This window comes from Mycolicibacterium llatzerense (assembly GCF_000878195.1).
Classification (GTDB): Bacteria; Actinomycetota; Actinomycetes; order Mycobacteriales; family Mycobacteriaceae; genus Mycobacterium; species Mycobacterium llatzerense.
This window is the reverse complement of sequence record NZ_JXST01000032.1, coordinates 1-57,671: the sequence shown is the minus strand read 5'-3', so window position 1 is coordinate 57,671 and position 57,671 is coordinate 1. Positions and strand designations below refer to the sequence as shown.

Annotated in this window: 53 protein-coding genes and 1 pseudogene (1 of these 54 running past the window's edge); 21 read left to right on the top strand and 33 right to left on the bottom strand. The window is 68.6% G+C overall.

Annotation, left to right across the window (positions count from 1 at the left end):
* The 11 genes from murG to TL10_RS20820 form a co-directional block, all read right to left on the bottom strand.
* Positions 1 to 517, bottom strand: the 5' portion of a protein-coding gene (murG, locus tag TL10_RS20870; protein WP_043987132.1) for an undecaprenyldiphospho-muramoylpentapeptide beta-N-acetylglucosaminyltransferase. Its footprint begins 635 nt before the window's first position; only the first 517 of its 1,152 coding nucleotides appear in the window; the start codon lies at positions 515 to 517; the stop codon falls past the left edge of the window.
* A gap of 13 nt (positions 518 to 530) precedes the next feature.
* Positions 531 to 2,219 carry a putative lipid II flippase FtsW gene (gene ftsW / locus TL10_RS20865; RefSeq protein ID WP_043987131.1) on the bottom strand — a complete coding sequence of 563 codons (1,689 nt, stop codon included), beginning with the start codon at positions 2,217 to 2,219 and terminating at the stop codon, positions 531 to 533.
* Positions 2,220 to 2,479: 260 nt separating this feature from the next.
* Positions 2,480 to 3,142, bottom strand: a complete 663-nt coding sequence (locus tag TL10_RS20860) for a DUF5642 family protein (protein ID WP_043987129.1) — start codon at positions 3,140 to 3,142, stop codon at positions 2,480 to 2,482.
* Positions 3,143 to 3,211: 69 nt separating this feature from the next.
* On the bottom strand, positions 3,212 to 4,291 hold the full coding sequence (mraY, locus tag TL10_RS20855; RefSeq protein ID WP_043403184.1) for a phospho-N-acetylmuramoyl-pentapeptide-transferase: 1,080 nt from the start codon (positions 4,289 to 4,291) through the stop codon (positions 3,212 to 3,214).
* On the bottom strand, positions 4,288 to 5,787 hold the full coding sequence (locus tag TL10_RS20850; protein WP_043987128.1) for a UDP-N-acetylmuramoyl-tripeptide--D-alanyl-D-alanine ligase: 1,500 nt from the start codon (positions 5,785 to 5,787) through the stop codon (positions 4,288 to 4,290). Before TL10_RS20850 ends, mraY begins: the two co-directional genes overlap by 4 nt.
* Positions 5,784 to 7,346, bottom strand: a complete 1,563-nt coding sequence (locus TL10_RS20845; RefSeq protein WP_390892777.1) for a UDP-N-acetylmuramoyl-L-alanyl-D-glutamate--2,6-diaminopimelate ligase — start codon at positions 7,344 to 7,346, stop codon at positions 5,784 to 5,786. Before TL10_RS20845 ends, TL10_RS20850 begins: the two co-directional genes overlap by 4 nt.
* 42 nt (positions 7,347 to 7,388) lie before the next feature.
* Entirely contained in the window at positions 7,389 to 9,335 is a 1,947-nt protein-coding gene (locus TL10_RS20840; protein ID WP_043987127.1) for a peptidoglycan D,D-transpeptidase FtsI family protein, read from the bottom strand.
* Positions 9,332 to 10,519, bottom strand: coding sequence for a cell division protein FtsL (ftsL, locus tag TL10_RS20835; protein ID WP_110789163.1), 1,188 nt, complete (start codon positions 10,517 to 10,519; stop codon positions 9,332 to 9,334). Before ftsL ends, TL10_RS20840 begins: the two co-directional genes overlap by 4 nt.
* The gene (gene rsmH, locus TL10_RS20830) at positions 10,519 to 11,667 is read right to left on the bottom strand and encodes a 16S rRNA (cytosine(1402)-N(4))-methyltransferase RsmH (RefSeq protein ID WP_192830272.1); all 1,149 of its coding nucleotides are present in this window, start codon (positions 11,665 to 11,667) and stop codon (positions 10,519 to 10,521) included. Before rsmH ends, ftsL begins: the two co-directional genes overlap by 1 nt.
* Positions 11,642 to 12,076, bottom strand: coding sequence for a division/cell wall cluster transcriptional repressor MraZ (mraZ, locus tag TL10_RS20825; RefSeq protein WP_043403199.1), 435 nt, complete (start codon positions 12,074 to 12,076; stop codon positions 11,642 to 11,644). Before mraZ ends, rsmH begins: the two co-directional genes overlap by 26 nt.
* A gap of 375 nt (positions 12,077 to 12,451) precedes the next feature.
* Positions 12,452 to 12,844, bottom strand: coding sequence for an SCO2097 family morphological protein (locus TL10_RS20820; protein WP_043403202.1), 393 nt, complete (start codon positions 12,842 to 12,844; stop codon positions 12,452 to 12,454).
* A gap of 253 nt (positions 12,845 to 13,097) precedes the next feature.
* On the opposite strand from TL10_RS20820, the gene TL10_RS20815 reads away from it, so the two are divergent.
* From TL10_RS20815 to TL10_RS20800, 4 genes are all read left to right on the top strand, one after another.
* Positions 13,098 to 13,691: a GNAT family N-acetyltransferase gene (locus TL10_RS20815; protein WP_043403205.1), complete on the top strand. Its 594-nt coding sequence runs from the start codon at positions 13,098 to 13,100 to the stop codon at positions 13,689 to 13,691.
* Between the two features lie 90 nt (positions 13,692 to 13,781).
* Positions 13,782 to 14,408, top strand: a complete 627-nt coding sequence (locus TL10_RS20810) for an LppM family (lipo)protein (RefSeq protein ID WP_071287036.1) — start codon at positions 13,782 to 13,784, stop codon at positions 14,406 to 14,408.
* A 116-nt stretch (positions 14,409 to 14,524) separates the two neighbouring features.
* Positions 14,525 to 15,583 (top strand): bifunctional (2E,6E)-farnesyl/geranyl diphosphate synthase, encoded by a 1,059-nt coding sequence (gene idsA2, locus TL10_RS20805; protein WP_043403309.1) that lies wholly within the window; start codon positions 14,525 to 14,527, stop codon positions 15,581 to 15,583.
* A gap of 10 nt (positions 15,584 to 15,593) precedes the next feature.
* Positions 15,594 to 17,093, top strand: a complete 1,500-nt coding sequence (locus tag TL10_RS20800) for an alpha-(1->6)-mannopyranosyltransferase A (protein ID WP_043987124.1) — start codon at positions 15,594 to 15,596, stop codon at positions 17,091 to 17,093.
* Here the strand turns inward: TL10_RS20800 and TL10_RS20795 are convergent.
* Both TL10_RS20795 and TL10_RS20790 read right to left on the bottom strand, forming a co-directional pair.
* Positions 17,090 to 17,479, bottom strand: a complete 390-nt coding sequence (locus TL10_RS20795) for a PPOX class F420-dependent oxidoreductase (RefSeq protein ID WP_043987155.1) — start codon at positions 17,477 to 17,479, stop codon at positions 17,090 to 17,092. The two genes, TL10_RS20800 and TL10_RS20795, sit on opposite strands and share 4 nt — an antisense overlap.
* A gap of 2 nt (positions 17,480 to 17,481) precedes the next feature.
* Positions 17,482 to 18,084, bottom strand: coding sequence for a methyltransferase domain-containing protein (locus TL10_RS20790; protein WP_043987120.1), 603 nt, complete (start codon positions 18,082 to 18,084; stop codon positions 17,482 to 17,484).
* A 76-nt stretch (positions 18,085 to 18,160) separates the two neighbouring features.
* On the opposite strand from TL10_RS20790, the gene TL10_RS20785 reads away from it, so the two are divergent.
* Positions 18,161 to 18,727: a TetR/AcrR family transcriptional regulator gene (locus tag TL10_RS20785; RefSeq protein WP_043987153.1), complete on the top strand. Its 567-nt coding sequence runs from the start codon at positions 18,161 to 18,163 to the stop codon at positions 18,725 to 18,727.
* Positions 18,728 to 18,739: 12 nt separating this feature from the next.
* On the opposite strand, the gene TL10_RS20780 is transcribed toward TL10_RS20785, so the two are convergent.
* A complete protein-coding gene (locus tag TL10_RS20780; protein ID WP_043403214.1) occupies positions 18,740 to 19,144 on the bottom strand; it encodes an Rv2175c family DNA-binding protein in 405 nt (134 codons plus the stop codon).
* Between TL10_RS20780 and TL10_RS20775 the strand changes: the two genes are divergently transcribed.
* Positions 19,134 to 20,375, top strand: coding sequence for a protein kinase domain-containing protein (locus TL10_RS20775; protein WP_043987119.1), 1,242 nt, complete (start codon positions 19,134 to 19,136; stop codon positions 20,373 to 20,375). The genes TL10_RS20780 and TL10_RS20775 overlap by 11 nt on opposite strands.
* Positions 20,376 to 20,447: 72 nt before the next feature.
* Here the strand turns inward: TL10_RS20775 and TL10_RS20770 are convergent, their stop codons facing one another.
* Positions 20,448 to 21,845, bottom strand: a complete 1,398-nt coding sequence (locus TL10_RS20770) for a class II 3-deoxy-7-phosphoheptulonate synthase (protein ID WP_043403225.1) — start codon at positions 21,843 to 21,845, stop codon at positions 20,448 to 20,450.
* A 112-nt stretch (positions 21,846 to 21,957) separates the two neighbouring features.
* On the opposite strand from TL10_RS20770, the gene TL10_RS20765 reads away from it, so the two are divergent.
* A complete protein-coding gene (locus TL10_RS20765; RefSeq protein ID WP_043987118.1) occupies positions 21,958 to 22,671 on the top strand; it encodes a zf-HC2 domain-containing protein in 714 nt (237 codons plus the stop codon).
* A 5-nt stretch (positions 22,672 to 22,676) separates the two neighbouring features.
* Here TL10_RS20765 and TL10_RS20760 read toward each other — a convergent pair whose 3' ends face one another.
* Both TL10_RS20760 and TL10_RS20755 read right to left on the bottom strand, forming a co-directional pair.
* On the bottom strand, positions 22,677 to 23,333 hold the full coding sequence (locus TL10_RS20760; RefSeq protein WP_043987117.1) for a DUF5134 domain-containing protein: 657 nt from the start codon (positions 23,331 to 23,333) through the stop codon (positions 22,677 to 22,679).
* Complete coding sequence (locus TL10_RS20755) at positions 23,330 to 24,703, bottom strand: PepSY-associated TM helix domain-containing protein (RefSeq protein WP_043987116.1); 1,374 nt, start codon at positions 24,701 to 24,703, stop codon at positions 23,330 to 23,332. The genes TL10_RS20760 and TL10_RS20755 overlap by 4 nt, the downstream gene beginning before the upstream one ends.
* A 113-nt stretch (positions 24,704 to 24,816) precedes the next feature.
* Between TL10_RS20755 and TL10_RS20750 the strand changes: the two genes are divergently transcribed.
* Positions 24,817 to 26,775 (top strand): cytochrome c oxidase assembly protein, encoded by a 1,959-nt coding sequence (locus TL10_RS20750; RefSeq protein ID WP_043403236.1) that lies wholly within the window; start codon positions 24,817 to 24,819, stop codon positions 26,773 to 26,775.
* 10 nt (positions 26,776 to 26,785) lie between these two features.
* On the opposite strand, the gene TL10_RS20745 is transcribed toward TL10_RS20750, so the two are convergent.
* Positions 26,786 to 29,062, bottom strand: coding sequence for a heavy metal translocating P-type ATPase (locus TL10_RS20745; protein WP_082068028.1), 2,277 nt, complete (start codon positions 29,060 to 29,062; stop codon positions 26,786 to 26,788).
* Between the two features lie 94 nt (positions 29,063 to 29,156).
* Between TL10_RS20745 and sigC the strand changes: the two genes are divergently transcribed.
* A complete protein-coding gene (sigC, locus tag TL10_RS20740; protein WP_043403239.1) occupies positions 29,157 to 29,711 on the top strand; it encodes an RNA polymerase sigma factor SigC in 555 nt (184 codons plus the stop codon).
* A gap of 122 nt (positions 29,712 to 29,833) precedes the next feature.
* On the opposite strand, the gene TL10_RS20735 is transcribed toward sigC, so the two are convergent.
* A complete protein-coding gene (locus TL10_RS20735; protein ID WP_131630779.1) occupies positions 29,834 to 32,572 on the bottom strand; it encodes a hypothetical protein in 2,739 nt (912 codons plus the stop codon).
* Positions 32,573 to 32,717: 145 nt separating this feature from the next.
* On the opposite strand from TL10_RS20735, the gene TL10_RS20730 reads away from it, so the two are divergent.
* The 5 genes from TL10_RS20730 (at position 32,718) to TL10_RS20710 (ending at position 37,336) form a co-directional block, all read left to right on the top strand.
* Complete coding sequence (locus TL10_RS20730; RefSeq protein ID WP_043987111.1) at positions 32,718 to 33,959, top strand: PucR family transcriptional regulator; 1,242 nt, start codon at positions 32,718 to 32,720, stop codon at positions 33,957 to 33,959.
* 159 nt (positions 33,960 to 34,118) lie between these two features.
* Positions 34,119 to 34,577: a hypothetical protein gene (locus TL10_RS20725; RefSeq protein WP_043987151.1), complete on the top strand. Its 459-nt coding sequence runs from the start codon at positions 34,119 to 34,121 to the stop codon at positions 34,575 to 34,577.
* 28 nt (positions 34,578 to 34,605) lie between these two features.
* Complete coding sequence (locus tag TL10_RS29745; protein WP_052506487.1) at positions 34,606 to 35,175, top strand: DUF5134 domain-containing protein; 570 nt, start codon at positions 34,606 to 34,608, stop codon at positions 35,173 to 35,175.
* 26 nt (positions 35,176 to 35,201) lie between these two features.
* Entirely contained in the window at positions 35,202 to 35,882 is a 681-nt protein-coding gene (locus tag TL10_RS20715; RefSeq protein WP_043987148.1) for a YcnI family protein, read from the top strand.
* Positions 35,879 to 37,336 (top strand): copper resistance CopC/CopD family protein, encoded by a 1,458-nt coding sequence (locus TL10_RS20710; RefSeq protein WP_082068027.1) that lies wholly within the window; start codon positions 35,879 to 35,881, stop codon positions 37,334 to 37,336. The genes TL10_RS20715 and TL10_RS20710 overlap by 4 nt, the downstream gene beginning before the upstream one ends.
* A gap of 1 nt (position 37,337) precedes the next feature.
* Here TL10_RS20710 and TL10_RS20705 read toward each other — a convergent pair whose 3' ends face one another.
* Positions 37,338 to 37,832 carry a polyadenylate-specific 3'-exoribonuclease AS gene (locus tag TL10_RS20705; protein ID WP_043403249.1) on the bottom strand — a complete coding sequence of 165 codons (495 nt, stop codon included), beginning with the start codon at positions 37,830 to 37,832 and terminating at the stop codon, positions 37,338 to 37,340.
* A complete protein-coding gene (locus TL10_RS20700; RefSeq protein ID WP_234711500.1) occupies positions 37,833 to 38,672 on the bottom strand; it encodes a hypothetical protein in 840 nt (279 codons plus the stop codon).
* Positions 38,673 to 38,784: 112 nt separating this feature from the next.
* Between TL10_RS20700 and TL10_RS20695 the strand changes: the two genes are divergently transcribed.
* Complete coding sequence (locus tag TL10_RS20695) at positions 38,785 to 40,044, top strand: glycosyltransferase family 87 protein (RefSeq protein ID WP_043403255.1); 1,260 nt, start codon at positions 38,785 to 38,787, stop codon at positions 40,042 to 40,044.
* 1 nt (position 40,045) lies between these two features.
* On the opposite strand, the gene TL10_RS20690 is transcribed toward TL10_RS20695, so the two are convergent.
* The 5 genes from TL10_RS20690 to TL10_RS20670 form a co-directional block, all read right to left on the bottom strand.
* On the bottom strand, positions 40,046 to 40,747 hold the full coding sequence (locus tag TL10_RS20690) for a lysophospholipid acyltransferase family protein (protein ID WP_043403258.1): 702 nt from the start codon (positions 40,745 to 40,747) through the stop codon (positions 40,046 to 40,048).
* Between the two features lie 87 nt (positions 40,748 to 40,834).
* Positions 40,835 to 41,248, bottom strand: coding sequence for a hypothetical protein (locus TL10_RS20685; RefSeq protein ID WP_110789166.1), 414 nt, complete (start codon positions 41,246 to 41,248; stop codon positions 40,835 to 40,837).
* Positions 41,245 to 42,495 (bottom strand): ArsA family ATPase, encoded by a 1,251-nt coding sequence (locus TL10_RS20680; RefSeq protein WP_390892782.1) that lies wholly within the window; start codon positions 42,493 to 42,495, stop codon positions 41,245 to 41,247. The genes TL10_RS20685 and TL10_RS20680 overlap by 4 nt, the downstream gene beginning before the upstream one ends.
* Positions 42,491 to 42,928 (bottom strand): SRPBCC family protein, encoded by a 438-nt coding sequence (locus TL10_RS20675; protein ID WP_043403264.1) that lies wholly within the window; start codon positions 42,926 to 42,928, stop codon positions 42,491 to 42,493. The genes TL10_RS20680 and TL10_RS20675 overlap by 5 nt, the downstream gene beginning before the upstream one ends.
* A 105-nt stretch (positions 42,929 to 43,033) precedes the next feature.
* Positions 43,034 to 43,423, bottom strand: a complete 390-nt coding sequence (locus TL10_RS20670; protein ID WP_043987109.1) for a polyketide cyclase / dehydrase and lipid transport — start codon at positions 43,421 to 43,423, stop codon at positions 43,034 to 43,036.
* A 102-nt stretch (positions 43,424 to 43,525) separates the two neighbouring features.
* Between TL10_RS20670 and TL10_RS20665 the strand changes: the two genes are divergently transcribed.
* Complete coding sequence (locus TL10_RS20665) at positions 43,526 to 45,313, top strand: AMP-dependent synthetase/ligase (RefSeq protein WP_043987146.1); 1,788 nt, start codon at positions 43,526 to 43,528, stop codon at positions 45,311 to 45,313.
* Between the two features lie 6 nt (positions 45,314 to 45,319).
* Here TL10_RS20665 and TL10_RS20660 read toward each other — a convergent pair whose 3' ends face one another.
* The 4 genes from TL10_RS20660 to TL10_RS20645 form a co-directional block, all read right to left on the bottom strand.
* Positions 45,320 to 46,486, bottom strand: coding sequence for a glycosyltransferase family 4 protein (locus TL10_RS20660; RefSeq protein ID WP_043987108.1), 1,167 nt, complete (start codon positions 46,484 to 46,486; stop codon positions 45,320 to 45,322).
* Positions 46,487 to 46,504: 18 nt separating this feature from the next.
* Complete coding sequence (locus tag TL10_RS31475; protein WP_234711499.1) at positions 46,505 to 47,260, bottom strand: basic secretory family protein; 756 nt, start codon at positions 47,258 to 47,260, stop codon at positions 46,505 to 46,507.
* A 59-nt stretch (positions 47,261 to 47,319) separates the two neighbouring features.
* Entirely contained in the window at positions 47,320 to 48,462 is a 1,143-nt protein-coding gene (gene ripC / locus TL10_RS20650) for a peptidoglycan hydrolase RipC (protein ID WP_043987106.1), read from the bottom strand.
* Positions 48,463 to 48,616: 154 nt separating this feature from the next.
* On the bottom strand, positions 48,617 to 48,856 hold the full coding sequence (locus tag TL10_RS20645) for a hypothetical protein (protein WP_043987105.1): 240 nt from the start codon (positions 48,854 to 48,856) through the stop codon (positions 48,617 to 48,619).
* Between the two features lie 82 nt (positions 48,857 to 48,938).
* On the opposite strand from TL10_RS20645, the pseudogene TL10_RS30270 reads away from it, so the two are divergent.
* A pseudogene (locus TL10_RS30270) lies at positions 48,939 to 50,795 on the top strand (DEDD exonuclease domain-containing protein); the annotation flags it as partial.
* On the opposite strand, the gene trpD reads toward TL10_RS30270, so the two are convergent.
* Positions 50,733 to 51,824: an anthranilate phosphoribosyltransferase gene (gene trpD, locus TL10_RS20640; RefSeq protein WP_231575724.1), complete on the bottom strand. Its 1,092-nt coding sequence runs from the start codon at positions 51,822 to 51,824 to the stop codon at positions 50,733 to 50,735. The pseudogene TL10_RS30270 and the gene trpD sit on opposite strands and share 63 nt — an antisense overlap.
* Positions 51,825 to 51,893: 69 nt before the next feature.
* On the opposite strand from trpD, the gene ctaE reads away from it, so the two are divergent.
* Genes ctaE through qcrB form a run of 4 tightly spaced genes read left to right on the top strand, consistent with a single transcriptional unit; the run spans position 51,894 to position 56,138 of the window.
* Positions 51,894 to 52,505, top strand: coding sequence for an aa3-type cytochrome oxidase subunit III (gene ctaE / locus TL10_RS20635; protein WP_043403275.1), 612 nt, complete (start codon positions 51,894 to 51,896; stop codon positions 52,503 to 52,505).
* 26 nt (positions 52,506 to 52,531) lie between these two features.
* Complete coding sequence (qcrC, locus tag TL10_RS20630; RefSeq protein ID WP_043403277.1) at positions 52,532 to 53,344, top strand: cytochrome bc1 complex diheme cytochrome c subunit; 813 nt, start codon at positions 52,532 to 52,534, stop codon at positions 53,342 to 53,344.
* Positions 53,341 to 54,504 (top strand): cytochrome bc1 complex Rieske iron-sulfur subunit, encoded by a 1,164-nt coding sequence (gene qcrA / locus TL10_RS20625; RefSeq protein ID WP_043403280.1) that lies wholly within the window; start codon positions 53,341 to 53,343, stop codon positions 54,502 to 54,504. The genes qcrC and qcrA overlap by 4 nt, the downstream gene beginning before the upstream one ends.
* Entirely contained in the window at positions 54,501 to 56,138 is a 1,638-nt protein-coding gene (gene qcrB, locus TL10_RS20620) for a cytochrome bc1 complex cytochrome b subunit (RefSeq protein ID WP_043403283.1), read from the top strand. Before qcrA ends, qcrB begins: the two co-directional genes overlap by 4 nt.
* A gap of 516 nt (positions 56,139 to 56,654) precedes the next feature.
* On the opposite strand, the gene TL10_RS20615 is transcribed toward qcrB, so the two are convergent.
* Entirely contained in the window at positions 56,655 to 57,287 is a 633-nt protein-coding gene (locus TL10_RS20615; protein WP_234711498.1) for a DUF2561 family protein, read from the bottom strand.
* 36 nt (positions 57,288 to 57,323) lie between these two features.
* A partial coding sequence (locus TL10_RS20610; RefSeq protein WP_043987102.1) for an MmpS family transport accessory protein occupies positions 57,324 to 57,671 on the bottom strand: 348 nt, incomplete at its 5' end.

The following is a 57,671-nucleotide window of genomic DNA, read 5'->3' as shown; positions in this document are numbered from 1 at the left end:
CCTTGAGACCGGAATCCGGCACGGCGGCCAGCACCCGGCGCGCCGAGCGGGCGCCGACCCGGTTGGCCCAGCCCGCGCTGGCGTTGGCCTCGTGCACCACGACCGGAATGCGGCGGCGCCGGCGCAGCCCACCGCCACGGGCGGCCAGGTAGGCGGGCAGCGAGACATAGCCGCCGAAGCCCACGACGACGTCGGCCTGGACCGAGTCGAGGACTTCACGTGTCTCACGGACAGCGGCACGAATCCGCAGCGGCAGCCGGGCCAGGTCGGCAGAAGGCTTGCGCGGCAACGGAACCGGGGTGATCAGCTGCAGGTCGTAACCGCGTTCGGGAACCAGCCGGGTTTCCAGCCCGCGGGCCGTGCCGAGGGCGGTGATCCGGACGTCAGGCCGCAGCGCCACCAGGGCGTCGGCGACCGCCATCGCGGGTTCGATGTGACCTGCAGTACCGCCGCCGGCCAGAACCACCGAGATGCCGTGAGTTCCCCCGTCGCTGCGCTCGCCTCGACCCGAACTCACACCAACTCCTGACTCACCCGTACCGCTGACCTTCCAATGTCCGGACCCGTGGGTCCGACCGGCGCAGATCACGTCGCCCGTGCCCCTTCGGGTCATCATTTTGCCTTGTCCGCCGTCCGGCGCCGTCGGCCGGTACGGGGTTTCGGCGGCTGTGGCCCGATCGCCGGTCGGGTTCTTCGGTGCGTCGTGTCCGCCTCGGGGCGTCGGCGCGGCGCTGCCGGGCCGGCGGTTCCTGCCTGGCGGCCTGCCGGGTGGGACGTGCCGACTTCGTGGGCCTGGCCGGCTTGGTGGGTTGGGCCTGCCGGGCGGCCGGCTTGCGGGCGGGCTTGTCGCCGCGGCCACGCATCCGGTCCCGGGCCGAGTCCAGGGTGGTCGGCGAGTACGGCACCGGCGGCGGCAGCCGCAGGATCCGGTTCATCCGATCGTCGCGGCCGGCCCGCAGGGCGGCCACCGCCTCGGGTTCGTGGCGCGCCGCATTGGCGATCAGGCCTATCAGCAGAAGTGTTGTGGCCGTTGCTGTTCCGCCTGCGGAGATGAGCGGCAGCTGGATGCCGGTGACCGGCAGCAGGCCGAGCACATAGCCGACGTTGATGAACACCTGGCCGACCACCCACAGCGTCGTGGTGGCGGTCAGCAGCCGCAGGAACGGGTCGACCGACCGGCGGGCGATCCGCATGCCGGTGTAGGCGAACAGGCCGAACAGCGCGAGCAGGCCCGCCGCGCCGATGAAGCCCAGCTCCTCGCCGATGATCGCGAAGATGAAGTCGTTGTGTGCGTTGGGCAGGTAGTTGAACTTGGCGGTGCCCTGCCCCAGCCCGTCGCCGAACATGCCGCCGTTTGCCAGCGCGTACTTGGCCTGCCGCGACTGGTAACCGATGCCCTGCAGGTCGGAATCGGGGTCCAGCCAGGCCCGCACCCGGTCGGAGCGGTAGCCGGCCGAGACCGCGAGCACCGCGGCAGCGCCGACCGCGGCGACCAGCGAGGTGAGGAACAGCTTCAGTGACAGACCGGCGTACCAGAGCAGGCCGAGCAGGACGATGCTCACCGACACCGTCTGGCCCAGGTCGGGCTCGGCGACGATGAGCGCGAGTGCCAGCACCGCCGCGGGCAGCAGCGGGAACAGCAGTTCCTTGAGCCCGGCGTGCTCCATGCGACGGGTCGCGAGCAGGTGGGAACCCCAGATCGCGAAGGCGATCTTGGTCAGCTCGGACGGCTGCATGGAGAAGCCGGCGACGACGAACCAGCCGCGGGCGCCGTTGGACAGGTGACCGATGCCCGGGATCAGCACCAGGGCGATCAGCACGAGGCTGACGATGAACGCCGGCAGCGCCATCCGGCGCATGAACGCGATGGGCAGCCGGAGCGCGATATAGAACGCGACGAGGCCGATGATCGTCCACAGCACCTGCTTGGCGAAGATCGTCCAGGGCGAGCCGTCCTCGTCATACGAATGCACGCCCGAGGCCGAGAGCACCATGGTCAGGCCCAGCGTGATCAGCAGTGCCGCGCAGGCGATTACCAGGTGGAACGACGTCATCGGTCGGCTCAGCCAGGCCCCGACCCGGGCCCGGGGACCCTGCCGCTTGGGCTCGGCGGGCTTGGCGGCCGCACCTTCGGATGCGCTCTGGTTCTTCTCGTCCGGAGCCTGTGGCTCGTCCGGGCCGGCTTTGCTCCGGCGAAGCTTTGCAAGGATGTCCGGCATGTGACTACCCGACCTCGTCATTCACATTGGTCACAAAAACCACAACTGTCCCTTGCATCCCAAAATCCTCCCCTGTCACCGCCGTCGGGGGCGGCACATCCGGCGCGTGTCGCCGGAATGGGGCGATTTGCCACAGCTGGTGCGCTGCCGCGACGCGTTTCCGTCGCGAACGCAACTGCACGGCGAATTTCGGGCCGTTTCTCCGCCACCCAGTTGCACTCGTGACGAACCGGCGAGCGGCGCGCGAAGAAACCTGTGCGCTACCCCTTGAGCGCGGCGACCACCTTGACGAGCAGGTCCTTCGCAACCTGCGGATCGATGTCGGCCTGGACGACGGCCACGGTCTTGTCGCCCATGACCGCGGTGTAGGTCGCTTCCTCGATGGACTTCCCGTTGGCGCTGATGTGCGCCTGCACGCCCATGGTCTTCGCCCCCGCGATATCGGGGCCGGGGACGCGGTCGACCGTCGCGGTGACACCGTCGGTCGTGTCGACGGTGATGTGATCGCAGCCGGCGTGGCCGAGTTCGCCGGCGTTCTTGGCCGCCTCCGCCGCCACCACGATGATGGTGTGGCCCTCCTGGTTGCTGCCGACGAATCCCTCGGCCTTGGCTCCGACGCCGGCCGGCGCGAGCGGCTTGAGCAGCGACGCGCACTCGGCGGGGGTGACAACCGACGGCGGCGTGGTGGTGAGCGCGCCGACACCGGGAGCGTCCAGCTTCTCCTGGGTGACGGTGTCCCGCTCCAGATCCATGGGGTCATAGCCCGCCGGCAGGCTGCTCTTGACGCCGCCAACCTTCGAGATGTCGTACTTCGCGGCGGCCTGGCTGGTCCCGGACTTGCCGTCCGAACCGCCGCAGCCCGCGAACAACGCCGCACCCGACAGCACGACAACGGGCCCGACCAGGTATTTCTCGACATTCATGGCGCGAACCCTAACAGCGGGTTCCGGTGTCGCCGCGCACATACTGGATGTTGGCTGGGAGCCGCGTGTCTAGCGGCCACCCGCGGACAGCCACTCGCTGTAGAACAGCGCCACGCCGAGCCCGCAGGCGATCGCGGTGAGCAACCAGAACCTGATGATCACCGTGGTCTCGGCCCAGCCGGCCAGCTCGAAGTGATGATGGAACGGCGCCATTCGGAAGACCCGGCGACCGGTGGTCCGGAACGCCAGGATCTGGACCACCACCGAGGTGACCTCGGCGACGAACAGGGCGCCGAGCACGATGGCCAGCGTCTCGGTCCGGCTGGTCACCGACAGACCGGCGATGATGCCGCCGAGCGCCAGCGAGCCGGTGTCGCCCATGAAGATCTTGGCCGGCGCGGCGTTCCACCAAAGGAATCCGATGCAGGCGCCCGCCGTCGCGGCCGCGACCAACGCCAGGTCCAGCGGATCACGGACGTTGTAGCAGCCCGGCCCCGGGCTGGTGGCGCACGCGTTGCGGTACTGCCAGAACGTGATCAGCACGTACGCTGCGCTGACCATCGCCATGGCACCGGCCGCGAGGCCGTCCAGGCCGTCGGTGAAGTTGACCGCGTTGGACCAGGCACTGACCAGGACCACGATGAACAACACGAACAGCAGCGGCCCGAGGGTGACGGTCGCGATCTCGCGCACATAGGACAGGCCGGCACTCGCCGGCGTCAGCCCGTTGGCGTTGCGGAACTGCAGCACCAGCACGCCGAACAGGACGGCGGACACCAGCTGACCGACCGTCTTGGCGGTCTTGTTCAAACCCAGGTTGCGGGCTCGACGAAGCTTGATCAGATCGTCGAGGAAGCCGACGGCACCCAGCGACGTGGCCAGCCCGAGCACCAGCAGACCCGAGGCCGACGGCCCTTCGCCGTCGACCAACAGCCCGACGACGTGGGTGCCGAGATAGCCGCACCAGATGCCGGTCACGATCGCGACGCCGCCCATCGACGGCGTGCCGCGCTTCTTCTGGTGGCTGGCCGGACCGTCTTCGCGGATCTCGTGGCCGAAACCCCGGCGGGTGAACAGCCGGATCAGCACCGGCGTCAGCACGATCGACACCGCGAGCGCGATGCCGACGGCGAACAGGATCTGAATCACGCTTGCCCCTCCCGCGCCAGTTCCTCAGCCAGCGTGCCCAGCCCGGCCGAATTCGAGGCCTTGACCAGCACGACATCGCCGGGCTCCAGCTCGGCACGCAGCAAATCGAGTGCGGCAGCGGCATCGGGGACCGGCGATACCTCGCTGCCCCACGAGCCTTCCATCACCGCGCCGTGTTGCATGGCGCCCATAGCCCTCCCGGTTCCGACGACAACCAGTCGTGACACATCTAAACGCACGGCCAGTCGACCGATGCTGTCATGCTCGGCAATGGCGTCGTCACCCAGTTCGGCCATCTCGCCGAGCACCGCCCAGCTACGCACCTGCGCGCCGGACTCGGCACGCGCCGACTTGGCCATCCAGGCCAGCGCCTTGAGGCCCGCCCGCATCGAGTCGGGGTTGGCGTTGTAGGCGTCGTTCACCACGACCACACCGTCGGCGCGGGCACTGACCTGCATGCGGTGCTTGGAGACGGGGCCGGCACCGGCGAGCGCGTCGGCCACCTGCTGCAGGCTCGCGCCGCATTCCAGCGCGACCGCGGCGGCACTGAGCGCGTTGGACACCTGATGATCGCCGTGCACCGCCAGCGCGACGTCGACGTGCTGCTCCCCCGCATGCAGGGTGAAGCGCGGGCGGGCCAGCTCGTCGAGCGTGACGTCACCGGCCCAGACATCGGCTCCGGGAGACCGGGATACCCGCACCACGCGGGCTTCGGTGCGCTCCGCCATGGCGGCCACCGCTGGGTCGTCAGCATTGAGAATGACAACACCGGTCGCCGGAACAGCTTGTGGCAGTTCGGATTTCGTCGCAGCGATGACGTCGCGCGAGCCGAATTCACCGAGGTGCGCAGTGCCGACGTTGAGCACCACACCGATCGACGGCGGTGCGATCGCGGCGAGTGCGGCGATGTTGCCGGGGTGCCGCGCCGACATCTCCAGCACCAGGAAGTCGGTCTCCGGGGTGGCCCGCAGCACCGTCCACGGATGGCCCAGCTCGTTGTTGAACGATCCCGGCGGCGCGATCACTTCACCCAGCGGTGCCAGCACCGCGGCCAGCAGATCCTTGGTCGACGTCTTGCCCGACGAGCCGGTGACGCCGATGATCCGCAGTCCCCCGGCGGCCAACCGATCGGCGACCGCGCGGGCGAGTCTGCCCAATGCCGCCAGCACCGCGGCACCCGAGCCGTCGGTGTCGTACTCCAGCGCACCCGAGGACGAATCGACCTGTCCGGCAACCGGCTTCACGACGATCGCCGGCACGCCGACCGGCCGGGCCGCCAGCACCGCGACGGCGCCCGCCGCCACCGCGCCGGCGGCGAAGTCATGCCCATCCGACCGGGCACCCGGCAGCGCCAGGAACAAACCGCCCGATGTGACGGCCCGCGAATCGAACTCGACGGTCCCGGTCACGTGCGTCGCGGCGGCAGCCTCAGGTGTGACGTCGGACAGCTCGCCGCCGACGATGTCGGCGATCTCTGCCAGGGTCAGGTCGATCATGCGGGTGACTCTCCAGTCTTCAAGGTCGCAGCATGCAGGGCCTTATCCAGAGCGGCAGCCAACTCATCACGATCATCGAACGGCCTGGTCTGACCGGCTCGGGTCTGGCCCGACTCGTGTCCCTTGCCCGCGATCAGGACCGTGTCCCCCGCGCGGGCCCAGCCGACGACATGGTCGATGGCCGCCCGCCGGTCACCGATCACCACCACCTCGGCCGATCCGTCCGCGGCGCCCGCCGCGATGGTCGCCCGGATGAGGTCGGGGTCTTCGTCGCGCGGATTGTCGTCGGTGATGACCACCAGATCCGCCAACTCCGCGGCGATGCGTCCCATCGGTTCGCGCTTCCCGGCGTCCCGGTTGCCGCCGGCGCCGAACACCACTGCCAGCCGGCCCTGGGTCTGCGGGCGCAGCGTCTGCAGCACCGCCTCCAGAGCACCCGGCTTGTGCGCGTAGTCGACGAGGGCCAGGAAGTCCTGCCCGCGGTCGATGGGCTGCAGGCGGCCGGGCACGGTGGCGGTGGCCAGTCCCGGTGCGGCCTGCTCCGGGGTGACGCCGACGGCGTCGAGCAGTGCCACGGCCAGTAGCGCGTTGGCGACGTTGTAGCCGCCGGGCAGGCCGATCCGCAGCCCGTGCCGGGCGCCGTCGGACCCGACTGCGGTGAACCGCTGGCCCTCGCGGTCCGCTTCGATACCGGCGACGGTCCAGTTGGCGTCACCGGTGGTGCTGACGGTCACCGGGTCGGCGGCGCGGGCCGCCATCTGGCGGCCCCAGTCGTCGTCCACGCAGACGACCGACACTGCCGCATGGTTGGGCGAATCCGGTTGGAACAGCCGGGCTTTGGCGTCCAGGTAGTCGTCCATCGTCGGATGGAAGTCCAGGTGGTCCCGCGACAGGTTGGTGAAACCGCCGGCGGCGAAGCGGAGGGCGTCGACCCGGCCCAGCGACAACGCGTGGCTGGACACCTCCATGACGACGGTGTCCACGCCGCGTTCGACCATCGCGGCCAGCAGCGCCTGCAGCGCGGGCGCCTCGGGGGTGGTCAGGGAACTCGGCAGGTCTCGGCCGTCGATCCGGATACCGACGGTGCCGATCAGTCCGGCCACCCGCCCCGCGGCACGCAGCCCCGCCTCCACCAGATAGGTGGTTGTGGTCTTGCCGGAGGTCCCGGTGATGCCGATGACACGCAGCCGCTCGGATGGCCGGCCGTAGATTTCTGCGGCGATCTCACCCAGCACCGCCCGCGGGTCGGCGTGGACGAGGACGGGAACACCGACCGCGGGAACAGTGGTACCGAGCAGCTCCAGGCCCTCCGGGTCGGTCAGTACCGCGGCGGCCCCGGCAGCGACGGCGTCGGCGGCGAACCGCGCGCCGTGTGCGGCCGAACCCGGCAGCGCCGCGAACAGATCACCGGCGACGACGTCCCGGCTGCTCAGCGTGACGCCGGTGACCCGCAGCTCCCGGGCCTGGGCACCGGCTGGCAGCGCTGCGCCAACGTGGTCGGCCAACGAGCCCAGCGCGGCTCCGGCGGGATCAGCGGGGCGCAAGGTAGGCAAAGACATGGCCATGACACAGTACCGGGCCGGTGACGGGCAACCGGCCCGTCAGGTGGCCTGCAGGACCAGCGGCGGACCAGGGTCCGGCGACAGCGGCACGTTCTCCCGCTGCATCAGCCACGCCGCGATGTTGTGGAACAGCTGTGCCATCGAGTGTCCGGGCGTGCCGTCGGCATTACGCAGCGGGTTGTTGGCCATGATGCCGACGACGTAGCGCGGATCGTCCGCCGGCGCCATGCCGGCGAAGGTGATCCAGTAGTGATCGTCGTCGTAGTAGCAGCCGCACGCCGGGTTGATCTGCTGCGCGGTACCGGTCTTGCCGGCCATCTGGTACCCCTCGACGGCGCCCGGCCAGCCGGTGCCCTGCTGGGTGCCACGCGGGTCACGCTGGAGGGTCGCGCGGAACATGTTGCGGAGCGTCGCCGCGGTCTGCGGGGACACGACCTGGACGCTCTCGGGTGCCGGCTGATCCTGGTGGGTGCCGTCGGCCGAGACGACCGACTTGACGATGCGCGGCGGGATGCGAAGACCGTCGTTGGCGATGGCCTGGTACATGCCGGTCATCTGCAGCAGGGTCATCGAAAGGCCCTGTCCGATGGGCAGGTTCGCGAACGAGCTGCCCGACCACTGATCGATCGGCGGAACCAGGCCCGCGCTCTCACCCGGCAGACCCGAGCCCGTGCGCTGGCCGAGGCCGAACTTCGTGAGCATGTCCGCGAAGCGCTCCGGGCCGACCCGCTGGGCCAGCATCAGGGTGCCGATGTTCGAGGACTTCCCGAAGACACCGGTGGTGGTGTACGGGTCGACGCCGTGGCCCCAGGCGTCGCGGATGGTGACGCCGCCCATGTTGTAACTGCCCGGAACCTGCAGCACCTCATCGGGATTCGACAGGCCGAACTCGATGACCGACGCCGCGGTGACGATCTTGTTGACCGAACCCGGCTCGAACGGTGACGTCGCGGGGAGATTGCCCATCTGCTTGTCGTCCTGCCGGTTCAGTTCCTGCGCCGGATCGAACGTGTTGTCGTTCGTCATGGCCAGAATCTCGCCGGTCTTCGAATCCAGGACCACCGCGGACACGTCGCGTGCGCCGGACATGTCCTTGGCCTGCTGCACCTGCTGCTGGACGTAGTACTGGATGTCGTTGTCGAGGGTGAGCTGCACGGTGGCGCCGTTGATGGCGTCATGCCGGTCCCGGTAGCTGCCGGGGATCACCACACCGTCCGAGCCGCGGTCGTAGGTGACCGAGCCGTCGGTGCCGGAAAGCTTTGCGTCGAAGGAATCTTCGAGGCCGAGCAGGCCGTGGCCGTCCCAGCCGATGTCGCCGACGATGTTCGCGGCCAGCGAGCCACCGGGGTACTGCCGGATGTCCTGACGCTCCGCGCCGACCTCGGGGTACTTCTTGGTGATGGCGTCGGAGATGGCGGGATCGACCGCGCGGGCCAGGTAGACGAACGAGTCCCGGCCGGTGATCTTCTTGGCCAGGGTCGCGGCGTCGGGCTTGTTGTTCAGCAGACCGGCGACGCCGACGGCGATCTCGTTGAGTCGCTTGTCCGGGTCTGGTGCCGCCGGGGTCTTGGCCTTCGCCTCGGTGAGCTGCTGGCGAATCCGGTTCGGCTGGAAGGTCAGCGCGCGGGCTTCGATGGTGAAGGCCAGCTTGGCGCTGTTGCGGTCGACGATGCTGCCCCGCACCGCCTTCTCCACGTCGGTGACCTTGAGCTGGCTGGCCGCCTCGGCGCGCAGACCGGCAGCCCGCGGGCCCTGGAGGAAGAACAGCTGCACTGCCGAAGCCAGCAGCACCAGCGCGATGACGATGTTGCCGGTCTTGTGCCGGAACCCGAACGAGCCCGTGCGGCCCTCGGACACGACGGCCTCGCGGGTGCGCCGTTCGTGCGCCGAATGCGGTTGCGCGGTACGCGGTTTGGCGGTGGGCTGCCGCTTGCGCGGTGCGGCCGTCCGCTGCGTGCCGGTCCTGCGCGGGCTCTTGCCGCTCATGCGGGGGCGCCGGGGGCCGACGGCACCGGAAGCGGGGCCGGCACCGGGGCCGGAATCTGTGCCGGGACCTGGACCGGCAGCGGCGCCGGAACCTGCGCGGCCTGAGCCGGGAGCACGCTCTCCGGCTGCAGCGCCGGGCCGGGCAGCGTGCCCAGTCCGGGCACCGGGAGGGCCGGTGCCGCCGGGACGGGCGCCGCGAGGGCGGGAGCCGGGACCGGGAGCGCCGGTGCCACGGGCGCCGGCGCATGGACGACCTGCTCGCGCGGGTCAATCACGAGTGGCGCCGGAGCGGCGGCCGGGGCCGGAACCGCGCCGGGGACCGGAACTGCACCCGGGACCGGGACCGGAGCCGCGGCAGGTGCCGGCGCCGGGGCGGGAGCCGCGGCAGGTGCCGGCGCCGGGGCGGGAGCCGCGGCCGGACGTGGGGCTGCCGGGGCGGGCGGGGCCACCTCGGGCAGCGGTGTGTTCAGCGGTGGCGGCGGAACGCCCTGCGCCGGTTTGGGACTGCCGACCAGCAGCCAGTTGCCGGTCGGGTCCTGCACCAGGTGCGCGGTGTCGCGGGACGGGATCATGCCGAGGTTGCGGGCCGCATCGGCGAGCGCCGGTGCGGCCTGCGCCACCAGCACGTCACGCTCGAGCGCCTCTTTCTGTTGCTGCAGCGCCTGATTGATCTCCTTGGCGCGGCCCAACTCATAGGACCGTTCGGCAGCGGAGGTCGACAGCCACAGCGTGACGCCAAGGCCCATGCCCAGCGCCCCGATGATCAGCACGACGAACGGCACCCGCGCGATCACGTGCCGCGGGTCGAGGTCCATCTCGGCGATACGCATGAGCATCCGCTCCCGCAGCGGGGTGCGAACAACCTTGGGTGCCTTGGCCTTACGCGCCTTGGCCCGCGCCTTGGCCTGCGACGCGCTCTTGGGGCGTGACGGCGCCGCGGTCGGCCGTGCGAACGGCGTGGTCTGCGGACCGGCACCGGTGGGCTTGGACCGCTGCGGCCGGACGTCGCGCTTGCCGCGCTTGACGCGGGCTTCGCCCTTGCTACCGGACTTGCTGTCACGCTTGGCATCCCGCTTGTCCACGGGGTCCTGCCGTACCGCTGTGCGCCGGCGCGGCTCTGCCTCGCCGGACCGGGTCCCCCGTCGAGCGTTGCCGCCGCGTACCGGCGCTGGCCGCTTTGCCATCACAGACCTCCCCTTGTGACAACTTTTTCCAATGCACGCAGGCGAACCGACGCGCTACGCGGATTCAATTCGAGTTCGTGGTCGTCGGCCCGCTCGGCACCCCGGGTCAACGAGGTGAAGAGCGGCTCGTAGCCGGGCAGCTCCATCGGCAGGCCCTCCGGGGTACGCGATGCGGTGGCATCGGTGAAGTACCCCTTGACAATTCGGTCTTCCAGCGACTGATAGGCCTCGACGGCGATCCGGCCGCCGGGCCGCAGCGCGTCCAGCGCGGCGGGTATCGCCGCGCGCAGGCAGTCCAGCTCCCCGTTGACCTCGGTGCGCAGCGCCTGGAACGTCCGCTTGGCCGGATGCCCACCGGTGCGACGGGCCGGGGCCGGGATCGCCGCGTACAGCAGCTCGACGAGCTGGGTCGTCGTGGTGAAGGGGCGGCGGGCCCGCTCGCGGACGATCGCGCCGGCGATGCGGGACGCGAACTTCTCCTCGCCGTACTCGCGCAGCACTCGGGTGAGCGTCCGGGCGTCATAGGTATTCAAGATGTCTGCCGCCGTCAGGCCAGACGTCTGGTCCATCCGCATGTCCAGCGGCGCGTCCTTCGCGTAGGCGAAGCCACGCTCGGCCTGGTCGAGCTGCATCGAAGACACTCCGAGGTCGAACAGGATGCCGTCCAATTCACCTGGGCGGTAACCGGATTGGGTCAGTGCGTCGTCGATGCCGTCATACGCGGTGTGCACCAGGTGCACCCGGTCACCGAACGGCGCGAGGCGCTCGGACGCCAGCCGCAGCGCGGTCTGGTCCCGGTCCAGACCGATCAGCGTCAGACCGGGAAAGCGAGTCAGGAAGCCTTCGGAGTGGCCACCGGCGCCCAGCGTCGCGTCGATCATGACGGCGCCGGCGCCGTCGGCGCTGCGCCGGGTGAGTGCCGGGGCCAGCAGCTCGACGCAGCGGTCCAGCAGCACCGGAATGTGCGGCCGACGATCGGTCAACGCAACACCCCCAAAAGGCTTCAGCTGGTGGATTTGTGCGGCCCCCGCAGCGAGGTCTCTGTCCGAGTTCGCGGACCTGACGTTGGGGAAGTACGCCAGGGCCGGTTCGGACAGAGGCCACGCTGCACGGGCCTGCAGGTCAAAGGGTGCTGCCGAGCGCTTCATCGCTTGCCGCGGAGAAGTTCTCTTCGTGAGTGTCTTGGTAGGTCTGCCAGGCCGCGGCATCCCAGATTTCGAGGTAGTCCACCGCACCGATCACGACGCATTCCTTGGTCAGGCTCGCGTAGCGACGGTGATCAGCGGACAGGGTGACACGGCCCTGAGCGTCGGGGTGCTGCTCGTCGGCGCCCGCGGCGAAAACGCGCAGGTCGGCACGAGCGGCGGGATCGTTTCGAGGAGTGCTCGCCACGCGGCGGGCAATCTCGGCTTCGAACTCAACCCTCGGATACACGGCGAGGCTGTGATCTGGACTTTTGGCGACCATCAACCCTCCTGCCAGTGCATCGCGGAACTTGGCGGGCAACGTCAGTCGCCCCTTGTCATCGAGCTTCGGCGTGTAGGTACCCAAAAACACCAGGCACCTCCCGCCACTCCGGAGTCCGGTCTCTCCGATGTCCGCCACATTACCCCACAATCCCCCACTTCACTCCATTCCAAGTCTAAAAATGGCCTTATCTGCCCCACTCGGCGCAGCAACCACGGAAACTCAGGGGTGGAGGACGGCATCAAACGGCCTGGCTGTGCACCAAAATCCCAGCTGGAAGGGCATGCGGGAGTGCGGTGGGGCGTTGTGGGGGGCCGCGGAGCGCAAGCCCTGAAAAAACGGCGCGGACGCCGCCTCCGGCAAATTTCGCTACCGGCCCGGCGTGTCGCACCACACCGTCACTGGACCGGCGAAAAACAAAACAGGGGCAGCCGAATCGGCTACCCCTGTGTCACGCGTGGGCGTTTACTCGTCGAACCTGCGACGGAACCGGTCTTCCATGCGGTTGGTGAACGAGTTACCAGCGCGAGCGCGCTTGGACTTGCCGGCAGACGGCGCCGACTTCTCCTTGGAGAGCTTCCGGGGACCGGTCACCGCGAACACCGCACCGGCAAACATCACCACGAAGCCGATGACGCTCAGGATGGGGAGTTGGTCGATCCACAGGATCCGAAACGCCACACCCAGCACCAGCAACGCCAGACCGAGGACAAACAGCCCCGCGCCTTGCAGCCGCCGCCGTGCCGACGGCGCTTGCAGCGTGCCGCCCCGGACGCTCGAAGCGAACTTCGGGTCCTCGGCGTACAACGCACTCTCGATCTGGTCGAGCATGCGCTGCTCATGATCGGAGAGTGGCATCCGCGCCTCCCAACTCACACCGCTGCCCGCAGCGGCTCCTGACGTCTGCACCCGTGGTCACGGATCCCTAACAGTCATGATACGAGGTCACACAGACACGTACCACATACTTCAGACTCCCGAATTGTAAGACTGGGACGTCGGCCGGGCGACAGCGCCTGCTGCGCAACCCGACTTCGACGTTCCAGACCACCTCCTTCAACGTTCCCGCCCACCCCCCAAGACCTCCCTGCTGCACCGAAAGGCTCACACCGTGGCGACGCTCCTGACCGATCTGTCGCCGGCTGACATGCAGCACCGACTCGATGACGCGCTGTCCGTCTACGTCGACGCCATGCGCTACCCGCGGGGCACCGAACGTCAGCGCGCGTCGATGTGGCTGGACCACACCCGACGCGACGGCTGGACCGGCGTCGCCGCGTTCGACGTCCCCAGCCCGGACGAGACCCCAGACGCGGCACTTCGATCCGCCCCCATGCTCGGCGTCGCCTACGGGTATCGCGGCGCTCCCGATCAGTGGTGGTACCAACAGGTCGCCGCCGGCCTGCGCCAGGTCGGCACGCCCAGCGAACGCATCGACCAATTACTGAACGGGTACTTCGAACTCACCGAACTGCACATCCACCCGCGGGCCCAGGGCCTGGGACTCGGCGAGGCACTGACCCGTCGACTGCTCGCCGGCTGCGCGGAATCCCATGTCCTGCTGTCCACCCCGGAAATCCTCGGCGAAGGCAACCGGGCCTGGCGGCTGTACCGCCGGCTGGGATTCCACGACGTCATGCGCAGCTACTTCTTCCCCGGTGATCCACGGCCGTTCGCCATTTTGGGCCGAGCCCTGCCACTGTGATCCGTCCGGTGTGCCGCTGACCCTGCCCCGATCTGGCACGATAACGGCGTGAACCGCCGCCGCCACCTGCGTGCCTTGCTGCTGTTTCTGATGTTGCTCCCCCTGGCGGTCGGCTGCGTGCGCGTCCACACCTCGCTCACCGTCTCGCCCGACGACCGGGTGTCCGGCCAGATCGTCGCCTCCGCGAAGGCCAAGGACGCGGACGACAGGGGCCCGCAGCTGACCAACAACCTGCCGTTCGCGCAGAAGGTCGCGGTCTCGGACTACCGCAAGGACGACTACGTCGGCTCCGAGGCCGTGTTCTCGGACCTGAGCTTCTCCGAGGTGCCCCAGCTGGCCAATCTGAGCCGGGACTCGGCCGGCGCCGACATCTCGCTGCGCCGGGCCGGTGACCTGGTGATCCTCGAAGGCCGCGTCGACCTGACCACGGTGACCGACCCGGATTCCGATGTCACGTTGTCGGTGGCGTTCCCCGGCGACGTCACGTCGACCAACGGCGAGCGGGTGGCCAGCGACATCGTCCAGTGGAAGCTCAAACCCGGCGTCGTGAGCACCATGAAGGCCCAGGCCCGCTACACCGACCCGAGCGCGCGTTCGTTCACCACGGCCGCGATCTGGATGGCCGTCCTGGCCTTCGCGATCGCGGGCATCATCGGCGGCCTCGCCTACTGGAGCCGCGACCGCTCCCCCAAGCTCGACGCAGTGTCCGATGAGTGACTTTGTCACTGTGTCCGACCGGTGACCCGGCACCCTCTAATCTGGATGCACAATTCCGGGGTCAGGAGAGGGGACGCGCGCTGAGCGTCGATGCCGCAGGTCCGTCGGCTGGCGAGCTGGCGAATGCCATCACAGATCAACTGCGCGACTATCTCGCCGAACGCCGGCGGGACAGCGCCTACATCGGCGACGCCTACGCCGAGGTCACCGGAGCACTCGAAGAGTTCGTGCTGCGCGGCGGCAAACGGGTCCGCCCGGCGTTCGCCTACTGGGGCTGGCGCGCAGTCGCGCCCGATCCCGGCCACCCGGCCGACCCGGCGGTGTTGCGCCTGTTCTCCGCATTGGAGCTGTTGCAGGCCTGCGCCCTGGTCCACGACGACGTCATCGACTGTTCGGCGACCCGGCGCGGCCTGCCGACGGTGCACCGGCTGTTCGCCGAGCGGCACCGTCAGCAGGGCTGGCGTGGCTCGTCCGAGCAGTTCGGGCTGTCCGCAGCCATCCTGCTCGGTGACCTCGCACTGTCCTGGGCAGACGATGTGGTCTCGAACGCCGACCTGTCGGCCGACGCGCGCCGGCGGGTCAACGAGGTGTGGGCACACATCCGCACCGAGGTCCTCGGCGGGCAGTACCTCGACATCGTCGCCGAATCCAGCGGCGCCGACACCGTCGCCTCGGCCATGAACGTGAACCTGTACAAAACCGCGTCGTACACCGTCACCCGGCCGCTGCAACTGGGCGCCGCCGCAGCCGCCGACCGGCCCGACGTGCAGAAGATTTTCCACGGCGTCGGCACCGATCTGGGCATTGCGTTCCAGCTGCGCGACGACGTGCTCGGAGTGTTCGGCGATCCGGCCGTCACCGGCAAGCCGTCGGGTGACGATCTGCGCTCGGGCAAGCGCACCGTGCTGCTGGCCGAGGCCGTGGAACTGGCCGAAAGCTCCGACCCGACTGCGGCGGCCCTGCTGCGCAGCGCGATCGGCACCGACTTGACGGACGGTCAGGTCAGCGAGCTCTGCGGCGTCATCGAGTCCGTGGGTGCACTGGCCGCCGTGGAGCAGCGCATCTCATTGCTGACCGAACGTGGACTGGACGCGCTGGCCGCGGCCCCCATCGACGAGGGCGCCAAGACCGGGCTCACCGAGCTCGCCCGGCGCGCGTCGAACCGGTCCGCGTAGGGCACCGACCATGACCACCTCGACTACCGCGCCCGGGGCGCTGGCCCGGCTGATCGCGTTCGGGCGATCCGACGAGGGCCGCCCCGCGCTGCTCGGCTTCACCGGCGCCATCCTGATCGCGCTGGGCGGCTTGGGCGCCGGGAGCACCCGGCAGCACGATCCGCTGCTGGAGTCGATGCACCTGTCGTGGTTCCGGTTCGGCCATGGGCTGGTGGTGTCGTCGATCCTGCTGTGGACCGGCGTCGCACTGATGCTGATCGCCTGGCTGGCGCTGGGCCGGCGCGTGGTGGACCGGACCGCGACCGACTACACGATGATCGCGACGACCGGCTTCTGGCTGGCACCGCTGCTGCTGAGCGTCCCGGTGTTCAGCCGCGACACGTACTCGTACCTGGCGCAGGGCGCGCTGCTGCGCGACGGCCTCGACCCCTATCTTGTCGGGCCGGTGGACAACCCGAACTCGTTGTTGGACAACGTGAGTCCCATCTGGACCACCACCACCGCGCCCTATGGACCGGCTTTCATCCTGGTCGCCAAGTTCGTCACCATGATCGTCGGCGACCATGTCGTGCAGGGCACCATGCTGCTGCGGCTGTGCATGCTGCCCGGTCTGATCATGTTGATCTGGGCCGCACCCCGGGTGGCCCGGCACGTCGGCGCCAACAGCGCTGCCGCCCTGTGGATTTGCGTGCTCAACCCGTTGGTCATCATCCATCTGATGGGCGGCGTCCACAACGAGATGCTGATGGTGGGGCTGATGATGGCCGCCATCGCGCTCACCTTCGAACGCCATCCAATCGCCGGCGTCAGCCTGATCGCCCTCGCGGTGGCGGTGAAAGCCACCGCGGGACTGGCACTTCCGTTCATGGTGTGGGTCTGGATGCGCCAGTTGCGCGAACGACACCCGTGGGGCGCGGTGCGCACCTGGCTCGCGGCCACCGCCGCGTCCGGGGCGATCTTCACCGTGGTGTTCGCCGTGGTGACGGTCGCGGCGGGCGTCGGGCTCGGCTGGCTGACGGCGTTGGCGGGCTCGGTCAAGATCGTCAACTGGCTGACCATCCCGACCGCCATAGCCAACCTGATCCACGCCATCGGCGGGCTGTTCACCACCGTCAGTTTCTACGCGGTACTGGACGTCACCCGGATCATCGGCATCGCGATCATCGCGATCTCACTCCCGTTGCTGTGGTGGCGATTCCGCCACACCGACCGGGAAGCGCTGATCGGCATCGCGCTGGTGATGGCCGTCGTCGTGCTGTTCGTGCCCGCCGCGCTGCCCTGGTACTACACCTGGCCACTCGCGATCGTCTCGGCACTGGCGCAGAGCCGGTCGGCGATCGCGCTGATCGCCGGGTTCTCGACCTGGATCATGGTGATCTTCAAACCCGACGGATCGCACGGCATGTACTCCTGGCTACACGTCATCCTGGCCACGGGTTGTGCTGTGGCAGCGTGGTATTCGCTGTCACATGCACCGGAGCCGGCCGTCGAGACCGAGCCCGCGCGCTAGGCCTTCCTGGCCCGCGTGCCCTCGCCGTCGATGCCCCAGCTGACGATCCGAGTGGGCGTCAGCCGGATCATGTCTCCGCTGAGCCCGCCGTCGGTGCTCCCCTCGCCGGGCAGCGCCCGCGCGGTGCCCCTGACCTCGATCCCCTGCGCCCGCGGCGGCACCACCGAGGTGACCTCGTCGACGATGAACGCCACCTTCGGATTGGCGATGACGTTGCGCCACTTCTGCGTTGCGGCGAGGGCGTGGCCGACGATGTCGACGGTCCCGTCCGGACCCAGGTGCACCCCCACCGGCCGGATCTGCGGCTGTCCGCCAGGCCCGATGGTGCTGAGACGCCCGATGGGCTGGGCGCCCAGGAAGTCCCGCTCGGCCGGGGTGAACGACATGATCACGCCTTCCTGGCGACGACGAGGTGTCCGGGCAGCCGCATCTGTTCAGCACCGGCGCCGGCTTGCAGCTGCGCCGGCCGGATGCTGTCCACCTGCCAGTGCTTCGAGACGATCTGGCGCAGTTCGTCTGCCGTGAACTGGGTGGGTCCCGGGCCATCGTGGTCGGGGAACGCTCCGGTACCGAAGGCCAGGATGTAGAACGCGGCGCCGGGTGCCGCCGCTCGGTAGGCGGACTGCAGGTAGCCGTCCCGCAGTTCCGCCGGCAGGGCGTGCAGCAGGCCGCTGTCGAAGATGGTGCCGAATCGCCCATCGTGCCCGGTGAACGCGCTGATGTCCGCCTGCTCGAAAGTGGCTGTGCGCAAACCCCGTTCGGCCGCGGCAGTGGTGGCCGCGGCGATGGCCGTCGGCGTCAGGTCGATCCCGTGCACAGTGTGCCCCCGCGCCGCGAGGGCCAGGGCAAGTTCGGCGTAGCCGCAGCCGGCGTCGAGCACCTCGCCCTGAACGACTCCGTCCTGGTCGATCAGTGCGGCGTACTCAGGTTGCGGCTCGCCGATGTTCCATGCGGGCGCGTCCTCGTTGCGGTAAGCGCCGTCCCAATCCATCACATTTCCTCCTCGTCGAATGTCCGCCAGAATAACGCACCGCATGTTTACTTTTGTTCCCTGAGAGGATGTGACCGTGACTGCACCGACCCCAGAGCGCAAGGGCCAACGCACGCGGCAGCGGATCCTGCTGGCCGCGCGAAAGGTGTTCGCCGAGGCCGGCTACGAGAAAGCCACCATCCGGGGCATCGCCGAATTGTCCGGCGTCGATAAGGCGTCGGTGATCAAGCACTTCGGCAGCAAGCAGGAGCTGTTCCACGAGGCGGTGCAGTGGACGATTCCCGTCGGGGAGATGACGACGGCCGACCCCGCCGAGACCGCACAGAACTTCCTGCAGGGCCTGCTGACCGCCTGGGCCGCGGACCCCGACGGCCCCATGGCGGTGCTGCTCCGCACCGCGATGACCAGCCCGGACGCGCTGGAGTTGCTGCGGGCCAAGGTGACCGATCAGGTCGTCACGTCAGTCGCGGCAGACATCGAAGGACCCGACGCGCGGTTGCGGGCGGCCCTGCTGAGCGCGGCACTGATGGGCATCGCAAGCCAGCGCTACCTGCTGCAGTTCCCCGACCTGGCCGCCGCCTCCGACGAGGACATCGTGCGGATCATGGCGCCGGTGCTGGCTGGGCTACTCGGTAACCCATAGACGGCGGTGCCGTCAGTAACCCATGGCCTGGGCGCGGCGCAGCACTTCCCTGGCCTGGTGCGAATGCAGCGCGTCGACCGGACGCGCGTTGGCGATGCGGTCGGTGCTGCCGTCGCGGGTCAGCGTGAGCGATTCGTCGGCGGTGAACAACCACCGCACGATGTGGGTGTCGTCGTAGCCACCGTCGCGCAACAGCACCAGCAGGCCCGGCAACTGCTTGACGACATGACCCTTGGCGTCGAAGAAGATCTTCGGCACCACGATGGCACCGTTGCGGCGCACCCCGATCAAGTGACCGTCCCGCAGCTGCTGGTGCACCTTGGTCACCGGAATACCCAGCATTGCTGACACTGCGGGAAGATCGTAGACCGCTTCATCGGGATCGATAACGTCCTCGGCGGCCGGAATGCTGCTCACGCAGGAGATTCTAGAGCCGTACCATTGCCGGGTGCAGCCATCCCACCAACTGGACCCACTGATCGGTGCGGTACTGGACGGGCGCTACCGGGTCGATGCCCCGATCGCCAGCGGCGGCATGTCGACGGTGTACCGCGGCCTCGACACCCGGCTCGACCGCCTGGTGGCGCTGAAGGTGATGGATTCGCGGTATTCCGGCGACGAGCAGTTCCTGACCCGGTTCCAGCGCGAGGCCCGCGCAGCCGCCGGCCTGAAAAGCACTGGGCTGGTTGCGGTTTACGACCAGGGATTCGACGGCCGTCACCCGTTCCTGGTGATGGAACTGGTCGAGGGCGGCACGCTGCGGGAGTTGCTGCGCGAGCGCGGCCCCATGCCGCCGCACGCGGTCGCGGCCGTACTCGCCCCGATGCTCGACGGCCTGGCGGTGGCCCACCAAGCAGGCCTGGTGCACCGTGACATCAAGCCCGAGAACGTCCTGATCTCCGACACCGGCGAGGTCAAGATCGCCGATTTCGGGCTGGTGCGGGCCGTCGCTGAGGCGAAGATCACGTCGACGAGCGTCATCCTCGGCACCGCGGCGTACCTCTCCCCCGAACAGGTCAGCACCGGCGACGCCGACCCGCGCAGCGACGTCTACTCCGTCGGCATCCTGGCGTACGAACTGCTGACGGGCACCACACCGTTCACCGGCGACACCCCGCTGAGCGTCGCGTATCAGCGGCTGGACCAGGACGTGCCGCCGCCGAGCGCGGCAATCGCCGGTGTGCCAAAGCAATTCGACGACCTGGTGGCCTGCGCGACGGCCCGCACACCCGACGACCGCTACCTCGACGCCGGCGACATGGCCGCCGAGCTGGCTGCCATCGTCACCGATCTGGGCCTGCCCGAATTTCAGGTGCCCGCGCCGCAGAACTCCGCGCAGCACACCGCGGCTGCCGCCCAGCGCGGCCGCGCGGAGCGCACCACGGTCGCGACGGGTCGGGCAGCGGCACCGAAACCGGCGCCCCAGCACACCCTGCAGTTCACGATGGATCCGGCGATGGACCCCGCGCTGCTCGAATCACCCGTGGTGGCAAAGCAATTCGCCGGGATCGCCCTCGACGATTTCGCCTGGGCCAGGCAGCGGTCGCGGCGCGCCGTGCTGTTCTGGCTCATCGCGATCCTGACCCTGACGGCGCTCACCGCCGCGGGCGCCTGGACGCTCGGCACCAATCTCAACGGGTTGTTCTGAAACGCCGAAAGGCCACCTACCGCACGGATTTCTCACGAAATCGTGCGACAGGTGGCCACTCGGCGGGGTGGTCTAGTCGCGGAGCATCTCCGCGACCAGGAACGCCAACTCCAGGCTCTGCTGCGTGTTCAGGCGCGGGTCGCACGCCGTCTCGTAGCGGCCGGCCAGGTCGTCGTCGGAGATATCCTGCGCCCCACCAAGACATTCGGTGACGTTCTCGCCGGTGATCTCGACGTGGATGCCGCCCGGGTGGGTGCCCAGTGCGCGGTGCACCTCGAAGAAGCCCTGCACCTCATCGACGATGCGGTCGAAGTGCCGGGTCTTGTAACCCGTCGAGCTCTCGTGGGTGTTGCCGTGCATGGGGTCGCACTGCCAGATCACCTGGTGACCGGAGGCCTCCACCTTCTGGATGATGCCCGGCAGCACGTCGCGCACCTTGCCGTTACCCATCCGGCTGACCAGCGTGAGCCGGCCCGGGATGTTGTGCGGGTCAAGACGTTCCACGTACTCGACGGCCATTTCCGGCGTCGTCGTCGGGCCGATCTTGATGCCGATGGGGTTGGCGATGGTCTCCACGAACGCGATGTGCGCATGGTCGAGCTGACGGGTGCGCTCGCCGATCCAGACGTAGTGCGCCGACAGGTCGTACAGGCGGGGCTCGGGGGCCTCGAGCGGGAACTCGGTGGACAGCCGGAGCATCGCGCGCTCGTAGTCGAGCACCAGGGCCTCGTGGCTGGCGTAGATCTCAGCGGTCTGCAGGTTGCGGTCGTTGACGCCGCAGGCCGTCATGAAGTTCAGGCCACGGTCGATCTCGCCCGCCAGCGCCTCGTACCGGGCACCCGCCGGCGACGTGCGGACGAACTCGCGGTTCCATTCGTGCACCTGCTGCAGCGACGCCAGACCCGACGAGGTCAGCGCCCGCACCAGGTTCATCGCGGCGCTCGCGTTGGCGTAGGCCCGCACCAGGCGCGACGCGTCGTGCACGCGAACGGCCTGGTCCGGGTCGAAACCGTTGACCATGTCACCGCGGTAGGACGTCAGGCCCAGCGAGTCGATGTCCGACGAGCGCGGCTTGGCGTACTGCCCGGCGATGCGGGCCACCTTGACCACCGGCATGCTGGCGCCGTAGGTCAGCACGACGGCCATCTGCAGCAGGGTCCGGATGTTGGCCCGGATGTGCGGCTCGGTGTTGTCGACGAAGGTCTCGGCGCAGTCGCCACCCTGCAGCAGGAACGCCTTGCCCTGCGCCACGTCGGCCAGCTGGAGCTTGAGCTTCTCGATCTCGGACGGCACCGTGATGGGCGGCACGCTTTCGAGCACCTTGCGCATCGCAGCGGCCTGGTCCGCGGGCCAACTGGGCTGCTGCGCCGCCGGACGGGACAGGGCGTCGGTAAGACGGGCGCGCAGGTCCTCTGGCAGCGGGGGCAGCTCGGGCAGCTGGTCGATGGGTACGTCGACGGTCCAGTTCACGTGTCTATGGTACCGGCGCCGACCAGCGGGTATTTACCCGCCAATACGGCCCCGAAAGACGGATTTGGGACCACCGGGAGAAAACCGGGCCCGGTGCGCGACTATTGACGATGTGGAGTGCGAGATTGCTCGGGAGGCGCTGTCCGCGCGCATGGACGGCGAGCACGAACCCGTCCCCGCGCGCCGCGTCGACGAGCACCTGACGTCCTGCCCCGAGTGCCGGCAGTGGCAGGACGAGATGAACAGCCAGATGCAGCTGCTGCGCGGACTGATCGCCTCGGACCGCACCCGGATCACCGCAGTGGCCGACACGGTCTCTCAACCCGCCCTTCCCGACAGCCCCGCCGGCATCGACTGGCTGCGCATCAGCCTGGCGACGGTGGGGTCCATCCAGATCGTGCTGGCCGTGCTCCAGGCGGCAGGCGTCAGCATCGGGGTACACGTCGGGCATGCGATGGGCGGCCACGTGGTCAACGAGTCGACGGCCTGGTCCGTCGCGCTCGGCGTCGCCATGCTGGTGGCCGCCGCCCGGCCCGCCGCGGCCCTGGGCCTGGCCGTGGTCGGTGGGGTGTTCACGCTGGTACTCACCGGATACGTCGTCGTCGACGGACTGACCGGCGCGGTAGGTGCGGTACGCATGCTGAGCCATCTGCCGGCGCTGGCCGGTGTGGTGCTGACCGTGCTGGTCTGGCGCCGCCACACCCTCGAGCCGCCCCGGCCGGACCGCGACGCGGCACCCACGCTCGAAGACATCACGCTGCCGGGCAATGCCTCCCGCGGCCGCCGCCGGGGCCACCTGTGGCCCACCGACGGCAACGCGGCCTGACCCAGCTAGACCATCACGGCGAACATGATCGCCATACCGGCCGCCGCCATCGCCTGACAGGCCACGGCGAACCACAGGCGGGCCGGGGCGTCCGGGTGCTCCTGGCGCACCGCGAAGTAGCGGATGGCCCACCACACCGCGGCGATCCCGAACAGCACAGTGACCAGCCAGTTCACGCCGGTGACCCACTGCGCCGGGTGCCCGCAGCCGCCCATCGCACCGGAATGCGACGCCGGCCCGGACATGTCCATGCCCGGCATGGACGGCATTGAGGACGCCGGCTGCGGCGCGTCGGCGGCTGTCCCCGCGCACTGACCGGGCAGCAGCCGGCCGTCCATCACCGCGTACATCCACGCCATCGCCAGCATCATCACCGCGTGATAGCCGTCGGCGACCCGGTGGCCGGCGCGCGTCACCAGGACGACCGCGAACCAGCCCGCGGCCAGCAGGAAGAACACCATCGGCGGCCGGTTCGGCACACCCATGCCCGCCGGCCACGCCATGACCAGCATCGCCACGTCCATCAGCAGATGCAGCAGGCGGCTGATCTGGTCGACCCAAGTTCGGTTCGCGCGCGCCGTGACCAGGGCGTAGATGCATTGGGCGGCGCTCAGCAGGAACAGGCCGCCGACGAGCAGCCGCAGCCAGATGTCCGCGATCACTTGGTCACCTGCTGACGCTGACGCCAACCGAGAGCCACATCGACCGCGACGAACAGGGCCAGGGTGAGGCCGAACAGCGGGGCGAAGTAGCCGACGCCCCCGAGCACCACCACCAACAGCACCGCCTCGTACGGACGCAGTGCCGACAGCGCGCCGCGCCGCTGGCCGGTGGGCAGGGCGAACCCGGCACCGCGGGTAGGTCGCCGGCGCCACCACATGCGGTACCCGAGCAGGATCGCGACGATCAGCGCGACGGCGACCGCGATGAGCGCGATCTGGTTGACGAGGCCGAACAGGACGCCCATGTGCAGGTCGATGACCCAGTCGGTCATTTTGGCCATCAGCGGCCACTCGGCGAAGTCCAGCCGCGAGGTCACCTTGCTCGTGGCCGGGTCGACGACGATGGCGTCGTACTGCGTCGGCCAGTCCCGCTTGCGCTCGGCGACCTGCCAGCCCTGGCCCGTCGTCGTCGGCGGATACATCCACATCGGGGTCCGCAGGTGCGCATCGTGCGCCACCTGCAGCGTCGTGTCGGCTCCGCGCAGTGCGGTGGCCTCGTCGAGGGTCGCCCCGGCGGTCTGCCCCGGCAGTGCGGTGTCCACCGACGGGCTGGTCCAGCTCAGCTGTGTCCGCAGCGCCGCGACGTTCTCGCCGGCGAACCGGGACCACGTCATGCCCGACACCGCCAGCAGCGCCACCGCCGCGAGGATCCAGACCCCGAGCGTGCCGTGCCAAGACAGCAGTCGGCGCCGCCCGGACGCCCGTACATCCGGGACCACCAACCGACGCGGCTCTCCCCTGTTGTGCCCGATCCACAGCAGCAGCCCGACGCCGGCGATCACCCACGACCAGCTGGCCGCCAGCTCGCTGTAGTTCCGCCCGAACGCCCCGAGGTGCAGGTTGCGGTGCAATTCGTCGAACCAGGCCCGGACCGGCAACCACTGGCCGTAGGTGGTCAGCGCGCCGCGGACCGCGCCCGTGTACGGATCGACGAACACGGTGCGCGCGTAGTCGGCCGGGACGTCGTCCACCGCGAGCGTCACCTGCGTCGTCTCGTCCGGCGCGGCGGGCGGCCGGATGCTGGTGACGGTGCCTTCGGGGTGCGCGCGGCGGACCGAGACGAGTTGTTCGGCCAGCGGCAATCGGTGCTCACCGACGTGGTCGACGGTGAGTTCGTGCCGATACACCGCACTGTCGATCTGCGGGATCACCGCGTACAGCAGCCCGGTGACGGCCGCGATGAGGATGAACGGCGCGACGAACAAGCCGGCGTAGAAGTGCAGCCGCAACAATGCCGGGCGAAAGCGCTTCCACGCCGATGGATCGGTCGCGGCGGGGGCGTCCGATTCGGGCAGCTGGGTATGACTCACAACTGGTATTGGTCGGCCCGCAGCGCCAAGAGTTCCTGCGCCCGGAAAATTTCTACGACACCTGGTCGTAGACTGGGCCTGATCAGTTCTTCAGGTGGAAGGCCGGTATTTCGATGGGCTCGGACGAGGCGCCGACGCCGCGCCAGGCCGGCAGGTTCGCACTGCCGATGTTGGGTTATCTGGCCGCGGTGGCCGCCCTGGTCACCTACGCGCTCATCTCGGGTGACCAGCGCTTCGTCGCGACGGGCGACAGCTTCCCCGGAACGCTCACCTCGGTGGCCGAGCCGGTCGGGTACTTCACCGCCCTCTTCGCCGGCGCGATCTGTCTCGGCGGCCTGGCCTACGTCGTCACCACCGCACGACCCGACGCCAAGGGCGTCATCGACCCACCGGCCTTCCGTGTCCACCTTGTGCTGGAACGGGTTTCGCTGGTCTGGCTGGTCGCCTCGGCGCTAATGGTGGTGGTGCAGGCGGCCACAGATGCGGGGGCGCCGGCTCTTCGGCTGGTGGAAAGCGGCCGGCTGGGCGAGGCCATCGGCGCATCCGAGATGTCCCGCGGCTGGATCGCCGCCACCCTGTGCGCCGCGCTGGTCGCACTGACCCTGCGGTTCAGCTTGCGCTGGATCGCCATGGTCGTGCTGCTGCTGCCCAGCGTGATCGGCGTGCTGGCGCTGCCGGTCACCGGCAACGCGAGCGAAGGTCCTGACCACGACTACACAACCAGCGCGGTGATCGTGTTCGCGGTGGCGCTGGCGGTGCTGGCCGGCACCAAGATCGCCGCAGTCATCAGCCCGCCGGCCACCGACCTCTACCGGCGCGTGCTGATCATCCAGGTCGCCTGCGGAACCGCGGCCCTGATCTACGGCGTGCTGCTGCTGGCCGAACAGCTCGGCCCCACCGGGCTGACGGGCAGCGGCTACGGGCGGTGGGCGATCGTCGCCGCGATCGCGCTGGCCGCGTCCTGGATCACCGACGCCGCGGCACTGCGCCGCGACAAGCCGTCCCGGCTGGCCAGTTGCCTGCCCGCGATCACGGCGCTCGCCGCAGTGGCCGCCATGGCAGTGCAGACGGCGCCGCGCCTGCTGCACCACAAGTACACGACCTGGGACGTCTTCCTCGGCTACGAGCTGCCCGACCCGCCGAATGTCGTTCGGCTGCTCACGGTCTGGCGGTTCGACACGTTCATCGGCATCGGTGCGATCGTGCTCGCGGGCGCCTATGCGTACGGGTATGTGAAGCTGCGGCGCCGCGGCGACGAGTGGCCGGTCGGCCGGTTGATCGCGTGGCTGATCGGCTGTGCGGTACTGCTTTTCACCAGCAGCTCGGGTGTGCGGGCATACGGGTCCGCGATGTTCAGCGTGCATATGGGCGAGCACATGACCCTCAACATGTTCGTCCCGGTGCTCCTAGTGCTCGGCGGCCCGGTGACCCTGGCCCTGCGCGCCCTGCCCGCCGCCGGCGAAGGTGCCCCGCCCGGGCCGCGCGAATGGATCCTGTGGCTCGTGCACTCGAAAGTGACGGCCGCCCTGTCGAATCCAATCGTGGCGTTCGTGCTGTTCGTCGCGTCGCTGTACGCGGTGTACTTCACCCCGATCTTCAGCACCCTGGTCCGCTACCACTGGGGCCACGAGTTGATGAGCGTGCACTTCCTGCTGGTCGGCTACCTCTTCTACTGGGGCATCATCGGCATCGACCCGGGACCCAAGCGCCTGCCGTTCCTGGGCCGGCTCGGATTGTTGTTCGCGGTCATGCCTTTTCACGCGTTCTTCGGCATCGCGACCATGACCATGACCGCCACCATCGGCGGTTCGTTCTACCGCTTCGTCGGCCTGCCGTGGCTGTCCAGCATCGGCGCCGATCAGCACCTCGGCGGCGCCATCGCCTGGGGCTCGAGCGAGCTGCCGGTGATTCTCGTTGTCATCGCGCTGGTGGCGCAGTGGGCGCGGCAGGATCGCCGCGCCGCCTCCCGCGCGGATCGGCACGCCGACGCTGACTACGGCGACGGCGACGACGACCTCGATGCGTACAACGCGATGCTGCGAGAGCTGGCCCGCCAGCGCGGCCAGCAGTAGTTCCCTCGGCTCAGCGGCCGAAGTTGCGCAGCCGCAAGCTGTTCGACACCACGAAGAATGATGAGAAGGCCATCGCTCCGCCCGCGATCAGCGGGTTGAGCAGGCCGGCGGCCGCCACCGGGATGGCGGCGATGTTGTAGCCGAAGGCCCACACCAGGTTCATCTGGATCGTGCGCATGGTCGCCTTGGCCAGGTCCAGGGCCTGCGGCACCGAATCCAGGCTGTCGCGGACCAGGATGATGTCCGCGGCACCGATCGCCACGTCCGTGCCGCGGCCGATCGCCAGACCCAGATCCGAGCAGGCCAGCGCCGGGCCGTCGTTGATGCCGTCACCCACCATCGCGACCATGCGGCCGCGGTCGCGCAGCTGCTGGATGACGTCGACCTTGCCGTCCGGGAGCACGTCGGCGATGGCGTCGTCGATGCCGACCGCAGCACCTACCGCGGCAGCGGCCGCGGGGTTGTCGCCGGTCAGCAGGATGGTCTTCAGGCCGCGTTCGTGCAGCGCGGCGATGGCACCGGCAGCCGAATCACGGACCGCGTCAGCGACCGCAACGGCACCGCACAGCTGGTCGTCGACGGCCACGAAAACCACCGTCTCCCCACGGGATTCGGCGCTGCGGCGCGCTTCGGCGAGGGCCAACGGCACCGCGGCACGACCGGCCGCCCAGGACGGCTTACCGATCCGCACCTCGCGCTCCCCCACGGTGCCGACGACGCCGCGGCCGGGAATGGCCTGAAAATCGGTGACCGCCTCGTGTTCCGGCGCGGCCGTGGTGATGGCCACCGCGACCGCATGCTCGGAAGCCGACTCCACCGCCGCGGCGAGGGCCAACACCTCATCGGACTGCCAGCCGTCGGCAGCGGTGACCGCGGTGACGGCCAGGTGCCCGGTGGTCAGGGTGCCGGTCTTGTCGAAGACGACGGTGTCGACGGCCCGGATCGCCTCCAGCGACCGGTGTCCCTTGAGGAAGATGCCGAGTTGGGCGCCGCGTCCGGACGCCACCATCATCGCCGTCGGCGTGGCCAGGCCCAGCGCGCACGGGCAGGCGATGACCAGGACCGCCAGCGCGGCGGCGAACACCTTGTCCGGACCCGCCCCGGCCAGGGCCCAGCCCAGCGCGGTCAGGGCGGCGATGCCGAAGACACACGGCACGAACACCGAGGCGATGCGGTCGGCCAGGCGCTGCGACTCGGCCTTCTGCGCCTGCGCTTCCTCGACCAGCCGCACCATGCCGGCGAACTGCGTGTCGGCACCGACGGCGGCGGCCTCGACGATCAGGCGACCATCGAGCACGATCGTGCCGCCGATGACGCTGCTGCCCGGGGTGGCCCGGACCGGCTTGGCCTCACCGGTCATCACACTGGTGTCGACCGCGGCCGAGCCTTCGACCACGAGTCCGTCGGCCGCGATCGTCTGACCGGGGCGCACCACGAACTTCTGCTGTTCGGCGAGTTCCTCTGCAGGGATGACCATCTCGGCGCCGTCGGACAGCAGGATCGTGACGTTCTTGGCGCTCAGCGCGGCGAGCGCCCGCAGCGCGCTGCCCGCCTTGGACTTGGCGCGGGCCTCGAAGTAGCGGCCCGCCAGTACGAACACCGTGACGCCCGCCGCGACCTCGAAGTAGATCGCGTCGCTGCCGGCCAGCGCCTGCCAGATGCCGGTGGTCGTGGTGGCGTGGTGCCCGACGAACATCGTGTACAGCGACCACACGGTCGCCGCGGTCACGCCGACCGAGATGAGCGTCTCCATGGAGACGGCCCGGTTGCGGGCGTTACGCAGGGCCACGCGGTGGAACGGCCAGGCCGCCCAGGTGACGACCGGCAGGGCCAGCGCGGTCAATATCCACTGCCAACCGGTGATCCGGGTGCTGGGGACGACGGCGAACATCACCGACAGATCGGCGAGCGGGACGAACAGCACCGCAGCCACCAGCAGCCGGCGCAGCAGGTACCGGGCCTGCGACAGGTCCTCGTCATCGCGCTCCCCGATGACCGCCCCCGACCGGGGTTCGGCATCGCAGCCGGCCTTGCGGACCGCGTCACACAGCTCGGTGTCGGCGATCTCGGGAAGTGCGTCGACCGTGGCGACGCGGGTGCCGAAGTTCACGGTGGCGCGCACGCCCGGCATCTTGTTGAGGGTCCGCTCGACCCGCGCGGCGCAGGCGCCGCACGACATGCCGGTCACGTCGAGCTGCACCCGACGCGCGGCCGCACTGTCGTCGGCGGTTGCGGCAGCGTCGACCGCGCTGCCAACCACTGTGCTGACCGAGCTGGCCGTCATCATCCTCCTATTGTCCCCGCGAAGCGGGAGCTACCCAAAACATTGGTCGGACGTGCCCGGCTGTGAGTTCCCGGCAACAGTCGCATATGGTCGGGCCGTGAACAGCCGCGGCGACGACGACGAAGTGACCCGCCTGGCGCTGGCTGCCGGTCGGGGCGATCGCGCCGCATTGGACCAGTTCATCAAGGCTACCCAGCGCGATGTCTGGCGCACCGTCGCCTATCTCGACGAGCCCGGCAACGCCGACGACCTGACGCAGGAGACCTACCTGCGGGCCCTCGGTTCGCTGCCCCGGTTCCGCGGCCGGTCGACCGCCCGCACCTGGCTGTTGTCGATCGCCCGCCGCGTCGTCGTGGACCACATCCGGCGCAAGCAATGCCGCCCGCGCAGCAGCGCCGCCATCGAGCCCGAGACCGTCGTCGACATGCACCAGCCGACCGCCCGGTTCGAGGACATCGTCGAAATCCGCATGCTGCTCGATGGCGTGGACTCAGACCGCCGGGAAGCGCTCCTGCTGACCCAGGTGCTGGGCCTGTCCTACGCCGAGGCCGCCGAAATCTGTGGCTGCCCCGTCGGCACCATCCGTTCCCGGGTCGCCCGGGCCCGCGACGACCTGCTGAAGGCAGGGAATCAGGACCAGAGCGCGGGCTGACTGCGCTTCAGATTGGCGAGTCTGACCTGACCTGACGTGCCGGTCGTTGCGGCCTCACGTCCGGGCTGCGGGCTAGCGGCCCGCTGCCCGGACGCGTCACGCCGGCTGTGTCCCGACGCGAGTTAGCTGCTGGAGTGGCTGGCGGCCCCGGCAGCGTGTTCGCTTTGGCTGTGGGTTGTCGACGTCCCGGACGCGCCGGTGTTCGGCGTGGTGTTCTGGGTTGTGGGCCGATTCTGGCCAGGACGACTCCCACCGCCGCGGACTTTGGGCAACCTCGGCGACGCCTTGGACGATGATGCATCGGTGCGCGGCGCCGCCGCCTCGCCGGTGCTCGGTGTGCCGGTGCTATCAGTTACGGTGCTCGTCGGTTTGCCGGCCTTGCCTGTCGGCGTCGACTTCGTGGATTCGGGCCGGCTCACCGCCGGCAACGAGGTCGCGGTCAAAGAGGTGGCCTTTGCCGACGGGGTATCCGCAAGTGACGTCACGGGGCTCGACGCTGCGGGCGACTTGGTCACCACTGCGGGACCGGAACTGGACGCTGCGCGCGACGTGGTCACCCCGGCCGGCTCGGAACTCGATGCAGCGGGCGGCGTGCTCACCGCTGCCGCGGTGGGACTCGTCGGCGTGGGCGGGGTGCTCACCGCTGCCGCGGTGGGACTCGTCGGCGTGGGCGGGGTGCTCACCGCGGCCGGGCCTGAACTCGTTGCCGTAGCCGGGGCGGAACTCGACGCTGCGGCCGGGGTGTTCGTCGGCAGCAAGTAGCTGTTTCCTGCCAACATCAGTTGAGATGCCGATCGTCCGAACTCGGTGATCTGCTTGAGCGCGCGCCCGAAATCACTCGGTGAGAGTGTGTAACTGTTGGCGTGCATCAGCGCAACCGCTAGATCGTCGCGAGCATTGAGAAAGCCGGCGGTGACACTGGTAGCCGGGTCGGTCAGGGTTTGACCGACCAGCGTGCCCAGACCCCGCACACCCGAACCCAGGTCGCCCAATACTTTCTCCGGGTGTCCGGATCTGAGATCGTCGACGACGGCCTGGACGGTCTGCCCGACGTGCATCTGCAGGCGCAGTACGGCCAAGACCATCGGCAGGCCGATGTCATTGATCACGAGAGGCAGGTTGTTAACCACCGCCGACAGGCTTCCGGCCGGATTGGCCAGCAGGGCGTGCGCGACGGCGCTGACGTTGGGCATCAGCGCCGCTGATGTCATGCGGTCCAGCACCGAGGGCACACCGGTTTGACCGACGAATATCTGATTGAACGCGTCTTGGCCGACCGCAGCCTTGATCTGGTCGAGTTCAAGGTTGCTCGTGATCCAACCCAGGTTGTTGTTCTGGTGCAGGGAATAACCCCATTCGAGCAGCCGCTGCCGCAGTTCGGCTTTCCGTTGCGTCGGGGTGACGACCGGGGTGTCCGCCGGAAGTGCGTCACGGATGTCGGCGACATTTACGACCTGCGTCTGTATTGGGATCGACGGGGCCGTACCGTCCTGCAGAGCCTGCCACCGCAGGAAGACATTTCCATCAGGGTTGTTGCTCGAATCAATCCAGTTCGCCACTCCAGGATCGGTGCTGCTGATCACGTAATAGGTAAAGCCATCAGGATCTTTGTAAGTCTGAGTGTTGTTGAGGGTGCCGGAGGCGGTGGCATACGGCAGCGCATACGTCCAGGCGTCGTTTATTTGAAATCCTGTATAGCCCGCGTCAATGTTCGGCACTTTGACCACGAGTGCTTGACCAGGCTCGAGGGCAAAATGTCCGAAACTACTCAGCTGAAAAGAGTTCGAGGCCCCCACTGCATTGCCGGTCAACGTGATCGGCGTAAACGTGTTGCTCGGCAGCGTGTTTTGTATTGTTTGCAGACCCAGCAGGAAGCGGCTGCTGTTGACGGACGCAAAGGTCGTCGAAATCTGATTCAACACCGCGCTGATCTGCGTTTTCGATAGACGCGGCGGGAGGACGACGTCCGGCTGACCCGGCGTCTGCAGGGATACCGTGGCGCGTAGCAATCCCCAATCACCGGTGGTGTTGCGCAGCAGCATCGAGTAGTCGTCGGAAGTATCGACCCAGTTGCCAGGCTGTGGCGTCGGACTCAGGACAATGGTGTAGGTACCGTCGCTGTTGGGCGTAAAGCCGGTGAGATTGTAGGCGCGATGCGGGATGATATCGCCATTTCCGAGATAGTCGCCTTTCGATGTAGTGATACTGAAGTCGGCGGTACCGGGACCGGGACGAACAGTCATGATTTGAGTACCGCTACCCAGATGGGTAAACAGATACGGCGTGTCCGGGTTCGAGATGTTCATGTTGGTGATCGGGTTGGCGCCGGGCGCATTCCAGGTGTAGGGCACCGACTGCCCATTCTGAGTTATCGAATTATCCAGATTGAATTTGCCGAGCGCATTGAAGAGTTGACCCGTCGCAACAAGGCGCGCATATTGCGGCAGTAGTGTCTTATCGAACTCCGTGACGAACGGGTAGTTACTGTTATTGGCGACAACAGCTTGCTGGGCCGCGAGAATCTGATCGATTTCAGTTTGAAAAGGGCTAGCTGCAGCGGTAAGCGTAAACGCCAAGTTCGCCGCCAGGCGGTGGTCTCGGGCCGCGGTCGCCACCGGCTCGGTTGCGGTCGCGGCGGTCAGCGCGACCGCCAACGTACTTGCGGCGGCGATGGTCGCAACGCGGGTGGCCCCAACCCGTCGCGCGCGAGGCAGCCGTCGGCGACCGGCGCGGTTGAGGGAGACGTCGGCGCCGTCGTCGGTGATCCGCGATGAGCCGCACGTGGCGGGCGCAACGCTGACGGCTTGCCGGCCGTGGACGCGCAGCATCGGTGACGGTGAAGTGGATGTGACGTCTCGCATAAGTTGCCTCGCTGTGTGACGGAAGTCTCGAATCGACTGAACGGGATGTAATCGTTCCCCAGCGCAAGGCACAGCTACAAGGGCATTTCGCACAGATATTGCTATCTACTTATGCATAGTGCCGTCGTGTCATAGGCTGTGCTGCATGGAGCCACCCGGCTGGGAGCCGCCGTCACCGCGAGTCTGCGAGTTGATGCGGCTGGCCGCCGAGAAAGTCATCAACGTTCCCCAAGACTGGCTCGACGAGTTGCATGCCGCCACGCTGGCATCGGATTACATGCCGCCGGCCATCGTGAACGATCCGGTTCTCGCCGGGGAAGTCCGCCGCAGCAACCGGGCAAACCAGCTGCACTGGGCCGCTGCCAATATCGGTCACCCCGGAGAGCCGGTCGCAGCCAATGTCGGAGCCGACTCGTTGGCCATCGCACGCGACCTGATTCGGCGCGGGCTCGATGAATCAGCGCTGTTGGACGCGTACCGGATCGGTCACAACATGGTCTGGCTCCAGTGGATGCGGATCGTATTCGATCTGACCTCAGATTCGGCCGAACAACGAGAACTGCTCGAGGTGTCAGCGCGCTCGATCACCGCATTCATCGACGCGACCATCGCCGGTATCCACCGACAGCTCCGGATCGAACGCGACGCGCTGACCCGCGGCACGGATGCCGAGCGCCGGGAAGTCGTGACGCTGATTCTGCACGGGGCGGCCATCACCGAGCGGCACGCCGAGAACAAGCTCGGATACCACCTTGGACAGAGCCACACCGCAGCTGTCATCTGGGGCGACGAGTCCGACACTGACTTGGCCGACTTGGACCGCGCCGCCGAAGCGCTTACCCACACCGTCGACGGCCCCCGACCGTTGTCGGTGCTGGCCGATGCCGCCACCCGATGGGTGTGGGTGCCCGGAGAAACCGGCCCCGACCTGGATCGTGTCTACGCCGCGGTCGATCAACTGCCAGGGGTGCGGATCGCTCTCGGGCCCACGGCGGCAGGAATCGACGGGTTCCGGCGCAGCCACCTTGATGCCGTCACCACAGAACGCATCATGGCCCGGCTCGGCGCCGGCCGGCGGGTCGCCAGCTTCGCTGATGTCGAGCTCGCCGCCCTGGTCACCGCCGACCCAGAACCGGCGCAGCGATTCATCAAACACACCCTCGGGGATTTGGCGATGGCCGATCCTGAACTCCAGCGGACCGTTCTGACCTTCATCCATGCGCAGTGCAACGCCTCACGCGCGGCTGCTCGCCTCTTCACGCATCGAAACACGTTGCTAAACAGGCTCACTCGCGCCAATGAGCTGTTACCGCAGCCGCTGGAACACTCCAGCGTGAAGGTTGCGGTGGCATTAGAAGCACTACGCTGGGCCAACGGCGGCAGATAGGTCACGTACCCCGACACCGTCGCCAGCCATTCGAACGAAACTTCCGCCCCGGCCCTGGTGAACTCCGCAATCGCACCACGATGAGCCGGTACGGAACCCGCGCCCCCACTCATCCGACCAACTCTGCGAGACTGTTCTGCAGACTGAACGGAGTTGGGCTTGTCCACCCACCACACCATCGATCTCGAACACACCCTGAGCGCCATCGGGCGACGGGTGTTCGACGAGGTCTGGATCGGCCCTGCGCGCCGCTACCCCACCGCCGTCGCGGTCGTCGTACTCGCGGTGTCCGCCGGCATCTGCTGGTCCGAAACTCATCGGTGGGTACTGAAGGTCGTCGCCGTGCTCTTCACTCTGGCCGCGGTGGCATCGGCAACAGCGCTGTGGCGCAAGCGGTTTCGCGTGTGTTGTGCGGCGCTGTACCTGTCGGGCGTGGCCACCGCGGCGGGATTCGGGGCGGTCTGGTGGTGCCAGACGTCGCCGGCGCGCGTCGCCGTGTGGTGGCCGCTGGCCGGCTTCGTGGCAGCCGCGGTACTGGCGGTCTGCTGGCTGGGCGTGGCACTGACACCGTTGGACCGATCGCAACCCGATATGCGGGCCAAGGCCGCCGGGAACTGAAGACCGGTTTCATACGACTAATGACAGCGTGATCGCCGACTCCGCCTTGCGCTGGGCGCTGACCGCCGTGTTCGTGGTGGCGGCGCTGCTGTTCGCGGGCGCCGGACGGCGCGCACCCCAGCAGCGCGGGGTCGGGGCGATGCACGCGCTGGCGTCGGTGGGCATGATCGCCATGCTGTGGCCGGCCGGTATGCGGGTGTCACCGCTGCTGTACGCCCTGGTGTTCACCGCCGGAGCGCTGTATTTCGCCTACCTGGCGCTGTTCGGGTTCGACCTGCCGCACCCCGTCTACCACTGCGCGATGATGGCCGCGATGGCGCTGATGGGCCTGCTCATGGCCCCGAACGCCGGACTGCCGGTCGCAGCGGCCAGTTCGGGAGCTCAGGCCTCGGGTCCGCACAGCGCGCATCTCGGCCACGGCGCCGTCGCGGTGACTCCCCCGGTCTGGCTCGTCGTGGTGTGCGCCGCGCTCGCGGTCGCGTTCTGCATCGCCGCGTTGTGGTGGTTCTATCTGCTGGTACGCGGGCCGAAGCGCCCGTACGCCGACCTGCTCATGGCGCTCGGCATGAGCGCCACCTTCGCCGTCATGGCCGTCTAACCCTCGTAGTGCCCCGAAAGGACAACATGCCCAAGCCTTTTCAGACCGTCGCCGCCATCACTGCGACGGCCGCCTGCGCCGTCGCCCTGGCCGCACCGGCCGCGGCCCACGTCAAGGTGACGGGCGACGCCACCCAGGGCGGCTGGGGCGTGCTGAACTTCCGCGTCCCGACCGAATCGGACACCGCGTCCACCACCGCCCTGTTGGTCGTGCTGCCCGACGACCAGCCGATCATCTCGGTCAGCACCCAGCAGAAGGCGGGCTGGACGGCCACCCTCACCAAGAAGAAGTTGCCCACCCCGCAGAAGGACGACGACGGCGTCGAGGTCACCGAGTACGTCTCGTCCGTCGAATGGAAGGCCACCGCACCGGACGCGGCCATCCCGCCGCATCAGTTCAACGTCTTCGCCATCTCGGCCGGCCCGCTGCCCAAGGTCAACACGCTGGCGCTGCCGGCGGTGCAGACCTACAACGACGGCAAGGTCGTGAACTGGAACGAGAAGGCCAATCCGGGGCAGCCCGAGCCCGAGCATCCGGCGCCCGCCCTGCACTTGAAGCCCGCCGGCGGCGGCGACCACGACCGACCCGCGGCCGCTGCCCCCGCGTCCGCGGCACCGGCGTGGCCGGGTCTGACGGCGCTGGCCGTGTCGGTGGTCGCGCTGCTGCTGGGGATCGCTAACCTGGCGATGTCACGACGAAAGAATTGAGATCGGTCGCCGCGCTGCCGGTCGTCCTGCTCGCGGCTCTGCTCGCGCTCCTGCTGCCGGCTCCCGTCGCGCACGCGCACGCCGTCCTGGTCTCCAGCGATCCCGTCGACGGCACTACCCTGCCGGCCGCACCGAGTCGGGTCACCCTGACCTTCGACGAGCCGGTTCGCCTGATTCCCGGTGCGGTACAGGTGATTTCGAACTCCGGTGTCCGGGTCGACCAGGCGGTGCGGCAGCAGTCGGGTAACACCGCCGTCCAGCTGGAGCTGCCGCCGGACCTGCCGCGCGGCAGCTATACCGCCACCTGGCGGCTGATGTCGGCCGACGGCCACGAGGTGTCCGGCTCGGTGAGCTTCGGCGTGCAACAGGCGCCGGACGCGCCGCCGGAGGCTCGTCCGGTCGTCTCGTCATCGACGGCATCGGATGTCACGCGCGGTCTCAAGTACACCGGCCTGGCGTTGTGCGTCGGTGTTCTCGCGGCGGCCCGGTTGGTGTGGGGGTGGGCGCTCGCACTGCGCCGGACCCGCATCCTGGCCGGCACCGGCTGGGCGCTGCTGGCCGCCGCGACCGTCATCGACACCGCCACCACCGGCACGGGGCTCTATGCCGAGGTGGCGCTGCTGGGTGTGGCGGCGATAGCGCTGGTCCGCAACGCCCGGCTGGGGACGCCGCTGTTCGCCGTCGCCGCCGGGTGGCTCGCGGCCGGCATCGCCGCCTCCGGGCACGCCGCGGCCGGGCCCGACCCGTGGCTGGCCACGACCGTCACCACCATCCACCTGTTGGCCATGGCGCTGTGGGTGGGCGGCCTGAGCGTCCTGACGCTGGTCGTGCTGCCGGCTCGGCGCAGCGACGAACTACAGCGGTGGTCCCGGGTGGCGTTCGGCTGCGTCGCGGCAGTGCTGCTCACCGGCGAGTACCAGGCCTGGCGGCAGGTGTCGCCCATCGAATCGTTGTGGTCGACCGGTTACGGAATGGCCTTGTGCGCCAAGGTTTTCCTGGTGACACTGACGGCCGCCCTGGCGTATCTGGGCCGGCGCCGACTCACGCCCGAGCGGCTGCGCCGCACCGTGCCACTGGAAACCGCCCTCGCGGTGCTGGTGCTGGTGCTGACCACGGTGCTCACCGGTGAACCACCGGCACGCACCACCTACGGCCCGCCGCTCACCGCCACTGCCGCGTTGGATCAGGGCCGTCAGGCACAGGTGCATCTCGACACCACCCGGCACGGCGCCATCCCGATCGATATCACTGCGCCCGGCGCGACCGCGATGCGCGGCACCCTGTCGAGTGCTGAGATCGCCTCACTGCCCGTGCGGTTCACCGCGGGTCCGGACGGCCGCTGGCACAGCACCTATGCGACCGCGCCGCGGCCCGGGCTGTGGACGCTGCAGCTGACGGTGCAGTTCGGCGCGAACGACGCCGCCGTCACCAGCGTGCCGTTCCGCGCTTGGTGAGTTACCGGGGCGCTGTCATCATCTCGGCGATCAGCCGATAGCGGTCCAGGTTGTGCCGCGCGTCGACGAGCGCGTCGTGCGAGTCGCGTGGCCGTGCGGGCATCCGCGGGCTGCCACAGTCCTCCCAGAACTGCCGCAGCTCGCGCGTGAAGCGCGGCATGGCCGGCGGCAGGTCGGCCATCGGACCCCACAACTGGCACAGCACCACGTGGTCGTACGCGCCGACCCAGGCCCACAGTTCGATCGGCTCGTCGCCGTCGATGTTGAAGAAGTCCTCCAGGTCCGACCGGATCTGGCGGCGCGAGCGCCACACCTTCGACGACGGCGACGGCAGCTTCGGCAACACGTTCTTGCGTACCCAGGAACCCGCCCGGTCCGGGTCGAACTCCGAGGAGACGGCGTAATACTCGCGTCCGTCCTCGGCGGCGACACCGATCGAGATCAGCTCGATGGTGCGGCCGTCGTCGATGAACTCGGTGTCGTAGAAGTACTTCATTCAGGCAACCTCGGTCGGGATTCGGTCCGGCGGCGCGGGTGCCGCATGGATCTCGCGGTCGAGCTGTTGGTCCACGGCCGCGTCGTCGGGAAACTTTGGCATACCCGCGATCGCATCCTGTAACCACAGCTTCGCCCGCACCACCGGCCGGCGCAGCCACCGCTCGCGTTCCAGCGCTTTGTGCATCTTCCGGGGCCGGCTCGTGTACCTCCAACGGGCCCACGGCGCGTGCGGCCGCGACAGCCGGATCGCCCCGATGACCAGCAGCGGTGTGATGAACATCCCGACCAGGCCGGTCCACACCTTGCCCTTGAGCAGCACGATGACCGCCATCGCCAGGGTGACCAGGGCCAGCGCCACCACCACGATCCGGGCGGTCACGTCCTGGTCGTCGCGCCAGACCGTGATGTCGAAGAACGACAGCGGGTTGAATCCCAGGACCAGCAGTCCCGCCACCGCAACGGCGACGAACACCGCGTCCACCGACGTCCGGCCGTCCTCGGCCCAGTACACGTCGGACAGGTGCAGGATCAGCGCGAACTCGTCCAGGACCAGGGCCGCACCGATACCGAAAACGATTGCCGCCACGGTGAATTCGGGGACGCCGCCGTCGACCGCCAGGGTCACCATCGTCACCCCGGACACCATCACCAGCACGATGCCGATCACCACGTGATGGATGTGCAGGCTGCCGTGGCCGATGTTGCGCGGCTGCCACCATTTGCGCGGCGCCGGGTTGTCGGCGTGGGCCCGGATATAACGGACCACGGTGCGGGTGACGAAAAACGTCAAGATGAACGCAATCAGGCACCACAACAACGGCAGCCGCCCACTGGACACGAACTCCGTAGGTAGGGGCGACCGCACGGTGAAGAAACTTACGCCCGTGTATGCGTGTCACTGCCCCGCAGGGCGCCGACGCGCCGGTCCCCCCGATAGGCTGTCCGGCGAGATGCGTATCAGACCCGGGTTGCGGCCCACCTTGGCCTGGCGGCTGTTGCAGTTGCTGGCCGCGTTGACGTTGGTATGGGGCGCCTGGCGGCTGCTGGGCCACACGCCGTACCGAATCGACATCGACGTGTACCGGATGGGCGGCCGTGCCTGGCTGAACAACACCCCGCTGTACAACGAGAGCACGATCTTCCGCACCGAGGCTGGCATCGACCTGCCGTTCACCTACCCGCCGCTGGCCGCGATCATGTTCGCGCCGTTCGCCTGGCTCCCCCTGCCCGGGGCCAGCGTGGCCATCACGGTGACGACGTTCGTGTTGTTGCTGGTGTCCATCGTGATCGTGCTGACCAGGCTGGACGTCTGGCCGCAGTCGCAGTTCGGCGGCTCGGCGCTGGCCCGCCGCTGCTGGCTGGCCGCCGCCATCGTCGGACCAGCCGTGCTGTTCCTCGAACCGGTGCGGTCCAACTTCAACTTCGGTCAGATCAACGTCGTCCTGATGACGCTGGTGATCGCCGACTGCGTCCCCCGCCGCACGCCCTGGCCTCGCGGTGTCCTGCTCGGGGTGGCGATCGCCCTCAAGCTGACCCCGGCCGTGTTCCTGCTGTATTTCCTGCTGCGTCGCGATTTCCGCGCGCTGCTGACCACGGTGGCGTCGTCGGTCGCGGTGACGCTGTTCGCGTTCGCCCTGGCCTGGGGCGACTCGTGGGAGTACTGGACCAAGACGGTCCGCAACACCGACCGCATCGGTACCGCGACGCTGAACACCAACCAGAACATCTCGGGCACGCTGGCCCGGTTCGGGATGTCGGCGACGCCGCGGTTCGTGCTCTGGGTGGTGCTGTGCTTCGCGGTGCTGGCGCTGACGGTGTGGGCGGCACATCGGGTGCTGCGCGCGGGACAGCCGGTGCTGGCCCTGATGTGCGTGGCGATGTTCGGCCTGGTGGTGTCGCCGGTGTCGTGGTCACACCACTGGGTGTGGGTCGTGCCGACCTTGGTGACCATCACGGTGCTCGCCTACCGGGAACGCAGTGCCGCCCTCGCTGCGGTCAGCGCCGTCGGGGTGTTCCTGCTGGTCTGTACCCCGATCCGGCTCCTGCCCGAGCACCACGAGGTGGACGCGACGCTGTGGCGCCAGGTGGTCGGCAGCTCCTATGTGTGGTGGGGGCTGGCCGTCATTGCCGCGGCGGGCACCATCACCGGCCGCGGCACGCCGTCAGCCGCCGCCACCGAGCACGTCGCGCCGATCTCGGCGACGACCTAGCTCAGCCCGCTTTGATCGCGGCCGGCGGGGTTTTTCCCTCTTTGACGTCCGCTGCGTAGAGGTCGACGTACTCCTGGCCGGACAGGCGCATCAGCTCGTACATGACCTCGTCGATCACGGCGCGCTCGATGAACCGGTTACCGGCCAGGCCCTCGAAACGGCGGAAGTCCATCGGCTTGCCGAACTTCACCTCGACGCGGGCGAAATGCCACATCTTGCTGCCCGGCGGGTTCACCACGTCGGTGTTGATCATCGCGACGGGAATGACGGGGATGCCGGTCTCCAGCGCGATGCGGGCCAGGCCGGTCTTGCCCTTGTACAGCTTGCCGTCGGGAGAACGAGTGCCCTCGGGATACATGCCGAGCAGCTTGCCCTTGTCCAGGATCTTGGCCGCGGCGGTCAACGCATCGGCCGCGGAATCGGCATTGGTGCGGTCGATCGGCACCTGACCGGTCGACGAATAGAAGAACTTGATCAGCTTGCCCTTGATCCCGGTACCGGTGAAGTACTCGGCCTTGGCCAGGAAGAAGATCCGGCGGCGCAGCACCAGCGGCAGGTAGAAACTGTCGACGACAGCCAGGTGATTACTGGCCAGCAGCACAGGGCCGTGATCGGGGACGTATTCGAGCCCCGTGACTTTCGGACGGCCCAGCAGACGCAGCAACGGGCCCATCAAGATGTACTTGTAAAACCAGAAGAACATCGAACCTCCCGCTGAAGACGCCCGGACGGTGCCCTGCGACAACCTTACTCGCGACTGTCGGCCGGACCACAGCCCGCGGCGGACTGGTTATTCCTCTACCGAGACCGGGATGGACTGGTAACGACCCGGGCCCGCGGGACTCGACGGCGACTCGTCGGCCTGACGGTGTTTGCCACCCGGACCGGACGGATCCGTCGGCGGCTCCGGGTGCGGGCCGGCAGGCCCCTGGTCGGCGAGCGCGGCGCGCACCGCGTCCAGAAAAGTGGTGCTGTGTTGGGCGATTGCCGTCAGCATCGGGTGCTGCTCGTCATTGGCGAACGCGACCAGGGCGCACACCGGGCACCACACCTGGTTGCAGTCGCTCGGATTCTCACCGTCGGCGAGCATCGACACGGACAGCCGCACCACGGGATCGATCTTGTCGATGAGGGCCTGGGCCAGCAGTCGCAGGTCCATCGGTAGGTCGCCGAGGGATTCAGCCCCGAAATTGGTGTGCGTCACTTGGGCCACACCTCCGGGTCAGGGCGAAAACGGACAGTCAGTTCGCAGCCGCGCAATGACGCGCCGGTCACGATGCAACGGCGCAGGACAGATGCCAACGGGACCCGGCGCCGGGTACCACCCGAGCCGATGATGAGGTCATCGTCGACGCGGCCAAGAGTCAGCGACTCCGGGTCGATTTGCGGCAATTCTATCCGCAGCCGATAGACAGCAGCCAATCCTGAGCCCGATTCGCGGTCGACGATGGGGCGCGGCGGGGCGGGCGGTGGAGCGCCGTGCCGCAGCCGCGACGCCTCCAGCAACTCCCCCAGCGCCTTCGGTCCGATGGGCTCGCCGGCCAGGTGCGGCACCAGCACCAGACGCACGTCGCCGACGGCCGCATCCAGGTCGCTGAGCATGCTGCGCTGCTCGGCGATGCGCTCGGCGTACCAGTCGAATGCGGGGTGCGCGGGCAGGTTCACGTACTCGTACGAATCGTCTTGGATCAGAACCTGATTCACGATCAGCTCGGACACGTGCACACCCATCAAGGTGAGCGACGCCAGCGTCCGCACCGCCTCGGCCACCACCACCCGTTCCGGGGTGAGCACCAGGTGCGCGGTGACGTCGGGCTGGTCCAGCAGCTCGCCCAGCGCCTCGGTGGCGCCGGCGAGGCGCTCGACGAGGGTCACCATGGCGATCGTCTTGGCATCGGCCAGACCGACCGACAGCCGCCGGTGCCGCGGCCAGGCCTTCTCCAGGTAGAGGGCGAACGCCGCGGGCAGTGTCAGCATCCGCATGGCGTCGGCGGTCGAGGCGCAGTCGACGATCACGTGGTCCCAGTTGCCTGAGGCCGCCAGCTCCGCGACCTCGTGCAGCCCCAGCACCTCCTGAATCCCGGGCAGTGCCGAAAGTTCTTCCGGTGCAACGTCTCCCACATCGGACTCCGGGAACCGGGCGACCAGTACCGCGGCCACCTCTCGCCACCGGGCCTCCAGCAGCGCCAGGGTGTCCAGCGCCAGGGCATCGAGCATGACGCCGGCGCCGTCGTCGACGGGCACCTGCGTGGGCACCCGTAAGCCGGTCGGCTGGACGTCGGCGCCGAGCACGTCGCCCGTGGAGTGGGCCTGGTCCGTCGACACGATCAGCACCCGCTGCCCGGCCCGGGCATCACGCACCGCGGTGGCCGTGGCCACCGTCGACTTGCCTACTCCACCCTTACCGACGAACAGACTGATCCGGGCGCGCCCAGCAGGGTCCGTGTCAATCAGACTCGACTCGCTTCTTCAGGTCCTTGAGCGCCGTGTCGGTCAGGCGGCGCTCCGCCTTGCGTTTGAGTAATCCGATCATCGGGATGATCAGGTCGACCGACAGTTCGTACGTCACGTCGGTGCCAGAACCCTTGGGCGACAAGCGGTATGTGCCGTCGAGGGCCTTCAGCAGCGAGCTGGACACCAGGGACCAGCTCACCGACCGGCGGTCGGCGGGCCACTGGTAGGTGAACACCATGGTGTCCTTGAGCACCGTGGCGTCGAGAACCATCCGGGCCGTCTTCGGGTAACCGTCGGCGTAGACGTCCAGCACCTCGGTCTCCGGGTACTCGGCGACCCAGTCCGGATATGAGCCGATATCGGCGATGACGTCCATCACGGTCGCCGGGTCGGCGTCGATGTAGATGGTCTGCGCAGTCTTGTCCGCCACGTGTCCACTTCCCCGAGTTAACGATGCCGGCGCAGGCGCGAGGCGCCCGTCTGCCGAGCTCTCAATGTACCGCCAGCGCTCAGCCCTGGTCGGGTGATGCGAGCCTCAGGCCAACCGGGACACGCCCACCGGGCGGGTCCGCTCGAGGTCGGTCTTGATCTCGAAAGCCATGTTCTTCCCGGCCACCCGGCGACGATGGTTGAGCTCCGCCAGGTTCAGCTCGGCCAGCGCGGCGCCGGACACGCCCGTCGGCTCGGCGTGCAGGAAGTAATGCAGTACGACACCGTCCATGACGGTTTCCAGCCAGACCTCCATGGTCCCGGTCAGCGCGCCGGTGACGGTCCACCGGTGCCCTGCCGGACCGCGGTCTTCGACGACCGTCAGCTTCAGGTCCGGCCACCATCGCCGCCAGCTGCTCGGGTTCGCCACGGCGGCACCGACAGCGGCTGGGTCGGCACACACGAAGGTCTCGTCGGCGATCTGGATGCTGTTCATCCCCACCAGCTTCACATACGCCCCCACAGTGTGATGAAGCACCCGACTACGCTGAGCACGGCATTGCTGTCGGTGCACTGCCACGACCCGAAAGGCCACACCGTGCGTGAGTTCAGCGTTCCGGCATCGTTCACCATCGGCGAGTACGACAACGTCGTCGCCCCGGTGTACTCCCTCGAGCGCGGCGACCCCAACCACGTAGCCATTCAGCGCCTGGTCGGCGACACCTGGACCGACGTGACCAGCGCAGAAGTCGCGGCCCAGGTTCGGGCCACCGCCCTCGGCCTGATCGCCAAGGGCGTCAAGCCCGGTGACCGGGTGGTGCTGCTGTCGGCGACCCGCTACGAGTGGCCGATCATCGACTTCGCGATCCTGTCGATCGGCGCGGTGACGGTGCCCATCTACGAGACCTCCGCCGCCGACCAGATCCGGCATGTGCTGGCCGACTCCGGCGCTGTCCTGGCTTTCGCCGAGGCCGACGCCCACGCCGCCAAGATCGAGTCGATCCGGGCCGAGGTGCCCGCGCTCGGTGAGGTCCTGGTGATCGACGGCGGTGCCCTCGATCAACTGGCCGCCGCCGGCGCCGCGGTGGACAGTGCCGAGCTGGACACCCGCCTGGCCGCGATCAAGTCGAGCGACCCGGCCACCCTGATCTACACCTCGGGCACCACCGGCCGCCCCAAGGGCTGCCAGCTGACCCACGCCAACCTGCTTTCGGAGCTGCGCGGCGTCAAGGCCTGCTTCCCCGACCTGCTGGCCAAGGGCCAGAAGCTGCTGGTGTTCCTGCCGCTGGCGCACGTGCTGGCCCGCGCGGTCGCGGTGGCCGGCTTCAGCAACCAGGTGACGCTCGGCTTCACCAGCGACATCAAGAACCTGGTGCCGATCCTCGGGGTCTTCAAGCCGACGCTGGTGGTGTCGGTGCCGCGCGTGTTCGAGAAGGTCTACAACACCGCCGAGCAGAACGCCCGCAACGACGGCAAGGGCAAGATCTTCCAGATCGCCGCCGACACGGCCATCGAGTGGAGCAAGGCGCAGGACACCGGTGGAGCCGGTCTGCTGCTGGGCCTCAAGCACACGGTGTTCGACAAGCTGGTGTACGGCAAGCTCAAGGCCGCACTGGGCGGCAACTGCGTCGGCGCCATCTCCGGCGGCGCCCCGCTCGGCGCCCGCCTCGGCCACTTCTACCGCGGCGTCGGCGTCACCATCTACGAGGGTTACGGCCTGACCGAGACCAGCGCCGCCATCACCGTCAACCGGATCAACGAGTTGAAGGTCGGCACCGTCGGCAAGCTGGTGCCCGGCAACAACATGCGCATCGCCGAAGACGGCGAGCTGCTGCTCTCCGGCGGCGTGGTGTTCAGCGGCTACTGGAAGAACCCGACCGCCACCGGCGAAGCCTTCACCGACGAGTGGTTCCACACCGGTGATCTCGGCGCCATCGACGACGACGGCTACCTGTCGATCGTCGGGCGCAAGAAGGAGATCATCGTGACCGCCGGCGGCAAGAACGTCGCCCCGGCCCCGCTGGAAGACGTGATGCGCGCGCACCCGTTGATCAGCCAGGCCATGTGCGTCGGCGATCAGGAGCCGTTCATCGCCGCGCTGATCACCATCGATCCCGAGGCGTTCGAGGGCTGGAAGCAGCGCAACGGCAAGGACGCCGGCGCTTCGGTGGGCGACCTGGCCGCGGACCCGGCGCTGGTCGCCGAGATCCAGAAGGCCGTCGACGACGCCAACCAGACGGTGTCCAAGGCCGAGGCGATCCGGAAGTTCCAGATTCTGCCCGTCGACTTCACCGAGGACACCGGCGAACTGACGCCGACGCTCAAGGTCAAGCGCAAGGTGGTCGCCGAGAAGTTCGCCGCCGAGATCGCGGCGCTCTACAGCTGAGCGCGGTCAGAGCAGCTCGGCGAGCCGCTCGCCCTTGAGCTTCCACTGCCAGTTGTCGACGACGAACTGACGGCCGGCGGCGCCCATCGCGGCGCCCCGGTCGGGGTCGGCCAGGATGTCGCCGATGGCTGCTGCGATGGCGGCGACGTCGCGACCGTCGACCACGTGGCCGGTCTTTCCTTCCACGACGGTTTCCGGTGCGCCGCCGGAGTCGCCGGCGACGACCGGCACGCCGCACGCGGAGGCCTCGAGGAAGACGATGCCGAGCCCTTCGACATCGAGGCCGCTCCCCCGGGTGCGGCACGGCATGGCGAAGACGTCGGCCATCGCGTGGTGAGCCGGTAGCTCGTCGCCGGGCACGCCGCCGGTGAACACCACATGGTCGGTGACGTCGTAGCGCTGCGCCAGCTTCCGCAGATCGTCGCGGTACGGCCCATTGCCGACGATCACCAGCGCGGCACCGTCGATCCGTTCCCGGATGGCGGGCAACGCCCGGATCAGCATGTCCTGGCCTTTGCGTGGGACCAGTCGCGACAGGCAGACGATCACCGGCCGCTGCCCCAGCCCATACCGGGCCCGCAGCTCCGCGCGGGCCACCTCGTCGGGGACGAAGCGGTCCACGTCCACCCCGGGCGACAGGTATTCCAGCGCGGCTTCGGGCCCGAACGCCGCGGCGAACCGGTTGCGCGTGTAGTGGCTGACGAACGTCACCACGTCCGTGTTGTTTCCGATGTGGCGCAACGCGTTTCGCGCGACGGGCAGCATCGACCAACCCACCTCGTGACCGTGCGTGCTGGCGACAATCCGGGTCGCCCCGGCGTCGCGGGCCAGCGGCGCCAACAGCGCCAGCGGCGCGGCCGCGCCGAACCACACGGTGTCGATGTCGTGCTCGGCGATCAGCTTGCGCATCCGTAGCGCGACGGTCGGTTCGGGCACCATCAGCGTCGTCGGGTGGCGGACCACCTGATATCCGGCGGCCGCGGCAGCCTTGTCGTATTCGGGCGCGCCCTTCCATTTCGGGGCGTACACCGTCAGCTCGTGCGACCCGCGGCCGAGCAATTCGCCGACGAGGCTCTCCAGATACGACTGGATGCCGCCACGGCGGGGCGGGAAGTCGTTGGTCAGCAGCAGCACCCGGGATGTCCGGGGCGAGCTGGGCGACGGGGAAGACATCGCGGTCAGGCTATCGCGTCAGCCCGGGGCCGCGAGCCACCGCTGCCACGCAGCGGTCAACGCGTCGCGATCCATGCCGAGGGCGGCGGCCAGCGCGGTGTCGAGGTCTGGATGATCGACGCCGCACGCGGCCAGATACAGCCGGCGCAGGACCGGATCGCCGAACTGCCCGCCGACGAACCGGGCGAACCACCAGGCGCGGTCATAGGCCAGCGACAGCGCCGGCCCGGTGACCTGGAAGTCGGCGTTGCCGGGCAGCACCGCCATGTCGGCGGGCGCGGGGCGTGGGGTGCGCGGGCGGCTGACGTAGTCGGCGACGCCCTCGGTCAGGCACCAGGGTGCATCGGCGGCCGTGACGGGCCGGGAGGCATAGTGGAAAAGCTCGTGGCGCAACACGATTCGGAGCGCGCCGGGCCCCATCTTGGCGGCGCCGGGGGCGAACACGATACGGTCGACGGTGGTGGCCGCGGCAAACTCCTGACGCCCGGCGGCCAGTGCCTGGAATTCCTCGTCGGTGCCGGTGGTCACGATGGTGATCTGACGGCGCCAGTCGTCGCCCCAGAATTCGGTGACTGCGGCGACCGCGCCGTCGAGTTCGGCGGGGATGCGGCCCGGCAGGGTCGAGCCGGGGTCCAGGACCAGGAGTTCGACGGCGCGGCCGTCAGCCAGCCGGATGGTCGTCGGTGCCGGCGACGAAGACGTCGGCGGTGTCGGCCCGGGCTGCGACGGGGCGGCCTCGTTCGCGCGACCGCGGCTCAGTATCGCTGCGGCCACCGCCGCCTCAGCGGCGAGCAGGCCGAGGACAGCCCGTCGTGGCAGACGTCGGGACAGGCTCAGTAGCGACGCACGTTGTAGATCGGTGCGTTGTCGACCGGCGCCACTCGCACGGGCACACCGAACGTCGAGGCGTGGACCATCATGCCGTCGCCGATGTAGATGCCCACGTGCGAGGCGTCGGAGTAGTAGGTCACGACGTCACCGGGCTGCATCTGGTCGCGCGACACCGCCTGGCCTCCGGCCGCCTGCGCGTAGCTCGAGTGCGGCAGCGAGATGCCGGCCTGCTGGAAGGCCCACATCACCAGGCCCGAGCAGTCGAACGCGCCGGGGCCGGCCGCACCCCAGGAGTAGGGATCGCCGATGCGAGTCAGCGCGGCCTGCACCGCGATGGCGCCGGCAGCGGTACCGCCGGCGACGTCGGGCACTACGGGTGCGCCCTCGACCGGCGGGGTCGGGCCTGCAGCGTTGATGGCGGGATCGTCACCCGGAGCCGGCGGCAGGGCGTCCGGAGCGGGTACCGGCGGGGCGGCCGGGGCCGGCGGCAGGGCCGCCAATGCCTCGCGCTGACTCGGCGTCAGCGCGGTGTAGCGGGACTTGACGATGGCGATCTGCACCTGCAGCTTGCTTTGCTTGGACTGCAGATCAGCACGTACCGCGGCGGCTTGCTCGGCGGCAGTCTTGGACTCGGCGGCGAGCCTGGCCGAGTCGGCCTCGGCCTTGGTAGCGGCATCGGAGGCACTGTGGAAGTTGGCCATCTGCGCGGCCATCTCACTGGCCATCACGCGCTGGACGGAGAGCTGGTCGATCAGGCCCTGCGGGGAATCCGCGGTCAGGATGGCGTCGATGCCGTCGGTCCGGCCGCCCATGTACTGCGCTGCAGCAATCTTGTCGACAGACGTCTGATAGGTAGCCAGGTCGGCCTGAGCGACGTCCGCGGCTGCGGCGGCGGCCTCGTGCTTGGTGTCGGCGGCCTTCGCGGCGGCCAGCTTCTTGTTCAGATCGAGCTGCGCGGCGTGCATGGCCTCGGTGGTCTGCTCTGCCTGGCGCGAGAGCTCATTGAGCTTTGCTACGGCGTCGTCCGCCGGATCGGCCTGGACGTTGCCCGCAAATACGCTACCAAGTATGGTGAGCCCCGCGATCGCACCGGCTACTGGTCGTTTAAGACCGCATATGGTGCGGTGTGTGCGGTGGAGACTCAAGATTTCGCGTCCTTACAACTGCGGGTTCGAGCCGCTTCGAACTCAGTGAGGTCTCAGATAGGTTACGAAACGGCATCGGCGTTGTCCAACGGGAATGGCCAATCTATCAGCCCGCCCCCCGATCCTGTTAACCAGCATCACAATGTGAGGGTCGTCACGCTACGCCCGTAGCACTTGACGCGGGCCCGATCTGGTCTTTCGGACGGCCGATCGGCACCAACCGCAAACGCGGCGCCATGCCCGCATCGGCGAGTACCTCCAGTGCGCGGCGCTCGTCGTCCATCAAAGTCTCGGGCACACCCAGCAAAACGCTGACCACGCAGTCACCACAGCCGGGACCACGCACCGCGCAGTCGTCGCAGTCGATCTTCACCGGCCCGTTGTCCATCTTCATCTCTGACTCCTTTATCGGTTGAGGCGCACGCTAGCGACGTCCACCGACAAAAAGTGCGCCTGATCAGCAACCCGATAACGGAATGACATCGATGGGATTTCTTGTCGGTGCCGGCCCCTACTGTCGCGTCATGGGCTCCGGCAGCGCCACCGACCAGCTGGCTTTCGATCTTGATGAGGCGTTGCTGCGTGACACCACGTTCGTGGTGGTCGACCTGGAGACCACCGGCGGCCGGGCCCGGGCGGACGAGACCGGCGGCGGCTGGGACGCCATCACCGAGATCGGCGCCGTCAAGGTCCGCGGCGGCGAGATCATCGGCGAACTGGGCACCCTGATCGACCCCGGTCGTGCCATCCCGCCCCAGATCGTGCAGCTGACCGGGATCACCACGGCCATGGTCTGCGACGCCCCGCGCATCGAATCGGTGCTGCCCGCATTTCTGGAGTTCTGTCGCGGCGCCGTCCTGGTCGCCCACAACGCGGGCTTCGACATCGGCTTCCTGCGGGCCGCGGCCGAACGCGCGCAGCTGCCCTGGCCCAACCCGCCGGTGCTCTGCACGGTCAAGCTGGCCCGCCGCGTGCTGACCCGGGAGGAGGCGCCGAGCGTCCGGCTCTCGGAGCTGGCCCGGTTGTTCCGCGCCACCACCACGCCCACCCACCGGGCCCTCGACGACGCGCGCGCCACTGTCGACGTGCTGCACGGGCTGCTGGAGCGCATCGGCAACCAGGGTGTGCACACGCTGGCCGAGCTGCGCGGCTATCTCCCCAACGTCACCAGCGCACAGCGCCGCAACCGCAAGCTCGCCGACGCACTGCCGAACTCCCCTGGCGTGTACCTGTTTCGCGGGCCGTCCGAGGAGGTGCTCTACGTCGGCACCGCGGTCGATCTGCGCCGCCGGGTCCGGCAGTACTTCACCGGAGCCGACCCGCGCGCCCGCATGAAAGAGATGGCGTCATTGGCCGTCCGCGTCGATCACGTGGAGTGCGCCCACGAGCTGGAAGCCGGGGTTCGCGAACTGCGGCTGCTCGCCGCACACGCGCCGCCCTACAACCGGCGCTCGAAGGCTCCGCACAAATGGTGGTGGGTGGTGCTCACCGACGAGGCGTTCCCCCGTTTCAGCGTGATCCGGGCACCGCGGCACGACCGGGCCGTCGGCCCGTTCCGGGCCCATGCCGACGCCGTCGACGCGGCCCTGCTGCTGGCCCGCTTCACGGGAGTGCGGACCTGCACGACACGGCTGGCCCGGGCAGCCGAGCACGGGCCGCAGTGCCCGGAGCGTGAACTGTCGCCGTGTCCGGCGCCCCGTGGCATCACCGCCGGCGGCTATGCCGAATTCGCCGGCCGGGCCGCGGAAAACATTGCCGGCGTTGATGATTCCGCACTCGGCGCAGCACTGAAACACATCGACGACCTGGCGGCCGAAGGCCGCTACGAGACCGCGGCACGGCTCCGGGACCATGCCGCCACCGTCATCGACGGACTGTGGCGCGGTCAGCGCCTGCGGGCCCTGACCACGCTGCCGGAACTGGTGGCCGCCCGGCCCGACGGTGCCGGCGGCTGGCACCTCGTCGTGGTCCGGTACGGCCAATTGGCGGCAGCAGGCAACGCGCCGCGGCGGGTCCCGCCGATGCCAGTCGTCGACGCGATATCCGCTGCGGCACAGGTGATCCTGACATCAGAGCGGCCGCTGGGCGGCGCGCCCGTCGAGGAGGTGGCGCTCATCGTGCGCTGGCTGGCCGCGCCCGGTGTGCGCATCGTGCGCACCGACACCGAATCAGGGGCGGGCTACTGCCTGCCGATCACCGCGGCCGGGAGGTGGGCCGAGTGGGCCGCCACCGCCCGGTCGGCCCGGGCGGCGGCGCAGCAGGCACAGCGGTCAGACCTTCTGGGTGAACCGAGCCCACCGCGCGAGCAGCTGCTCGGCCGCGCCCGAATCGATCGCCTCGGTGGCGCGGGCCAGGCCACGCTCCCACGCCGGCACCCACTGGGCGTCGCTGGATAGCCCGGCATGAGCCACCATGGCCCCCGCGGCGTTGAGCACCACGGCATCCCGGACCGGACCGGCCTGGCCGGCCAGTACCGCGCGCACCGACTCCGCGTTGGCCGTGGCGTCACCGCCACGCAACTCGCTGAGGTCAGCGCGAGCGAAACCGAACGCCGCCGGATCCAGCGTCAGCCGCTCCACGGTGCCGGCCTGCACGCGCCAGATGGTGCTCGTCGTCGTGGTGGTCAGCTCGTCGAGCCCGTCATCGCCGTGCACCACCAGGACGCTGGAGCCGCGCGCGGCGAACACGCCTGCCATCACCTCGGCCAGTTCCGCCCACGCGCAGCCGATGAGACCAGCCCGCGGCATCGCCGGATTGGTGAGCGGCCCAAGGAGATTGAAGACCGTCGGCACCCCGATCTCCCGCCGCACGGCCGACGCGTGCCGGTAGGACTGATGGAACTGCGGGGCGAACGCGAACCCGATGCCCACCTCGGTGACCGAGCGGGCGACGTCTCCCGGCGACAGGTCGATCCGCACACCCAGGGCTTCCAGGGTGTCGGCACCACCGGACAGCGACGACGCCGCCCGGTTCCCGTGCTTGATCACCGGCACTCCGCATGCGGCGACGACGATCGACGCCATCGTGGACAGGTTCACGGTGTTGGAGCCGTCGCCTCCGGTACCCACGATGTCGACGACATCGGTGCCGATCGCCGCGAGCGCGTCCGCGGGCACTTTTCGGGCGTGTCGCAACATCACGTCGGCGAGCTCCGTCACCTCCGCGGAGGTGGGCCGCTTCATCTTCATCGCGATGGCGAATGCAGCGATCTGCGCCGGGGTCGCGGAACCGGTCATGACCTGGTCCATTGCCCACCCCGCCTGACCCACGGCAAGGTTCTGGCCGGTGGTCAGCCGGCCCAGGATCTGGGGCCACTGGGGCCCGTCGGTGATCGGTTCCTGATGGGGATCGGTGGTTGGCACGAACCCGATTATGACCAATGTCGGCACCCGGGTGGAGTTCAACAACTACAAAGCGTCATACTTACCGCTGTGACGAGCGCTGTAGGTACCTCCGGAACCGCCATCACGTCGAGGGTGCATTCGCTGAACCGGCCGAACATGGTCAGTGTCGGCACCATTGTGTGGCTTTCCAGCGAGTTGATGTTCTTTGCTGGCCTGTTCGCAATGTATTTCACCGCGCGTGCCCAGGCCGGCGGCGATTGGCCGCCGAAGCCGACCGAACTCAATCTGGCCCTCGCGGTGCCGGTGACGCTGGTGCTGGTCGCGTCGTCGTTCACCTGCCAGATGGGCGTGTTCGCGGCTGAGCGCGGCGACGTGTTCGGGCTCCGCCGGTGGTACGTGATCACGTTCCTCATGGGCCTGTTCTTCGTGCTGGGCCAGGGCTACGAGTACATCCACCTGGTCGAGCACGGCACCACCATTCCCGGCAGTGCCTACGGCTCGGTGTTCTACCTGGCCACCGGTTTTCACGGCCTGCACGTCATCGGCGGTCTGGTGGCATTCGTCTACCTGCTTGCCCGCACGAAGATGAGCAAGTTCACGCCGGCCCAGGCCACCGCTGCCATCGTTGTGTCGTACTACTGGCACTTCGTCGACATCGTGTGGATCGCCCTGTTCGCCACCATCTACTTCGTCCGATGACCAACTCGTCGATGAGAAGGGGTTCGATGACCAGCAAGTCCCGTCGTCGGTTACACCGGCGCCTCTCAGCAGCAATGCTGCTGCTGCTCGGACTTCTAGTCGCTGGTGGCCTCGCGGCCACCCTGACGCCGCGGCCTCAGGTCGCGGTCGCCGACGAGTCGCAGCTGGCTTTGCTGCGTACGGGCAAGCAGTTGTTCGAAACGTCCTGCATCTCGTGCCACGGCGCCAACCTGCAGGGTGTGAAGGACCGCGGCCCGAGCCTCATCGGCGTCGGCGACGCGGCCGTCTACTTCCAGGTGTCCACCGGCCGCATGCCTGCCATGCGCGGCGAGGCCCAGGCTGCCCGCAAGGACCCGGCGTTCGACGAGCACCAGATCGACGCCCTCGGCGCCTACATCCAGGCCAACGGCGGCGGTCCCCAGGTTCCGCGCGACGCCAACGGCCAGATCAACCAGCACTCGTTCATCGGTGAGAACGTCGCCCGCGGTGGCGACCTGTTCCGCCTGAACTGCGCGTCCTGCCACAACTTCACCGGTAAGGGTGGCGCGCTGTCGTCGGGCAAGTACGCGCCCGACCTCGGCAAGGCAGCCGAAGTGCCGGCGCAGGTGTACACCGCCATGCTCACCGGCCCGCAGAACATGCCCAAGTTCTCGGACCGCCAGCTGTCCCCGGAGGAGAAGCGCGACATCGTCGCCTACGTCCATGAGTCGGCGAATGCCCGCAGCCAGGGCGGCTACGGCCTCGGTGGCTTCGGCCCCGCGCCCGAGGGCATGGCGATGTGGATTATCGGGATGGTCGCCGTGATCGGCGCGGCTATGTGGATCGGAGCTCGCGCATGAGCGAGAACGTGAACATTCCCAGTGACGCGGAACTGCGCGAGATGTCGCGCGAAGAACTCGTCGAACTGGGCGGAAAGATCGACGGCGTCACGACCGTCTTCAAGGAGCCCCGCTGGCCCGTCGAGGGCACCAAGGCGGAGAAGCGCGCCGAGCGTCAGGTCGCGGCCTGGCTGCTGCTCGGTGGTCTCTCCGGACTGGCCCTGCTGCTGGTGTTCCTGTTCTGGCCGTGGGAGTACAAGCCGTTCGAGTCCGACGGTGAGTTCATCTACTCGCTGGCCACCCCGCTGTACGGCCTGACCTTCGGTCTGTCGATCCTCGCGATCGGCATCGGTGCGGTGCTCTTCCAGAAGAAGTTCATCCCCGAGGAGATCTCGATCCAGGACCGCCACGACGGCGCCTCCCCTGAGATCCATCGCGCCACCGTCGCGGCCAACCTGACCGATGCACTCGAGGGCTCGACCCTCAAGCGCCGCAAGCTGATCGGCCTGTCGCTCGGCGTCGGCCTCGGCGCGTTCGGCCTGGGCACCGCGGTCGCCTTCATCGGCGGTCTGATCAAGAACCCGTGGAAGCCGGTCGTGCCGACCGCCGATGGCAAGAAGGCCGTCCTGTGGACGTCGGGCTGGACCCCGCGTTTCCACGGCGAGACCATCTACCTGGCCCGGGCCACCGGCCTGCCGGGTGAGTCCCCCTTCGTGAAGATGCGTCCCGAGGACCTCGACGCGGGCGGCATGGAGACCGTGTTCCCGTGGCGCGAGTCCGACGGGGACGGCGTCACCCTCGAGTCGCACGAGAAGCTGTCCAAGATCGCCCTCGGTGTGCGTAACCCGGTGATGCTCATCCGTATCAAGCCCGAGGACCTGAGCCGCGTGGTCAAGCGCCAGGGCCAGGAGAGCTTCAACTTCGGTGACTTCTTCGCGTACACCAAGGTGTGCTCGCACCTGGGCTGCCCCTCGTCGCTGTACGAGCAGCAGACCTACCGCATTCTGTGCCCCTGCCATCAGTCGCAGTTCGACGCGCTGCACTTCGCGCGGCCGATCTTCGGACCGGCGGCCCGCGCCCTGGCGCAGCTGCCGATCACGATTGACAAAGAGGGCTACCTGGTCGCCAACGGCGACTTCATCGAACCCGTCGGACCGGCATTCTGGGAGCGCAAATCATGAGTCCCAAGCTCGCTGACATCGCTGCCGCACAAGGCGATGCGATCGACTCGCGGTACCACCCGTCGGCCGCGGTACGCCGCCAGCTGAACAAGGTCTTCCCGACGCACTGGTCCTTCATGCTCGGTGAGATCGCGCTGTACAGCTTCCTGGTGCTGCTGCTCACCGGCGTGTACCTGACCCTGTTCTTCGATCCGTCGATGGTCGAGGTCGTCTACAACGGCGTCTACCAGCCGCTGCGCGGCGTGCAGATGTCGCGCGCCTACGAATCGGCCCTGGAGATCTCGTTCGAGGTCCGCGGTGGCCTGTTCGTCCGCCAGATTCACCACTGGGCCGCACTGATGTTCGCCGCGTCGATCATGGTGCACCTGGCGCGCATCTTCTTCACCGGCGCGTTCCGTCGCCCGCGTGAGGCGAACTGGATGATCGGCTCGCTGCTGCTGATCCTGGCCATGTTCGAGGGCTACTTCGGCTACTCGCTGCCCGACGACCTGCTGTCCGGCATCGGCCTGCGCGCCGCGCTCTCCTCGATCACCCTCGGTATCCCGGTCATCGGCACCTGGATGCACTGGGCACTGTTCGGTGGCGACTTCCCCGGCAACATCATCATCCCGCGGATGTACGCCCTGCACATCCTGCTGATCCCGGGCATCATCCTGGCCCTGATCGGCGCCCACCTGGCGCTGGTGTGGTTCCAGAAGCACACCCAGTTCCCCGGCCCCGGCCGCACCGAGAAGAACGTCGTCGGCGTGCGCGTCATGCCGGTGTTCGCAATGAAGGGCGGCGCGTTCTTCGCCCTGGTCACCGGCATCCTGGGCATCATGGGCGGTCTGCTGCAGATCAACCCCATCTGGGAGCTCGGCCCCTACAAGCCCTCGCAGGTGTCCGCCGGTAGCCAGCCCGACTTCTACATGATGTGGACCGAAGGCCTGGCCCGTATCTGGCCGGCCTGGGAGTTCTACCCCTTCGGCCACACCATCCCGGCCGTGATGGGCGTCGCCCTGCTGATGGGCGTGGTGTTCGGTCTGCTGATCGCCTGGCCGTTCCTGGAGCGGAAGTTCACCGGCGATGACGCGCACCACAACCTGCTGCAGCGTCCGCGCGACGTGCCGGTCCGCACCGCCATCGGTGCCATGGCCATCGCGTTCTACATGGTGCTGACCCTGGCCGCGATGAACGACATCATCGCGCTCAAGTTCGACATCTCGCTGAACGCCACCACGTGGATCGGCCGCATCGGCATGGTCGTCCTGCCCGCGATCGTCTACTACCTCACCTACCGCTGGTGTGTAGGCCTGCAGCGCAGCGACCGCGCCGTTCTCGAGCACGGTATCGAGACCGGCATCCTCAAGCGGCTGCCGCACGGCGCGTACGTCGAGCTGCACCAGCCGCTGGGCCCGGTCGACGACCACGGCCACCCGATCCCGCTGGAGTACCAGGGTGCCGCACTGCCCAAGCGCATGAACAAGCTCGGATCGGCCGGCTCGCCCGGTACCGGTAGCTTCCTGTTCGCCGACTCTGCCGTCGAACAAGCCGCCCTCGCCGACGCCGAACACGCCGCCGAGCACAAGGCACTCACCGCGCTCAAGGAATACCAGGACGAGATTTCGCCCAACGGGTCCAACGGCCACCACTAGTTCGATCTACGACTTCGGCCCGGTCTGGTTTCCACCAGACCGGGCCGAAGTCGTTTTCGGGGTCCACTCCCCTACCCCACCGGATTCTCTCGCCGTTGACTCCGCCCTGCGGGCGGGAAATGTCGAGTGCTGTACACCCTCAGGGCAGACTCAGCTGGGTGACGGCGCAAACGCCGCACCGATCCAGGTGCTGAACTCGCGAGATCGCCAGCGGGCGGGACAGGCCGCTCTTGTGGACGGCCCTCGACATGCGGACATCCCCGGCCGCCCCCGTTTCACCGTGGACGCAGTGATCCCCGAGCGTCGGGGCTTGGCGACTTGCATCCGCGAGAGCAACTGGGTGGCGGAGAATCGGGCAGAATTCCGCCACCCCGTTGCTCTCGGTGGTCAGACCTGGATCATGGCAGTTGATTCGGACGACAACTCAGCACCGGGATCGACGAAAATGGCTGTGCCAGGCGTAGTTTCCCGCGACCGTTCGGCGATGTCAGCAACGACCGCCGGTGGCGCCGACCGCTAAGCCGTGCGGGCGTCCTCGGCAGAAGCCTCCAGCACCGCGTGCAGACCACGCAGGCAGTACCAGGGAATGGCCACCATGGCCACGGTGAGGACAACTGCGAGGCCGTACAGGATCCAGGCCAGCTCGTCGTGGCGGTCGGCCAGCATGTACGCGCCCAGGAAGACGAACAACGTCGCGGCGCCCATGGCGGCGGCGATCCCGAGCGTGCAGCGCAGCCACAGCTGATCCACCGCGGCTATCGGAAAGCCCACCATGCTGGTCGCCGGCGATGCCGAGTAGCGCCGCACCACCGGGTCGTCGAAGGATCGCAGCGCGCTCTGCGGGGGTTCGCCGGCAGGGCTGCGGTCTTCGGCGGACGGCCCGCCCCCGAGCAGCGGCAACGGGGCTGCCCCACCGCGACGGGCCCGCAACAACAGCGGGATGGCACCCACGATCACGGCCGCCGACACCCCGATGACGGTGTACAGCAGCCACGGGGTGTGCGCCGCCGGAGCACCCGACGGGTGCCGGGTACCGAGGTCCACCAGCGCGACGACGGCCGCCACGCCGGCGCCGAGGGCCGCCAGCCACAGGGCCACACAGCCACCGAGCAGAAGACGGTCCAACTGCTCGGGGCTGCCGCCGGTCACACGCGACCGGGTTGAAGTCTCAGCGTTGTACGGCATTTAACAGCTCGTCTGCCAATCATCGTTTGTCTGCGAGGCCAGGGTCTGGCCGTCGCTGGTCACAATCGAACAATTCAGGTGGCTCAGCCGCAGCAGGCTGGACGCCTGGACCGAGCCAACATCTGACATCGAGATCGGTGTCAGAGTGATCATCCACGGGATGTAGACGTTCTGCTGGGTGCGCTGGCGTCCCGCGGCGTCGGTGTAGGTCACCGAAATACGGTCGAGCGGCGCCTTGGTGCCCCAAATGCGGTACGTGACATATCGCGGCCCGGTCGGCGGCGCGGACGTCGTCGCCGGCGGCGCGGCCGCGGCGGTGCTGGGCGGCGGGGGCGGCGGCGGTTCTTC

What these genes read in the sequence shown, in the direction of transcription:
- ftsW (WP_043987131.1), bottom strand. Translation starts at nt 2,219, where the DNA reads ATGCCGGACATCCTTGCAAAGCTTCGCCGGAGCAAAGCCGGCCCGGAC.
- TL10_RS20660 (WP_043987108.1), bottom strand. Translation starts at nt 46,486, where the DNA reads ATGTCTTCCCCGTCGCCCAGCTCGCCCCGGACATCCCGGGTGCTGCTG.
- TL10_RS20730 (WP_043987111.1), top strand. Translation starts at nt 32,718, where the DNA reads ATGGAGCCACCCGGCTGGGAGCCGCCGTCACCGCGAGTCTGCGAGTTG.
- TL10_RS20810 (WP_071287036.1), top strand. Translation starts at nt 13,782, where the DNA reads ATGTTGCTCCCCCTGGCGGTCGGCTGCGTGCGCGTCCACACCTCGCTC.
- TL10_RS20845 (WP_390892777.1), bottom strand. Translation starts at nt 7,346, where the DNA reads ATGTCTTTGCCTACCTTGCGCCCCGCTGATCCCGCCGGAGCCGCGCTG.
- TL10_RS20735 (WP_131630779.1), bottom strand. Translation starts at nt 32,572, where the DNA reads ATGCGAGACGTCACATCCACTTCACCGTCACCGATGCTGCGCGTCCAC.
- TL10_RS20670 (WP_043987109.1), bottom strand. Translation starts at nt 43,423, where the DNA reads ATGAACAGCATCCAGATCGCCGACGAGACCTTCGTGTGTGCCGACCCA.
- TL10_RS20860 (WP_043987129.1), bottom strand. Translation starts at nt 3,142, where the DNA reads ATGAATGTCGAGAAATACCTGGTCGGGCCCGTTGTCGTGCTGTCGGGT.
- TL10_RS20645 (WP_043987105.1), bottom strand. Translation starts at nt 48,856, where the DNA reads ATGAAGATGGACAACGGGCCGGTGAAGATCGACTGCGACGACTGCGCG.
- TL10_RS20840 (WP_043987127.1), bottom strand. Translation starts at nt 9,335, where the DNA reads ATGAGCGGCAAGAGCCCGCGCAGGACCGGCACGCAGCGGACGGCCGCA.
- TL10_RS20850 (WP_043987128.1), bottom strand. Translation starts at nt 5,787, where the DNA reads ATGATCGACCTGACCCTGGCAGAGATCGCCGACATCGTCGGCGGCGAG.
- TL10_RS20790 (WP_043987120.1), bottom strand. Translation starts at nt 18,084, where the DNA reads ATGGATTGGGACGGCGCTTACCGCAACGAGGACGCGCCCGCATGGAAC.
- qcrB (WP_043403283.1), top strand. Translation starts at nt 54,501, where the DNA reads ATGAGTCCCAAGCTCGCTGACATCGCTGCCGCACAAGGCGATGCGATC.
- ftsL (WP_110789163.1), bottom strand. Translation starts at nt 10,519, where the DNA reads ATGGCAAAGCGGCCAGCGCCGGTACGCGGCGGCAACGCTCGACGGGGG.
- qcrC (WP_043403277.1), top strand. Translation starts at nt 52,532, where the DNA reads ATGACCAGCAAGTCCCGTCGTCGGTTACACCGGCGCCTCTCAGCAGCA.
- TL10_RS20705 (WP_043403249.1), bottom strand. Translation starts at nt 37,832, where the DNA reads ATGAAGTACTTCTACGACACCGAGTTCATCGACGACGGCCGCACCATC.
- TL10_RS20795 (WP_043987155.1), bottom strand. Translation starts at nt 17,479, where the DNA reads ATGTCGTTCACCCCGGCCGAGCGGGACTTCCTGGGCGCCCAGCCCATC.
- TL10_RS20695 (WP_043403255.1), top strand. Translation starts at nt 38,785, where the DNA reads ATGCGTATCAGACCCGGGTTGCGGCCCACCTTGGCCTGGCGGCTGTTG.
- TL10_RS20800 (WP_043987124.1), top strand. Translation starts at nt 15,594, where the DNA reads ATGACCACCTCGACTACCGCGCCCGGGGCGCTGGCCCGGCTGATCGCG.
- rsmH (WP_192830272.1), bottom strand. Translation starts at nt 11,667, where the DNA reads ATGAAGCGCTCGGCAGCACCCTTTGACCTGCAGGCCCGTGCAGCGTGG.
- TL10_RS20715 (WP_043987148.1), top strand. Translation starts at nt 35,202, where the DNA reads ATGCCCAAGCCTTTTCAGACCGTCGCCGCCATCACTGCGACGGCCGCC.
- TL10_RS20775 (WP_043987119.1), top strand. Translation starts at nt 19,134, where the DNA reads ATGCTGCTCACGCAGGAGATTCTAGAGCCGTACCATTGCCGGGTGCAG.
- qcrA (WP_043403280.1), top strand. Translation starts at nt 53,341, where the DNA reads ATGAGCGAGAACGTGAACATTCCCAGTGACGCGGAACTGCGCGAGATG.
- TL10_RS20820 (WP_043403202.1), bottom strand. Translation starts at nt 12,844, where the DNA reads ATGCCACTCTCCGATCATGAGCAGCGCATGCTCGACCAGATCGAGAGT.
- TL10_RS20750 (WP_043403236.1), top strand. Translation starts at nt 24,817, where the DNA reads ATGGGCTCGGACGAGGCGCCGACGCCGCGCCAGGCCGGCAGGTTCGCA.
- TL10_RS20745 (WP_082068028.1), bottom strand. Translation starts at nt 29,062, where the DNA reads ATGATGACGGCCAGCTCGGTCAGCACAGTGGTTGGCAGCGCGGTCGAC.
- TL10_RS20690 (WP_043403258.1), bottom strand. Translation starts at nt 40,747, where the DNA reads ATGTTCTTCTGGTTTTACAAGTACATCTTGATGGGCCCGTTGCTGCGT.